Origin of the sequence: Mucilaginibacter sp. OK268 (assembly GCF_900103125.1) — a bacterium.
Classification (GTDB): Bacteria; Bacteroidota; Bacteroidia; order Sphingobacteriales; family Sphingobacteriaceae; genus Mucilaginibacter.
In genome coordinates this window covers 115,344-173,014 of the sequence record NZ_FNJV01000013.1, presented here as the reverse complement: position 1 = coordinate 173,014, position 57,671 = coordinate 115,344, and the positions used below count along the sequence as shown (strand labels likewise).

At 43.8% G+C, this 57,671-nt stretch carries 36 protein-coding genes (2 of these 36 cut by a window edge); 28 read left to right on the top strand and 8 right to left on the bottom strand.

What is annotated here, in order from left to right; genetic code table 11:
- The 7 genes from BLR84_RS28235 to BLR84_RS28205 all read left to right on the top strand — a co-directional run.
- Positions 1-1,476 carry the 3' portion of a Kelch repeat-containing protein gene (locus BLR84_RS28235; protein ID WP_143014015.1) on the top strand. Its footprint begins 1,038 nt before the window's first position, so only the last 1,476 of its 2,514 coding nucleotides appear in the window; the start codon falls outside the window, past its left edge; it ends in the stop codon at positions 1,474-1,476.
- Between the two features lie 1,053 nt (positions 1,477-2,529).
- The gene (locus tag BLR84_RS28230; RefSeq protein WP_090473601.1) at positions 2,530-5,700 is read left to right on the top strand and encodes a SusC/RagA family TonB-linked outer membrane protein; all 3,171 of its coding nucleotides are present in this window, start codon (positions 2,530-2,532) and stop codon (positions 5,698-5,700) included.
- Positions 5,701-5,716: 16 nt separating this feature from the next.
- Positions 5,717-7,624 (top strand): RagB/SusD family nutrient uptake outer membrane protein, encoded by a 1,908-nt coding sequence (locus tag BLR84_RS28225; RefSeq protein ID WP_090473625.1) that lies wholly within the window; start codon positions 5,717-5,719, stop codon positions 7,622-7,624.
- A gap of 92 nt (positions 7,625-7,716) precedes the next feature.
- Positions 7,717-8,466, top strand: a complete 750-nt coding sequence (locus BLR84_RS28220) for a DUF3823 domain-containing protein (protein ID WP_176852177.1) — start codon at positions 7,717-7,719, stop codon at positions 8,464-8,466.
- Positions 8,467-8,575: 109 nt separating this feature from the next.
- The gene (locus BLR84_RS28215) at positions 8,576-10,768 is read left to right on the top strand and encodes a hypothetical protein (RefSeq protein WP_090473599.1); all 2,193 of its coding nucleotides are present in this window, start codon (positions 8,576-8,578) and stop codon (positions 10,766-10,768) included.
- Positions 10,769-10,799: 31 nt separating this feature from the next.
- The gene (locus BLR84_RS28210) at positions 10,800-11,819 is read left to right on the top strand and encodes a hypothetical protein (RefSeq protein WP_218128519.1); all 1,020 of its coding nucleotides are present in this window, start codon (positions 10,800-10,802) and stop codon (positions 11,817-11,819) included.
- Between the two features lie 231 nt (positions 11,820-12,050).
- A complete protein-coding gene (locus BLR84_RS28205) occupies positions 12,051-14,330 on the top strand; it encodes a GH92 family glycosyl hydrolase (protein WP_090473598.1) in 2,280 nt (759 codons plus the stop codon).
- A 175-nt stretch (positions 14,331-14,505) separates the two neighbouring features.
- Here BLR84_RS28205 and BLR84_RS28200 read toward each other — a convergent pair whose 3' ends face one another.
- The gene (locus tag BLR84_RS28200; protein ID WP_090473597.1) at positions 14,506-15,822 is read right to left on the bottom strand and encodes an amino acid permease; all 1,317 of its coding nucleotides are present in this window, start codon (positions 15,820-15,822) and stop codon (positions 14,506-14,508) included.
- 163 nt (positions 15,823-15,985) lie between these two features.
- Here BLR84_RS28200 and BLR84_RS28195 point away from each other — a divergent pair, with 163 nt between their 5' ends.
- Positions 15,986-16,711 carry a hypothetical protein gene (locus BLR84_RS28195; RefSeq protein WP_090473596.1) on the top strand — a complete coding sequence of 242 codons (726 nt, stop codon included), beginning with the start codon at positions 15,986-15,988 and terminating at the stop codon, positions 16,709-16,711.
- Positions 16,712-16,821: 110 nt separating this feature from the next.
- Positions 16,822-18,570, top strand: a complete 1,749-nt coding sequence (locus BLR84_RS28190; protein WP_090473595.1) for a PQQ-dependent sugar dehydrogenase — start codon at positions 16,822-16,824, stop codon at positions 18,568-18,570.
- Positions 18,571-18,590: 20 nt separating this feature from the next.
- Here BLR84_RS28190 and BLR84_RS28185 read toward each other — a convergent pair whose 3' ends face one another.
- Positions 18,591-21,125, bottom strand: a complete 2,535-nt coding sequence (locus tag BLR84_RS28185; protein ID WP_143014014.1) for a hypothetical protein — start codon at positions 21,123-21,125, stop codon at positions 18,591-18,593.
- A 389-nt stretch (positions 21,126-21,514) separates the two neighbouring features.
- On the opposite strand from BLR84_RS28185, the gene BLR84_RS28180 reads away from it, so the two are divergent.
- The 4 genes from BLR84_RS28180 (at position 21,515) to BLR84_RS28165 (ending at position 37,022) form a co-directional block, all read left to right on the top strand.
- Entirely contained in the window at positions 21,515-33,508 is an 11,994-nt protein-coding gene (locus BLR84_RS28180) for an Ig-like domain-containing protein (RefSeq protein WP_090473593.1), read from the top strand.
- A gap of 77 nt (positions 33,509-33,585) precedes the next feature.
- Positions 33,586-34,587: a PorP/SprF family type IX secretion system membrane protein gene (locus tag BLR84_RS28175; RefSeq protein WP_090473592.1), complete on the top strand. Its 1,002-nt coding sequence runs from the start codon at positions 33,586-33,588 to the stop codon at positions 34,585-34,587.
- Between the two features lie 11 nt (positions 34,588-34,598).
- Positions 34,599-36,593 (top strand): OmpA family protein, encoded by a 1,995-nt coding sequence (locus BLR84_RS28170; protein ID WP_090473591.1) that lies wholly within the window; start codon positions 34,599-34,601, stop codon positions 36,591-36,593.
- 96 nt (positions 36,594-36,689) lie between these two features.
- The gene (locus BLR84_RS28165) at positions 36,690-37,022 is read left to right on the top strand and encodes a helix-turn-helix domain-containing protein (RefSeq protein ID WP_090473590.1); all 333 of its coding nucleotides are present in this window, start codon (positions 36,690-36,692) and stop codon (positions 37,020-37,022) included.
- 54 nt (positions 37,023-37,076) lie between these two features.
- Here the strand turns inward: BLR84_RS28165 and BLR84_RS28160 are convergent, their stop codons facing one another.
- Positions 37,077-37,967 (bottom strand): NmrA family NAD(P)-binding protein, encoded by an 891-nt coding sequence (locus BLR84_RS28160; RefSeq protein WP_090473589.1) that lies wholly within the window; start codon positions 37,965-37,967, stop codon positions 37,077-37,079.
- 576 nt (positions 37,968-38,543) lie between these two features.
- On the opposite strand from BLR84_RS28160, the gene BLR84_RS28155 reads away from it, so the two are divergent.
- A complete protein-coding gene (locus tag BLR84_RS28155; protein WP_090473588.1) occupies positions 38,544-39,647 on the top strand; it encodes a DNA alkylation repair protein in 1,104 nt (367 codons plus the stop codon).
- A gap of 20 nt (positions 39,648-39,667) precedes the next feature.
- Complete coding sequence (locus BLR84_RS28150) at positions 39,668-40,240, top strand: Crp/Fnr family transcriptional regulator (protein ID WP_090473587.1); 573 nt, start codon at positions 39,668-39,670, stop codon at positions 40,238-40,240.
- Positions 40,241-40,252: 12 nt separating this feature from the next.
- On the opposite strand, the gene BLR84_RS28145 is transcribed toward BLR84_RS28150, so the two are convergent.
- Positions 40,253-40,738 (bottom strand): GNAT family N-acetyltransferase, encoded by a 486-nt coding sequence (locus BLR84_RS28145; protein WP_090473586.1) that lies wholly within the window; start codon positions 40,736-40,738, stop codon positions 40,253-40,255.
- A 138-nt stretch (positions 40,739-40,876) separates the two neighbouring features.
- Positions 40,877-41,617, bottom strand: coding sequence for an SDR family oxidoreductase (locus tag BLR84_RS28140; protein ID WP_090473585.1), 741 nt, complete (start codon positions 41,615-41,617; stop codon positions 40,877-40,879).
- Between the two features lie 164 nt (positions 41,618-41,781).
- On the opposite strand from BLR84_RS28140, the gene fabF reads away from it, so the two are divergent.
- Positions 41,782-43,026, top strand: a complete 1,245-nt coding sequence (fabF, locus tag BLR84_RS28135) for a beta-ketoacyl-ACP synthase II (RefSeq protein WP_090473623.1) — start codon at positions 41,782-41,784, stop codon at positions 43,024-43,026.
- Positions 43,027-43,503: 477 nt separating this feature from the next.
- Here fabF and BLR84_RS28130 read toward each other — a convergent pair whose 3' ends face one another.
- From BLR84_RS28130 to metK, 3 genes are all read right to left on the bottom strand, one after another.
- The gene (locus BLR84_RS28130) at positions 43,504-44,358 is read right to left on the bottom strand and encodes an NAD(P)-dependent oxidoreductase (RefSeq protein ID WP_090473584.1); all 855 of its coding nucleotides are present in this window, start codon (positions 44,356-44,358) and stop codon (positions 43,504-43,506) included.
- A 223-nt stretch (positions 44,359-44,581) separates the two neighbouring features.
- Entirely contained in the window at positions 44,582-45,355 is a 774-nt protein-coding gene (locus BLR84_RS28125; RefSeq protein ID WP_090473583.1) for an SDR family NAD(P)-dependent oxidoreductase, read from the bottom strand.
- A gap of 263 nt (positions 45,356-45,618) precedes the next feature.
- On the bottom strand, positions 45,619-46,869 hold the full coding sequence (gene metK, locus BLR84_RS28120; protein WP_090473582.1) for a methionine adenosyltransferase: 1,251 nt from the start codon (positions 46,867-46,869) through the stop codon (positions 45,619-45,621).
- 383 nt (positions 46,870-47,252) lie between these two features.
- On the opposite strand from metK, the gene BLR84_RS28115 reads away from it, so the two are divergent.
- The 12 genes from BLR84_RS28115 to BLR84_RS28055 form a co-directional block, all read left to right on the top strand.
- Positions 47,253-48,143, top strand: coding sequence for a diacylglycerol/lipid kinase family protein (locus tag BLR84_RS28115; protein WP_090473581.1), 891 nt, complete (start codon positions 47,253-47,255; stop codon positions 48,141-48,143).
- Positions 48,144-48,233: 90 nt separating this feature from the next.
- Positions 48,234-48,569: a translation initiation factor gene (locus tag BLR84_RS28110; protein ID WP_090473580.1), complete on the top strand. Its 336-nt coding sequence runs from the start codon at positions 48,234-48,236 to the stop codon at positions 48,567-48,569.
- A 402-nt stretch (positions 48,570-48,971) separates the two neighbouring features.
- A complete protein-coding gene (locus tag BLR84_RS28105; RefSeq protein ID WP_090473579.1) occupies positions 48,972-49,811 on the top strand; it encodes a MotA/TolQ/ExbB proton channel family protein in 840 nt (279 codons plus the stop codon).
- A gap of 114 nt (positions 49,812-49,925) precedes the next feature.
- Entirely contained in the window at positions 49,926-50,552 is a 627-nt protein-coding gene (locus tag BLR84_RS28100) for an ExbD/TolR family protein (RefSeq protein WP_090473578.1), read from the top strand.
- A 6-nt stretch (positions 50,553-50,558) separates the two neighbouring features.
- On the top strand, positions 50,559-51,104 hold the full coding sequence (locus tag BLR84_RS28095) for an ExbD/TolR family protein (protein WP_090473577.1): 546 nt from the start codon (positions 50,559-50,561) through the stop codon (positions 51,102-51,104).
- Between the two features lie 39 nt (positions 51,105-51,143).
- On the top strand, positions 51,144-51,971 hold the full coding sequence (locus tag BLR84_RS28090; RefSeq protein ID WP_090473576.1) for an energy transducer TonB: 828 nt from the start codon (positions 51,144-51,146) through the stop codon (positions 51,969-51,971).
- Between the two features lie 219 nt (positions 51,972-52,190).
- The gene (locus BLR84_RS28080; RefSeq protein WP_090473574.1) at positions 52,191-53,117 is read left to right on the top strand and encodes a PstS family phosphate ABC transporter substrate-binding protein; all 927 of its coding nucleotides are present in this window, start codon (positions 52,191-52,193) and stop codon (positions 53,115-53,117) included.
- Positions 53,118-53,129: 12 nt separating this feature from the next.
- A complete protein-coding gene (locus BLR84_RS28075; protein ID WP_255367065.1) occupies positions 53,130-54,815 on the top strand; it encodes a tetratricopeptide repeat protein in 1,686 nt (561 codons plus the stop codon).
- Between the two features lie 114 nt (positions 54,816-54,929).
- A complete protein-coding gene (locus tag BLR84_RS28070) occupies positions 54,930-55,301 on the top strand; it encodes an NADH-quinone oxidoreductase subunit A (RefSeq protein WP_090473572.1) in 372 nt (123 codons plus the stop codon).
- Positions 55,302-55,546: 245 nt separating this feature from the next.
- The gene (locus tag BLR84_RS28065) at positions 55,547-56,089 is read left to right on the top strand and encodes an NADH-quinone oxidoreductase subunit B (protein WP_076375850.1); all 543 of its coding nucleotides are present in this window, start codon (positions 55,547-55,549) and stop codon (positions 56,087-56,089) included.
- Positions 56,089-56,592: an NADH-quinone oxidoreductase subunit C gene (locus BLR84_RS28060; RefSeq protein WP_090473571.1), complete on the top strand. Its 504-nt coding sequence runs from the start codon at positions 56,089-56,091 to the stop codon at positions 56,590-56,592. The genes BLR84_RS28065 and BLR84_RS28060 overlap by 1 nt, the downstream gene beginning before the upstream one ends.
- Positions 56,593-56,712: 120 nt before the next feature.
- Positions 56,713-57,671, top strand: the 5' portion of a protein-coding gene (locus tag BLR84_RS28055) for an NADH-quinone oxidoreductase subunit D (protein WP_176852176.1). The gene runs 253 nt beyond the window's last position; only the first 959 of its 1,212 coding nucleotides appear in the window; the start codon lies at positions 56,713-56,715; the stop codon falls past the right edge of the window.

Here is a 57,671-nt window from a genome sequence, read left to right as displayed (position 1 = left end):
AATAAGCAAACCGATAACTGGGATAAAGTAGTATTCACCGGCGACAGAATCACCCCGCGCTTTTTTTCGGCCAGCAGCCAGGCAAATGAAAACAATGAGGTGTACATATTCGGTGGTTATGGTAACCAGTCGGGTAACCAGATTGTGGGTGGCAGGCACTTTTATGATCTGTACAGGGTTAACCTGAGTAACCACGCTATCAAAAAATGCTGGGAAATAAAACCCAATGAAGAGGATTTTGTACCCACTAATAACCTCATCATTTCTAAAGACGGCCGGTACTTTTACGCCCTTTGCTATCCCCACGAACGACCAAAGACCCAGCTACGTTTATATAAATTCTCTATCAAAGATGGCTCGTACCAGGTTGTCAGCGGAACTATCCCGGTTACATCTGAACGTATTGAGAGTGATATCAACCTGTTTTTTAACCCCTTGCAGGATGAATTCTTTTGCGCTATACAGGAGTTTACAGATCCAAACCGATCGACTATCCGTATCCTGGCACTGGAGTTTCCGCCGGTGAGCCAGCAGGATTATGAACGATCTCAAAAAGCCATCGCGCCAGCCAGCCCGGTTTTTAAGTATGTGATGTTTGGGGTGTTGGCCATCATGACAATCGGCATAGCACTCCTGATGATCAAAAAAAGGAGAGCAAAACAGCCAGCACAAGAGGCCCTTGAAGATGAAGATCCCGCCATGGCCGTTATTAATAAAAAGAACGATGAAAAGCGCGCCAACACCATTTACTTGCTGGGTGAATTTACTGTTTATGATAAGAACAGCCGGGATATCACTTACCTGTTCAGCCCTAAAATAAAGCAGTTGTTTATCCTCCTGTTACTCAACAGCAGGAACGCGACCGGAGTGGTATCCAAAAAAATATCTACCATTTTGTGGCCTGATAAGGATGTAGCAAAAACAAAGAACATCAAAGGGGTTACCATTAATCACCTGCGCAACATTGTTGCCGATATAGAGGGTATCGAACTCACTTTTTTAAACGATACCTATTGCTTTAAGCTGGACGACAACATTTTTTGCGATTACTTTACCGTAACCGGAGCCCTGGAACAAATAATTGGTCCCGACAAGGCTGCTGAGGCAACTATCCTTCAGCATTTTGAGCTTATTGCCCGGGGCGGCCTGCTGCAATATATCCCCGAAACCTGGCTGGATGATATTAAGCTGGGTTACGAAGAAACCCTGATGCCTGTGATATTACCCGAGGTTAAAAAGATATACGAAAGCGGCGATTTTCGCAAGGCGTTGGATATTGCCCGGGTTGTTTTAAATATCGATCCGTTTAATGATACCGCCTTGAAATACAAGCTTAAGGCCCTCCGCCGTATCAAGGGAATAGAGTATGCCCGCAAAGTGTATGACGAGTTTACCGCCGAGTACGAAAAATCGCTGGGTATTAGTTACCAGGTGCCCTTTGATAAGATATGTTCCAACAAAACGGAGCCGCGATAAATAAATTTCGGAATTGAAAATATCGCTCCCCATCAATTTAACATTTCCCGCTTTTAAAACTTTTTAAACCTTAAATTTTAACACTTTTCTGCTCGAAAACAGGCTAAAAACGTTCAAAAATTGACTCAAAACCATCGATTTTAACACTTTTTAACAAATTTTAACATGGTTTTGAGCAGTTTTTGAAACTTTAAAAAGTATTAATTTATTGATTATCAAATAATTACATTAAAATCGGTCGTTTTTTGACCTTGTTGGGGTCTTAACAAAACAGCCCGGTTCTCTGATAAAAAGAGAACCGGGCTGTTGCTTGTATAAATATACGAAAAGTTTGACGAAGGTTTGGTGGCAGAGTTTAGCGTGGTTGTGGTAAGAGTGGCCAGTTCTCTCTCCACGCGTCATTGCGAGGCACGAAGCAATAACGCGCTTTTTATTCTTTCTTTAGATCCCTTCTTTACGCTTAGATAGCAAGGTATACTCAATAATAGCTAACCTATCCTGAGAGATCCTGAAACAAGTTCAGGATGACTTTAAATTTTCTTCTTCCCGTCAGCAGAACAGCTTCGGGCGAAAGCGGGCAGAACAATGTTGGCCTTGTGCGGCTGCAGGGGCATAGCAAGTTTTTGCTGAAGCGATGGAAATGTGCGAACGAAGTAGGGCAAAATAATTGCAGCCCGTGGTTCTGCCTGATTTGCAGCGTAAAGGCCCAGTGCGGCAAAGAAGCATTTCTGGTGACAAGCCCCTTGGTTACTTTGTGGCTACAAAGTAACGGGCCCTCCCGCGGCCAAGAGCGGGTATGCGATAGGCATATCGAAGAAGATCCTTCGCTCCGCTCAGGATGACAAGGCCCGCCCCTCAGAAACCCACTTAATTCCCTATGGTTAATGAAATTTTAGCCGTGTTAATCCATTTATTAACCCATCTTTTAATACCGCCGGGTTTATAATTGTTACGCCAAATGAACGCGTAGTGCCGATCAATAGGTTTAACCAGCCTGTTTATTTATAACACTCATTTGGGCAAATTATTATAAACCATTTTAATCAATTATTTATGAAGGAAATTTTTACCTATTATGGTGGGTGCCATGGTATCCATTATGCGGCAAAATTTAAAGGGGTGGTACGGCATGGTATCATGGCCCTTTTGTTTTTGCTTGTATGCTCCGTGGCTATGGCCCAAAGCAACCGTAGCGGTTTGGTTGTTGATGAAACCGGACAGGGGCTGCCTGGCGTAAGCGTAAAGATCAAGGGTACAACTATTGGCACCGTTACCGGTGTTGATGGCAAGTTTGTCATCAGCGCTTCAAACGATCAAACCCTGGTATTTACGTTTGTGGGTTACACCTCGCAGGAGGTTGCCGTTGGCAGCCAAACCAGTATTAAAGTATCCCTGGTGTCCAATGCCACCAATGTGAACGAGGTGGTGGTAGTAGGTTATGGTACGCAGAAAAAAGCGACCGTTACCGGATCCATCGCGTCGGTTACCAACAGTGAGATCGTGACAACCAAAAACGAGAACGTGCTGAACATGCTTACCGGTAAAGTAGCCGGTGTGCGTATCGTACAAAACTCGGCCGAACCAGGCTCATTCGACAACGCTTTTGATATCCGTGGTTTTGGTAATCCGCTGGTGGTTATTGATGGTATCCCCCGCGATAACATCACCCGTTTAGATCCTAATGATATTGAGAGTATCTCGGTACTGAAGGATGCTTCGGCGGCCATTTATGGTGTGCGCGCGGCAAACGGTGTAGTTATCGTGACCACTAAAAAAGGCAAAAAGGGTACTGTGGAATTAAACTACTCGGGCACTTATGGCTGGCAGGTACCGGCTTACATGCCAAAACCTGTTGGCGCGCTTGATTTCATGACGCTGGTTAACGAGCAGTTACTGCATAACGTAAACGGCGGGCAGATAAAATATACCGATGCCGATTTTGCCGCTTACCGTAACGGCACCAAAACTAGTACCAACTGGTATGGTAATGTTTTTGCCAACAGCGCGCCTCAGCAGCAGCATAACCTGAATGCCATTGGCGGCACCGACAATACCAGCTATTTTGTGAGTATGGGTATTACAGATCAGGATGGCTTTTTCAAAAGCGGCGACCTGAACTATAAAAAATATAACCTGCGCTCAAACCTCACTACCAAAGTCAATAAAAACCTGACCATTGATGTGAACCTGAGCGGAACGCTGGAGCAAAAGAACCAGCCATACCAGGATGCCTGGTGGATCATCCGCTCGTTCTGGCGCCAGGTGCCTACGCAAAGCATCTATGCCAACAATAACCCCGCCTACCTGAACAATGGCGAGGTCGACGGATCAAACCCGGTTGCCATGTCTGATGCCAATATCGATGGTTATAAACAGATCAACAATAAGTGGCTGCAATCATCGGTTTCGGCAACTTATAATGTACCGTTTGTACAAGGCCTGAGTGCTAAAGGTTTGTATAACTACGACTATTACATGTCGAGTAATAAACTCTACCAAAAACCATACAATCAGTATACTTATGATGCCAACTCCCAAACTTATAATACTATAGCTAATCAAACGCCGGGATCACTTGAGCGGCAGTTTTATGAAAAGCCCAGCAGCTTAATGCAATTATCATTAAACTATAACCGGGCTTTTAAAGGCGGGCACAACGTTACAGCTTTAGCGCTTTATGAAGAGAGCGAGCAAAAGGGCGATAATTTTAACGGGCAGCGCCAGTTATCATTACCGGTTGATCAGTTAGGAGCGGGTAACGCGCTAAACCAGACCGCCACGGTTGATGGCGGCTGGCCTTATGACTTTGTGACCAAATCATTTGTGGGTAGGGTAAATTATGATTACAAAGGAAAGTACCTGGCCGAGTTCAGTTTCAGGGATGATGCCAGCTCCAAAAACTCCCCGCTTAAAAGATGGGGCTTTTTCCCAGGTGCATCAGTAGGATGGCGGGTATCACAGGAGGGTTTCTGGAAAAACTCCAAAGCGCTGTCGTTTATTGACGACCTGAAGATCCGCCTGTCATACGCCAAACTGGGCGATGATGCCGGTTTAAATGCTTACCAATACCTAAGCGGTTATAACTATCCGGCAAACGGCAATAATAACCAAACGCCTCCGGGATCGGTATTTGACGGCACTTTTGTAAACGGCGCGCAAAGCAGGGGTATCCCTAATCCCAATATTTTCTGGTATGTAGCCAAAACTTATAATGCCGGTATCGACCTGCAGGCCTGGAACGGTTTGCTGGGGTTAACGGTTGATGCTTTCAGACGCGACAGAAGCGGATTGCTAAATACCCGTGCCGATAATTTACCCGGTGTAGTGGGTGCAGGTTTGCCACAGGAAAATCTGGATAGCGACCGTGCGCAGGGTTTCGACATCGAATTAAATCACCGTTACCACATCGGCAGCTTTAACTATTTTGTGAAAGGAACCTTTGGCTATACCCGTACCCAATGGATTAGCAGGGTACATTCGGAGTATGGCAACTCCCAGCTTAACTGGCATAATAATAATGACAATCGTTACAGCAACATTTTTTGGGGATACGGCTCAAACGGGCAGTTCCAAAACTATCAGCAGATCCTGAACAGTTCGCAGTTTGTATCCCGTAACGCGGTAGTAGGCGATTATATTTTGCAGGACTGGAACGGCGACGGCGTGATCAATGACCAGGACGTACATCCTATAGCCCAAAACGTAAGTAATAACAACTACAGCGTACCATCAACCACATTTGGTTTAACGCTTGGCGGTTCATACAAAGGGTTTGACATCAGTACAGTATGGCAGGGAGCCGCGGGTATCAATGTTTCTTATATCGAACAGCTTAACATCCCGTTATGGGGCGGAGGCAGTGCGCTAGCCATGTTCATGGACAGATACCACCCAACCGATCCTAAAGCCGATCCTTACGATCCTAATACGGTATGGACACCAGGCACTTTTGCCCTTACCGGCACCACGGCTGATGTTAACTCGCTTTCCAACATCCACAGCGCTGCTTATGTAAGGCTTAAATCGGCCGAGTTGGGTTACAGCATTACACCTGCAGTGGCCAAAAGGTTAGGTATTAAGGGTGCAAGGATCTTTGTAAATGGTTACAATATGCTAACCATCACCAATTTAAAATATCTTGATCCGGAACACCCATCGGCCACTTACGGCTATTTATATCCATTAGATAAAATATTCTCCGTTGGTGTAAATGTTAAATTATAATCAATCCATACAGATCATGAAAAAATACTCATATATCATATTTGCTGTTTTGCTTTGCTGGACGTCGGCATGCAAAAAGCTCGATACGCCACCACCAAGTATTGTTAAAGACGCCGATATTTTCTCGAACAGCGCCGGTATACAGGCCTACATGGCCCGCATGTACGCCGAGCTGCCTATTGAGGATTTCAGGTATTCACCAACCCGTGGCTTAAATTTCTTCTGGATCATCAGTCCTTTCAGCTGTATCAGCGGCGAAGGCTTAAGCCGCGACCAGAACAGCGCCACGCAGGAAACTTTTGGTTACTGGGGCGATGCTTATACGCTGATCAGGGATGCTAATTATTTTGCAGAAACCCTGCCTAAATACTCATCAAACTTTACCCCTGCACAGATCAGCGCCTGGTTGGGCGAGGCCCGTTTTTTGCGTGCCGCTACCTACTTTGCACTGGTAAAACGCTACGGCGGTGTGCCCATTGTTGATAAAGTGCTCAACTATCCGGCACAAAGCATCGATGAGTTAAAAATTCCGCGCTCGTCAGAAGAAAAAGTTTATGATTTTATCTCTACCGATCTGGATTATGCTTATGCCAATTTGGGCGAAAGTAACCAGGTAGGCCGGGCCAATAAATACGTAGCCGCAGGTTTTAAATCGCGCGCCATGTTGTACGCGGGCTCCATCGCCAAATACAATAACATTACCCTTACCGATGCCAGTGGCAACAGGCTTTGCGGTATCCCGGCTGCTAAAGCGGTTACCTATTTTAAAGCCGCTTATGATGCCGCCGTATTGCTCGATGGTAAATATAGCCTGTACAAAAAAGCATGGGCAGCCGGCGATAAAACCGCCCAGTATCAAAACTATGTGAACCTGTTTTTTGATGCCACCAGTCCGGAGAATGTGTTTGTGCGTCAATATCACTATCCCGAATCGGTACATGGATATGATGCGTACAATGTACCACGCCAGCTGATGGGGGCAAACGGATACTCATCAGAAATTAACCCTACGCTTAATTTTGTGGAGATGTTTGATGGTATCCCTAAAAATGCCGATGGTACTATTAAAACCACAACCGGTGGTAAATATGACTTGTACACTAATGCCATGGATCTGTTTGCCAATGCCGAACCAAGGCTGCGGGCGACAGTTATTTTACCGGGCGATGTGTTTAAAGGCGTAAGCATTGAGATACGCCGCGGTATTTATACCGGCAGTTCAACAGGAGGTATCAGTCCGCTTTTACCGGCTGGTTCAACCGCGCATTACCCAACTGACCATATGGTGCAATCATCAAACGCGAGCCAGACGCCCTACACTTTACCTAACGGAACAACCATGAACCCCGCCGGTTTAAGCGGTTATTTTACCGGCGACGGAACCTGCTCGGTATCGGGCTTCTCGATCCGTAAAAACCTGGTACCGGATAAGCCGACATCAGAAGTGCTGGAAAACCGATCTGACCAAACCTGGATAGAGCTGCGTTATGCCGAAGTATTGTTAAACCGTGCCGAAGCAGCAATCGAGCTGAATGCCTTAGGTCAAAACGACAAAAGTTACCTACAGGACGCGTTTACCGCCATTAACCAGATCCGCGACAGGGCCGGCGCCAACCTGCTGCTGAGCCCAACCGACCTGAGCAATATTAATGTGGTACGTACCGAACGGAAGAAAGAACTGGGCTTTGAAAACAAAACCTGGTGGGATTTGCGCCGCTGGCGAGTGATAGACAAGGAACAGAACAGTACCATTTACCGTACGCTGATGCCATTTTACTCGGCCAATGACGGTAAGTACTTTTTCGACGCCCGTTTAGATGAGCGCAACAGCCGCTATACTTTCGATGTGCGCTGGTATTATGAACAAATTCCGCAGGGCGAGATACAGAAGAGTCAGAATTTAATTCAAAATCCAGGTTATTAATTTTAAGAGAGATGACCATCATGAGCTGCCGCTAAAAACAAAACGAATAGCTCATGATAGCTTCATTACCATTAAAAAAACAAATTATTCCAATGAAAACTATATTTTATAGCATAGCATTAAGCGCACTGGTTGCCGCGGGCAGCTCGTGCAAAAAGGTTGATAATTATGCAGCGCCCGATGTAACCTTAAAAGGCGTGGTAACAGATGCCGGTACGGGTAAAAGCGTACAAACCGAGCAGGGTTCGGGCACCAGGATCAAACTGCTGGAAATAAGCTGGAGCAGCAACCCTACACCTTTTTATATATCCTCGTTTCAGGATGGTACCTATAACAATACCAAATTGTTTGCGGGTAAAAATGTGATCTCGGCCGAAGGTCCTTTTGTACCACTGGTGCAGGTTGATAATACCGGCAAAACTATTGTGGATAAAAGCCAGACGGTTGATGTTAAAGGCGTAACTACGGTTAACTTTTCGGTAGATCCATTTTTAAGGATAGATTGGGTAGGCGATCCGGTTGTTAACGCGGATGGTACCATTACCACCAGCTTTAAAATTACACGTGGCACCAGCGATCCAAACTTTCAACAGGATGTAAGCGATCTGGCGGTATTTGTTAATTCAAACAAATATGTGGGTAACAATAATTATGATAACCGTTATACGCCAAAACTTAGCGGCTCTGATGCCAGCACTTCGGTAGGGAAAACCTTAAGTGTTACAACCATTGGTGGTCCGCTGCCGGGCAAGCGAGAATACTTTATAAGGGTAGGCGCCAGGATCTCATACGGTTTAAATTATTACAATTATACCGACGTTAAAACGGTAACCGTTCCTTAAATTAAACACATAATATAGGGAGACACATGTAATGTGTCTCTACAAAAAATGGCGTAGAGACGCATCACATGCATCTCCTCCCTATATTACAAATGCAAATAATATACCAATGAAAAACATTCTACTTGCCTGTTGCCTCGTCGCATTATCGTTCGCGGGTTATGCGCAAAATTCAAACCTGGTTAAACTGCCAGAGAAAACGGCTTTCCAGACGAGCAGCCCCTGGATCCCCGAGATCGATGTACGATCAGACATAGCCATTGTTTATGGTGCTAACGACCGTCCGGGCTTAACGTTTGAGCAGCGGGTACAATCATGGCGCGACCATGGCTACCAGGTGAATTTTATGACCGGTATAGCCTGGGGCGACTATAAAGATTATTTTTTAGGAAAATGGGATGGCAAAAACCACCTGGGTGTAGGGCAGGTAACCATGAAAGGCGATACCATCTTCCACGGGAGGGATATGCCTTATATAGTGCCCGATGCCTCGTTTATCGAATACATGAAAACCGCGGTGGTAAAAAAAGTGATCAACGCGGGTATCACCAACATATTTTTAGAGGAGCCTGAATTTTGGGCGCGTGCAGGTTACAGCGCGGGCTTTAAAGAACAATGGCAAAAATATTATGGCTTCCCCTGGAAACCGCAGGATGCTTCGGCCGAGAATACTTACCTGTCGAGCAAGTTGAAATATCACCTGTATTATGAAACCATCAAAGAGGTCTCCAACTACGCTAAAGCCTACGGCAAAAGCAAAGGTTTAAATATCAAAGTATTTATAGCTACGCACTCGCTGGTGAACTATTCGTCGTGGCAAATTGTAAGTCCCGAAGCCAGCCTGGCTTCGCTACCGGGTATTGATGGCTACATCGCGCAGGTATGGACAGGTACCGCACGTGAACCTACGTTTTTTAATGGTCTGCGTAAAGAGCGCGTGTTTGAGAACGCTTTCCTGGAATATGGTTCGGTAGTTTCCATGACCGCGCCAACCGGTCGTAAAGTATTTTTCCTGACTGATCCGATAGAAGACTGGCCACGCGACTGGAGCGATTACAAGCGCAATTACCAGGCTACTTTCACCGCAAAATTACTATATCCTATGGTTGCCGATTACGAGGTAATGCCATGGCCCGAGCGGATCTACACCCATCCGTACAAAGTAGCCGGTACCGACCAAAAGACATTGATCCCGCAGTTTTATTCTACCCAGATGCAGATCATGGTGAACGCCTTAAACAGTATGCCGGCATCAACCAACAACGTATCGGGTGTAAACGGCATTGGTGTGCTGATGAGTAATACGCTCATGTTCCAGCGTTTCCCAACGCATAATGGTTTTGAAGATCCGCAATTCTCTAACTTTTACGGTCAAACTTTGCCTTTGTTAAAACGTGGCGTACCGGTACAAACCGTGCACATGGAAAACCTGGAATACCCGGCATCGCTAAAAAACATCAAAGTACTAGTGATGAGTTACTCCAACATGAAACCGGTATCAGCAGCGGTGCACACTTATCTCGCCAACTGGGTAAAACAGGGCGGCGTTCTGATCTATTGCGGAAGGGATGATGATCCGTACCAAACGGTTATGGAATGGTGGGATACCAAAGGGAATAAGTTTACAGCCCCTTCGCAGCATCTGTTCAAGTTGCTGGGGGTTAATCCAACAAAGGACGAGCAAGAGTTTAAAGTGGGCAAAGGTGCGGTTTATGTGTTGAGGCAAAATCCTAAAGAGTATGTGCTGGAAGCCGGGAAGGATGATAACTACATCAGCACCGTAAAACAAGCCTATGAGAAAAAAGCCAAAGCGGGTGAGCTCACATTTAAAAACAGCCTGTATCTGGAACGTGGTCCGTATGATGTGGTATCTGTAATGGATGAAAATACCGACAGCAAACCCTACACCATCAAAGGTCCGGTGATCGATCTGTTTGATCCGCAATTGCCGGTACTGGTAGAAAAGGTAGTGAACTCGGGTGAGCAGTCTTTATTATATGTGGTTGACCGTGTGCCCGATAAAAAATTGGCGCAGGTACTGGCTTCGGCATCAAGAATTTATGACGAAAACAGGCAGGGCGGCAGTTATTCTTTTGTAGCCAAAAGCCCCGCCAAAACATTAAATAGTGTACGTGTGCTGTTGCCCGCGCAACCCAAAGAAACAAAGGTAACCGATAGCACAGGCCAGAATATCAGCGATGTGAAAACATCATGGGATGCATCGTCAAATACCCTTTACCTGAGTTTTGGCAATAGCCCGGATGGTATCAAGGTTGATTTGAAATGGCAAGAGAATAATTAACCAATTATCTATAAACCTCAACTAGACACCTATGAAGAAGAACATGATGATGATCAAAAGCATGCTTATCTTGCTGGTATTTGCCTCTTGTCAAAAGAACAGCAATACCGCGGCCGACAAACAAAAAGACAGTGTACAAAAAGTAACCGCCGCACCACCATCCGATGCGCCAAGAGCCGCCCTGCGAAGCATTGTTGAAAATGTGACCACCGCCGATGGTAAAATTTACGGCGCCAAAGACAATACCGGCAAAACCATGGATTGCCTCAAGATCATTGCCAACCCATCGGGTGGTTATATTGGGGTGTATCATACCATGATCAACGGGACGTTTAAAACCAATGTGGCATCATCAACAGATCTGCTGCATTGGACCTGGATCCGCGAACTGGCTGGCAGTAATACCGGAGGCGCGTCGCAGCCTACTATTGCCGCTACTTCAACCGGTGGTTTTGTAATGGTTTGGGAGCAGGAGCCCAACAACCACTTAAAATTCAGCTATTTTAACAGCTGGACCGACCTGCAGAACGGTGCTGTAGCCAAATCATTTGAGGCCCCACATACTTTATCAACCTGTGCAGAAGGTACACCTAACATTTACTCGGCCAGCAGCACTTCTGTTGATGTGGGTTTTCACTACTGGTCCAATTGCGATGTTGACCGCCAGGCACGCGGTACCACCACCTGGACATCATGGAGCGCCAGTGCACAGCCGCAAATTGACAATGCCATTTTATACTGGGGCGTGCAGGGTAATATTGGCGACCGTGACGGCTACCTGAAATTTCAGAACTTTAATTTTGGTTTGATTGAAGGACAGGGCACTAAGGGCGATTTTGGTACCTGGCGCTGCTACCTGTATGATTACCAAACCGGCAATGCCGATAAGCTGAACATCCATACCGATGGCGGTAGCCAGGCATTCGCTAACCCAACCATTACAGCCCTAACTGTTGGTGGGCAAGCCGCGTTGGTTATCACCCAGTTTATTCCTTCGCAATTAGCTGCAAATGGCGAAGCCGGAGAGCTGATCTATTATAAAAAACTGTGAGTTGATGATTTTTAATAGTTATGATACCATTTTGCACAGTGCCCACTAAGTTGGGCGCTGTGTATTCATATTTTACCCGCATAAACACATAGTATATTGTTACACATAATCCACCCAACTTTATCAAAAAATATCACCGTACAACTATAAAATATTGAATTCTGCCCGTATATTGCATGGCCCGATTAATCGATTTAGCGATGTTGATATAAGCCTATCTAAAAATTAATAATGAAAAAATTATTCTTATTGGCGTTTGCCCTTTTACCAGTAGCAGCTATTGCGCAGCAAACCACCCCGCCTGTTACTCCTGTTGATTATATTAACCCTTTAATGGGGACGGAATCCAAGCCCTCACTTTCAAACGGAAACACTTATCCGTCTATCGCGCTGCCCTGGGGCATGAACTTCTGGACGCCACAATCCGGTAAAATGGGCGACGGTTGGCAATATACCTACGATGCCGATAAGATACGGGGTTTTAAACAAACCCACCAGCCATCACCCTGGATGAATGATTATGGCATGTTTTCCATATTCCCGGAAACAGGCAAGCTTAAACTGAATGAGGCGCAACGTGCCAGCTGGTTTTCGCATAAAGCCGAAATTGCCAAACCCTATTATTATAGTGTATACCTGGCTGATTATGATGTAACTACCGAGCTTACGCCAACAGAACGCGCCGCCAATTTCAGGTTTACCTTCCCCAAAAGTGATAGCTCACATATTGTGATCGATGCTTTTGATAAAGGATCATACGTAAAAATTATTCCCGGCGAGCAAAAGATCATCGGTTATAGCACCAAAAATAGCGGCGCCGTACCTGCCAATTTTAAAAACTACTTTGTTATATATATAGATAAACCTTTTGAGCTGGCTTCTACCTGGCATAACTGGCAAAAAGATGGCTCGCTGGAATATACCGGCGATCATGCAGGCGCGGTCATCAGCTTTAAAACCAAAAAAGGCGAACAAGTACATCTTCGTGTAGCATCATCTTATATCAGCACAGAGCAGGCCGAACTTAACCTGAAGCGCGAATTGGGTACCGATAGTTTTGATGTTACCTGCCAAAAAGGAAAAGATGTATGGAACAAAACATTAAGTCATTTAACACCTGAAGGTGGTACTATCGACCAAACCCGTACTTTTTACTCCAGTCTTTACCGCATGCTTTTTTTCCCTAACCGGATGTATGAGGTTGATGCTAAAGGACAAATCGTTCATTATAGTCCTATCAATGGAAAGGTATTGCCGGGATACTATTTCGCGGGTACCGGTTTCTGGGATACTTTCAGGGCGTTGTACCCATTCCTTAACCTGGTTTATCCATCCATGAATAAAGAAATGCAGGAAGGCCTGGTGAATTCCTATAAAGAAGGTGGCTGGCTGCCTGAGTGGTCGAGCCCGGGTTATGCCGATTGTATGATCGGTAACAACTCCGCATCGGTAGTGGCCGAAGCTTATTTAAAAGGTTTGCGCGGATACGATATTAACTCGCTGTATGAGGCATTAAAACATGGTGCCAATAATGAAGGCCCCAATGCTACAGGCCGCCGGGGAGTGGAGTACTACAATACCCTGGGTTATGTGCCTTATGATGTAAAGATCAATGAAAATGCTGCCCGTACACTGGAATATGCTTATGATGATTTTGCTATATACAAGCTGGGTAAAGCCTTGGGCAAACCGGCATCTGAAACTGATATTTACAAAAAACGCAGCCAAAACTACCGCAACCTGTTTGATCCTTCCACCAAACTGATGCGCGGTAAAAATAAAGATGGTTCGTTCGAAACACCGTTCAATCCATTTAAATGGGGCGATGCCTTTACTGAAGGGAACAGCTGGCATTATACCTGGGGTGTGTTTCATGATATACAGGGGCTGATCAACCTGGTAGGTGGTAAGCAGCAATTTGTGGCCAAACTGGATTCTGTATTTACGCTGCCGCCTGTTTTTGACGATAGCTATTATGGTACCGTGATCCATGAGATCCGTGAAATGCAGATAGCCGCCATGGGCCAGTACGCGCACGGCAACCAGCCTATCCAGCACATGATATACCTGTACAATTATGCCGGCGAACCCTGGAAAACGCAATACTGGGCACGCGAAACTATGAATAAGTTGTACAAAGCTACACCAGATGGCTACTGCGGTGATGAAGATAACGGACAAACATCAGCCTGGTATGTGTTTTCGGCGATGGGCTTTTACCCGGTAACCCCAGCCAGCGATCAGTATGTACTGGGTGCTCCATTGTTTAAAAAGCTGACCGTAAAGCTGGAGAATGGCAAAACCATTACCATCAACGCGCCAAAAAACAATGCCGATAATAAATATGTAAACAACTTAACCGTGAATGGCAAACCTTACGACTTTACCTGGCTTAGCCATAAAGCCCTGTTAAGCGGAGCCGAGCTGAACTTTGACATGTCGGCCACGCCAAACAAACAACGCGGTATTAAAGCTACCGATGTACCTTACTCCATGTCGAACGAGAAGTAAGGGAGGGGTTTTTGAGTTTTTTTAAGTAATTTCCATACATGTCATTGCGAGCGCAGCGTGGCAATCTCCTCGCGTTTATGTATACGACGAGATTGCTTCGTCGTTCCTCCTCGCAATGACATGTGTTTATAAGTAAGAGTTCAATAATGCCAACTGCCCACCGCAAACTGCCCACTCAATCACCGCTATTCTTCTTATAAGCCAGCCACACATAAAAGGGTATGCCGCCCATCAGCAGTAAAAAGCCATAATAAACGGCTTCTTTACCGGTACCGGCGATGGTCCATAGCGCGTAGCCAAAGGCTAAAATAGCCAGTATCACCGCGCCTGTTAAGCCATCAACCTGTTTTTGCTTTACGCGGATAATCAAGTATGACGCTGCCGAAAGCAGGTAAGGGATCAATATAGATAATAAGGATAACAGCAGTAAAAAACGAAACTGCTCCACCAAGCCCTTGGTATAATTCATGCTCATAAAAAGCGATACCATCACACTGCTCACCAGGATACCCACATAAGGCACTCCTTTTTTGTTTTTGCGGGCAAAAGCGGCAGGGAATAGTTTGTCGCTGGCAATGGCAAAAGGCATTTGGCCCTGTAATAACGTCCAGCCGTTGAGCGAGCCAAAGGCGGCAATAGCTATACCTGCGCTCACCCAGTAACGGGCATTGCTGCCATATATCACTACGGCGGCATCGGCAAAGGGGGTAACCGAATGTTTTAAAGCCTCTGCCGGGATAATCCCGATCACGCTAAAACTGCTCAAAATGTAAACCAGTGTAGCAATTAGCAAGCCCAGTAAGGTTGCTCTAGGAATGGTTTTTTCGGGATTGGCCACACTGCCGGCAGGTACCGTAGCGCTTTCAATACCGATAAAAGCAAACATGGTCATGGTGGCGGTAGCCGTTAAAGCACCGTATATAGTTGTGCCGCTACCGTTAAAAGGTGAAAAGTTTTTGGCCTGTATAAAAAATAAACCGCCGATAGCCACTAGTATCAACGGTGTTACCTTTAATATAGTAGTCACCAGCTGGACCTTGCCGCCGGTTACTACGCCACGGGTATTAATATAGGTAAGCAGCCATATAGTGCATAAACCGGTAGTTATTGCCGTAACAGCACTGGAGGCCAGCACCGGGAAAAAGGTACTCAGCGCGCTTACAAAGGATATGGTGATAGCCGCGTTGGCGCATGATACCGCCAGGTAATAACCCCAGGCCACCAGGAACCCGGCAAAATCGCCCAGTCCGTTGCGGGTATAAGCATAAGGGCCACCCGTAGCATGGGGCAGCAGTTTGCTCAGGTTACTGAAAACCTTGGCCAAAAAGTAAGAACCGATGGCCGAAAATACCCAGCCCAACAGACCGATACTGCCGTAGGAGGCCATAGCCGCCGGCATTAAAAACACGCCCGCACCTATCATATTGCCAACCACCAGGGAGGTGCTGGTCCATAAACCTAATTTATTTTTTTCGGAGGATGATGCAGACATAGCTGTTCCTGATTTTTTTGCGAAGATAAGATAGGATATTTATTTGCGCTATTCTTCAAAAATGGATAGATGGTTCAGAATAAGTACGATCAATACATGTAGATGTTAAAATAAGTTAAAATATAATTAATAGTCAGGCTGTTGCGCTAATTTTATGTTGCCTATGAATCCTAAAATCCTGATATTGCTTTTTATTATTTATTTAATACCACCGACTAGGGTTAACGGGCAGGTGGCTAAAGTGCAGCAGGGCTTGGTGCTTAGGAGTGGCAATACTGCCAGATTAGCGGATGTGCAGGTTTTAAATAAGCGCAGTCATATCACCATCCGGTCAAATATAGAAGGCGTATTTAGTATTGTGGCTTTACAGGGTGATACTTTGCAGTTTTCAAGCCCTAATTACTTAACCGGGGAATTGGTTGTAAGCGATTTTGCCGATAAACTCATATACCTGCAGCCTATTATTGAATTAGCAGAGGTGGTGATCAAAGAGAATTCGCTTATCAAAGACCTCCGGGAAACCCAGAAGGGGTACCGGAAGAAAAGTGTTTTTTATACCGGCACACCACATTATTATTACCTGTTTTTAAAACCGATGACCTTTATATATGAAAACTTTAAAAGCGAGGTTAAGCAGGCCCGGCGGTTTAACCACTTTGCCAAACGGGAACTAACCGCTTACGAAATTACCAGGCGCTTTAATGATTCATTGATAAAAAGTGTTGTGCCTCTTAAGGCTAATGAAATTGATGATTTCCGTGTTGATTATGCGCCTACTTTACAACAGCTGAATGCCATGAGCGATTATGACCTTATTATTTATATCAAAAATAGTTATGAGGATTATAAAAAGAAAAGCGCTGATAAAAAAACACCACATCAATTGTGATATTTATATCACCGCTATTTTATCCTGTACCAACAAAAAACACTTCATTAGTTAAACATTTATAGGGTAAAATTCGTTGTAGCTGGTACATCAACCTTTCGACTTATCTAATGAAAAACCGCGCCATTTTATTTTTGACGGCTATTGCCGCGTTTTTTATCATCAGTTTTACCATTACCGGGAATAAGGACACTTTACCCGTTGCCGACAAAAACAACGGTGGCTTGTTTTTACCCGGCCATTTTAAAGCTGTAGTGGTAGTAGATAGCCTGGCCGGGCGTGCCCGCCATCTGGCGGTTAATGATAATGGCGATGTATATGTAAAGCTCCGTTTCCCTGACTCTATAGGTGGCAACGTAGCCATGAGGGATACCAACCACGATGGTAAAGCCGATATCATCAAAAAATTCGCGGATTATGAAGATAAAGGAAGTTATGGCACAGCGATGCGTGTACATAAAGGATATCTTTATTTTAGTTCGGAGATCAACGTATACCGAATGAAACTCAATCTCAATACCCTGGTTCCCGATGGTAAGCCGGAACTGATCGTGCATGATATACATCCCCCGCAGGAGCATGATGCCAAACCGCTTGCTTTTGATAATAAAGGACATATGTATGTGGCTTTTGGTGCGCCCTCCAATGCCTGCCAGGAGCAAAACAGGGTTCCGGGTTCAATGGGTATTGAAGGTTGCCCCCTGCTGAAAGAGTATGGAGGCATCTGGCGTTTTGACGAGGATAAACTTAATCAGCAGCAGGCCGATGGTATGCGTTATGCTACCGGACTGCGCAGCGTAGTGGCAATGGACTGGAATACTGCCGACAATTGTTTATACGTAGTAGCACATGGGCGTGATGACCTGCGCTTGCAGTTCCCTAAACTGTTTACCCCCTGGCAAAGCGCGGTGCTACCTGCCGAAGAGTTTTTGAAAATTAAGGAAGGTACAGATGTCGGCTGGCCATATTATTATTACGATCCTATTAAAAAGAAGAAACTCTTAAACCCGGAATATGGCGGTGATGGTAAAAAAGCGGGCGATGGCGCCAAATATGCCCAGCCTATTATGGCTTTTGCGGCGCACTGGGCACCAAATGATCTGTTGTTTTATACAGGTAACCAGTTCCCGGCAAGGTATAAAAACGGGGCATTTGTCGCGTTTCATGGTTCTACCAACAGGTCGCCGTATCCGCAGGCAGGTTTCTTTATTGGCTTTGTGCCTTTTAAAGGTGGAAAACCTGTAGGTTCCTGGGAGATTTTTGCCGATGGATTTGCCGGGCGCACTACCATAGCAAGCGTGAGCGATGCCGTTTACCGGCCGATGGGAATATCGCAGGGGCCCGATGGTTCCTTATATATAAGCGATACCGAGAAGGGTAGGGTATGGCGTATATTTTACCAGGGCGACAAAATAAAGTTCACAACGGCCCAACTGGCAAAAATGGAATTGCGGAAAAAACTACCAAGCTTTAAAACCCCCGACATAACACGTAATAATTTGATGAGCGGGATGTTAACTGGCGGAGCTAAGCTGTACGCTACCTATTGCACCAATTGCCACCAGAAAAACGGTAAGGGTGATGGTAATCTTTTTCCGCCACTTGGCGGATCTGAATGGGTTACCGGGGGCAAATACATGGAAAAGGAAACGGCTATCCGGGTACTGCTTAATGGACTTGAAGGTCCTGTGAAGGTTAAAAATGTACCGTATAATAGTGTGATGCCCAAACATAATTTTCTGAGTGATGATCAGATAGCCCAGGTACTGACCTATATCCGCAACAATTTTGGGAACAACAGCAGTTTGGTCACCGCATTAGAAGTAAAAAAAGTACGTGCAAGTTTAAAAGTAAAGTGATTGTTTCAAATACGATGGGTTTAGTTGTTAACCTTTACTTTTAATGCCAGCACTTCACTTTTAGGCTTTATAAATACGTCGATGTTTAAACCACATTCGCGTAATAAACGGGTATGATTGTAAGCTACCTGTTTGTACAATTGCGGATCAAGGTTCAACAGTACTTCATTGTTTAAAATGCTGGCATATATGAACAGCTTTGATAATTTGTTACCCGACTCATCCGAAACCTGGTTTAAACAATTCAAATAGCCATTTATAGTTGAATAATCATTATTGGAAATAGCGCTTTTTATTTTAAGCCCATAAAACAACGACTTCATAAAAGGAGTAAACAAATATTCTTCCTGTTTATAAGAGGCTGAAATTTCATCGTTGTTTTTCAGCAGGTCGGTTTGGCTATCCAGTAAAAAATATGCGTCGCACTCGGCTATCTTTAAAAAGAAATTATAGGAAAATGATGTTTCGGTACTGGTTTTATCTATTGTATGAAGGGCGTTAACAAACCTCAATGTTTTATAAGGTTTCTGGCAAATGAAAGTGGAGTAAGCCGATAACAGGAAAATAAGATCATTCGCCTTTCTGTTATGTATGCTTTCGCTTTGTTTTGGCGGATTAAAATAGAAGCGGGTGATCTCGGCAAAAAAGTCCTTCCTGATCATACCATATTTCAGGTATTGATAAATAGCATTCAGACAATGTAGCGGGTTGATCGCGAATTGATGGAAATCATGCTGCGGGAAACTTTTTAATTTCGCCAGGTAATCTTCCAGTTGTTTCAAATCCAGCTGAAGTATAGCTATAGTAGCTAGAGCCGTATATGTAAGTACTTTCTTATGGTCAGAAAGCTCAAACTTCAATAAAGTCTGCAGAGCTTTTTTGTAATCGGTATTTACCAGTTCCAGTCCAAAAAAGTAATAAAAAAGCCCGTCGCTGCAATCCTGTTTAAAATAATTGGCAGTAGCTTCAGCGTTGGTCGACCCAAAGCAGACTCGCTGGAGCAAATCGCCTAAAAAAATGATCAGCTCCGATTTTTCTTTGGGATTAAGATTGGTTTGCGCTAAAAGCTCAAAGCTTTCCTGCTGCCCGTTTTTAACCGCGTGAATCACACACCATTTGATAACCGGTAATTTATGCTCGCTGTTATTAAATGCACTGTTGATCAGTTTGATCAGCTGCAGGTCAAAGCGTTGATTGTTATCTAAAAGCAGTTTGCGGGCTATAGTAAATTCCAGGAAATTATTGTTCCCGAACTGAACCATAGTTTTAAACTGAAAGTCGTTACTGGAGTTTATTTCGCGTAAAAAACCAATGCTTAACAATTCGTTATAAGCATGGCTGTATTGTTTAAGCAGATCGTTGCATTTAAACTTATCCAGCTCATATACACCAGCCTGAAAATCCATCTCATCAACCAAACCCTTCAACAACAGGATCTTTTCGGTTGCGTAATGGCCCAGGTAAACCTTGTTGAGTATAAATATGGAAATGAGCTCGTATATGCAGATGTGATCAATGTTGTTGAGCGAAAAATTATTCTTATTCTGTTTGTAATAGAATTGAAAATATAATGGATGATTGAAATTATTAGCCACATCAATGGCGATCAGGTTCTGAACGTCGGGATTTATTTTACGACTTAGTTCCTTGATCTCCTGGATATTAAACAGGGGCACATTAGTGGTAAGGTCATGATCTGTTATAAAACCGGTGAACCAGTTTTTAAGACCAAACTCCATATTGTGTTTATTATTGATCCAGTTAGCCGACCGCATGGTTAAAACCAGCTTAAACCACTCATGTGATTGGTAGAAGGAAAAAATATCCATCAACTGGGTCAATACCAGTTCAAACTGATCGTTTTTGAACATGTGTTCATCAAAACCATCAATAACCAGGTAAAACTTACCATCGTTACGTTTATTGATGTCAAATAGTGCTTCAATATCTTCCTCATGCGAGTAGCCCAATAAGGCCAGCAGCCAATCGTTCAGGTCGCGCCCGCTTAAAAAAACATTCATTAAAGCGCTGCTGCTAAAAAACAGGATAATATCGTTACTGTCTGATTCTAATTTTTCATCTATCCAATGGCAAAGTCCGATGGTTTTGCCGTAGCCGGAAGGGGCGGCAAATACGGTTGCTGTGTAATCACCTCTTAAAAATTCATCAAAATGATCGTCGATAAATTTGCGGCGGATAGTTTGGCCAAAAGGGATACCGGAGCGGTTTTTTAAAGCCTGAAGTGTAAAATGAGTGATCTTGGCCGCATTTTGACTCAGGGTTTTCCAGTCAACATGCTCGTTTTGCGATTTTTCAGAAGGTACGCTTTCACGTTCGCAAAAATCATCCCAGCCTTCGTAGTCACAAAATTTTGCTAAAACATCAATGGTGAATAAAGATGGTTTGAATTTACTGTATGCAAAACCGTAAACCCGTTTCAATGTAGTTTCACTTACGGTTAATTTTGTTTTTGAATATATTTGAAATGCAAGCGCCTTGCAATCACCCGGAGTAATGCTTCTGATATTAGCATTGGCGAGTACTCTGGATTTCAACGTTTCAAACTGAATTGGTGAAAAGGATATCATAGGCTCAAGCAATTAGGTTAATAGGTTTGTATTTATATTACGCAATTAATCTGAATAGGTTGTTGTTATTTACACAATTAATGTTTCTGCTATTATTATACGGGGGTAATATCAAATAATGTTGCAACCGTATTTTACCCAAATATTGGGCTTTTAACATAATTTGCTGTGTTTACGAGAAATGTAGAGCTGTAGGTTTTAAAATATTATTTAATGAACAAAATGAACAATGATTTAGTCTATGAATGAGAATTGAACTGGCTTGAATAAGTGAATAAGATGTATTAATAATTATCCTCAAGCGGTATGTAGTTTTGAAAGGTGTAACTATTTGCACCTACCTTAACTTCATTTGCATGAGAACCTTTACCTTTTATAGCAGGTACATAATAGTTTTATGCCTGCTATTGTGTGCTACAAGCCAAATATTCGGACAACGCCATTTTGCAACAACTCAGCAAAGCGGTGCTACTGGTTTGCTTTGCTTGGGCTGCGTGGTTAACAATCAAGGCAATGCCATTGATGCGAATCTGCAAACTTTCTCTACTTTAAACGTGCCAGTTGGGCTTTTAGCATCAACTTACCAGGAACTTATTTTCCCAGGTACAGTTCCGGCTAATACACAACTGACCATTAAACTGGGAACCGGGGATAACTTGCTTGACGTAACACTTCTTGGAGGGGTTACTATTACTCCGTATAACGGGAATGTAGCAGGCACACCGGTTACTGCGCCTACTTTGGCAAGTGTTGCCAGTAACAATAATCAATTAGAGCTTATTTACGCTCCAACGCAGGCTTATGACAGGGTAAGGGTAACACTTAGCGGTGGTTTGTTAGGGGCATTAAGCAGTATATACCTGTATGACGCGTTTTATACAACGCCTGGTCCGCCTATTTGTAATACCACTTATGACGAATTACATGGTATATCATCAGCATTACTTGGCCTGGGAGTAAACGTAGGGGGAGTTGCAAATCCTCAAAACGCTATTGACGGCAACCCAAATACAGCATCCACCCTTAACGCGGGTGTTGGTGCGTTAGGGGCATTTGCACAACAAACACTCATTTTTCAATCAGCATCAACTATTGGCGATTCTGTAAGGCTTACCTTAACTTTACCTAAGGCATTGCTTGATGTAGGCCTTCTTTCCGGTACATTCGTATCAACTTTTAATGGTAATACCGATAATAATGATACACAGGTTTTAAATGGATCATTACTACGTTTACGTTTGCTTGATTTGTCAAATAACAGGCAGAGGCTAACGATTACCTTCGTGCCAACGAAGGTATTTGATCGTGTTCAGCTCAGGCTGGGTGGGATAGCCAGCGTGCTGTCAACCCTTGACCTTAATGAAGGCGAGATACTGATACCACAACCGATAATAAAAGTTAATAATGTAGCGGTAACTACGGCTCAGTTATGTGCCGGCAGTACAGTTACCTTAAATGCTACTGCCAACTTAGCAGGTACAACTTTTAGCTGGTACACCCAGCCAACAGGCGGTATCCCAACCTTTACAGGTGCAAGTTTTACTACACCAGCTTTAACTAACAATATTACTTATTATGTATCGGCAACCCGACCGGGTTGTGCTACGGCATCTACCCGAGCTCCGGTAACTATTAATGTTAACCAAATTCCAGTGGCACCTGTTGTCGCCAATGCTAATATTACCGTATGTCCTAACTCAACCGCAGTATTTGCGGCTACGCCTGTAACAGGTGTTACTATCAACTGGTATGCAGCGGCAACCGGTGGTACATCATTGTTTACAGGTAATACTTTTACCAGTCCTGCTTTAAGCGCTACTACAAGCTACTATGCCGAAGCAGTAAGCGGGGGTACCTGCGTAAGTACTACACGTACTAAAGTAACGGCTACTATAAGCCCGCTACCTGCAGCACCGACAGTGACTACACCAAACGTAACTATTTGCGATGGTGATGTAGCCGTACTGGCCATTGCTTCGCCTGTAGCCGGACAAACTTACAACTGGTATGCTGCAGCAACAGGTGGTACGCCATTGTTTACCGGAACTAACTTTACAAGCCCCGCTTTAACTGCCAACACTATTTATTATGTTGAAGCGGTTAATGCTGCCGGTTGTGCAAGCGGTACCCGTGCTGCTGCCAATGTAACTGTAACGCCTAAACCAGCTGCTCCTACGCTGACAGTAAATAACTCAACCATCGTAGCAGGCCAAACAGCTACCATCAATGTAAGTAACGCGCAAACAGGTATTACTTATAAATGGTATTCTTCAGCGGCGGCGGCTACACCGGTATTTACAGGCAATCCGTTCATAACACCAGCTCTTTTCAGCACTACTACCTATTATGTAGCCGCTGTTAACGCTACTGGTTGCGAATCGGCTACACGTACACCAATAACCATTACGGTAACCATCAATAATAATTCGCCTTGTACATTTGCTAATCAGCAAAGCTCGGCCATTAATGGTTTGTGTTTATTATGTTCTATCAATAACGATGTCCTTGCGGCTGACGCCGACACAACTACGGCATCAACCATAACCGTACCCGTTGGACTTTTAGGTGGATCGGCTTCACAAACATTGATATTCCCTAACCCGGGTTTTGCAGGCGATACCATTAAGCTTGCTTTACAAACACCAGGCGGTTTAGCCGATGTAAGTTTGCTTGGCGGAATAACTGTTGCTGTTTACAATGGAGGAACATTGGTAGGCAGCTATCCGCTTAATAATTCATTGCTGACTTTAAGGTTGCTAAGTGGAACCGGTAAGTATGCAGCATATATACCCGCTGTTGGGAATTATGACCGTATAGTAGTAACCCTTAATTCAGGTGTCGCTACTTTGCTTACCTCATTACAGATCTATTACGCGATACAGCAATACCCTACACCGAAATTTAATCCGGCCGCCCCTGAAATTTGCAAAGGCAGCCCGGCTACACTGACCATTACCTCCCCAACACCTGCTAACGGAACCTTCAGCTGGTTTACTACACCAACCGGTGGTGCTGCCGTTCATACCGGAACATCTTATACTACGCCTGCTTTAACAGCAAATACAACTTATTATGTTGAATATAGCCGCAGCGGAAGTTGCGTAAGCCCAACACGGGCGCCTGTACAGGTAATAGTTGACGATGCTCCGGTGAAACCAGTGGTAACGCCTTCGAGCGCTACGATACTGGCCGGACAAACAGCTACTTTCAAAGCTACCGTTGTAAACGGAGCCACTATAAAATGGTATACTACTGCAACCGGTGGTACACCAGTATTTACAGGCAGCACTTTCACTACCCCGGTATTGAATGCTAATACTACTTACTACGCCGAAGCTTCATTAGGCAGCTGCGTATCACCAGACAGAACTGCTGTACCTGTAACCGTTACCCCGATAGTAATACCTGATGTAAGCGTTAATCCGCCAACACAATCAGTTAACATAGGAACAACCGGTACCATAACCGCGAGTTCAACCACTCCCGGAACCGTATTTAACTGGTACACTACACCAACCGGTGGTACCCCGATATTTACAGGAGCAACTTTTGTAACTCCGCCTGTATTTGCCAATACCACTTATTATGCCGAAGCTGTAGTAACAGCAACCGGCGCAAAATCTGCCACCCGTGCACCAGCAGTAGTTAACATTATCCCTGTTGGTACCGATCCGGTAGCCTGCGCCGCGGCCACAGCACAAACCAATTCTGTTAATGGTTTATGTTTATTATGCGGTATTACCAACCCTGGTGGAGCAATTGATAACGATCGTAATACATTCTCACAAATACATGTACCTATAGGTTTATTAGGAGCTTCGGGACAACAAACATTGCAATTTACCCATGCAGGTATTGTGGGTGATAGCGTTATTGTTGAATTGGGTATCCCTGGTTCACTGGCCGACGTAGGCGTGTTATCACAAATTCAGATAGGTACTTATAACGGAGGTACTTTCAATAACGATTTCTTTAGCGTAAACGGATCTTTATTAAATGTTACTTTATTGAACGGTACAAGCCGTTTTAGGGTGGCCTTTAAAGCAGGTGCGGCATTTGACCGTGTTGAAGTTCAGTTTAACTCAGGTTTAGCCGGCTTACTGAATACTGTAAATGTTTATGACGCGTACCAGTCAGTAGCCGTGCCGATTATCAACACAGCTAACGTAAGCACCTGTCAGGGTACAGCCGCTACGCTGACTGCCAACAACGTACCGGCCAACGTAACTATCAAATGGTACACTGCCGCTTCGGGTGGCACACCAGTATTTACCGGTGCAACCTTTGTTACGCCTGTACTGAATACTACTACCACTTATTATGCCGAAGCCAGCCGCACTGTTGATGGTTGCGCTCAAACTAAACGCACACCGGCAACAGTAACCATTGTTCCGGCACCAGCCGCTCCGGTAGCTAACGCTACAACGGTAGCTGTATGTTCTGGTCAACCGGCCATATTCACGGTACAAGCTGTTAATGGCGTTACCTTTACCTGGTATGCTACTGCAACCGGTGGCACTCCATTATTTACCGGCCCACAATTTACAAGTCCGGCATTGACTGCTAATACTTCCTACTATGTTCAAGCTAATGCCGGTTCATGCGGAAGTTCTGCCCGTACCCAGGTACAGGCTAATGTAATAACTACACCGCTGGTACCAACCGTATCTCAAACGCCGGTACAAACCTGCTCTGGTTCATCAGCAGTATTAACTGCCACATCAACCCAGGCTGGCGTTACCTTTAACTGGTACACTACTGCTACCGGCGGCACACCTGTAGCTTCGGGAGCTCAATTTACTACTCCGGCATTAACTGCCAGTACATCATATTACGTTGAAGCTGCGTCAACAGGGGGCTGCACCAGCTCAACAAGGGCAAAAGCGGATGTGTCGGTTAATCCGACACCCGTTGCGCCTACTATTGCTGTTAACCCTGTAGGCGGGCAGATCACTTCTGGTCAAACCGCTACTTTAACAGCCTCATCAACTACACCGGGTGTTACCTATAAATGGTATGCTTCTTCATCAGGCGGTACTCCAGTATTTACAGGTAATCCGTTTACTACCCCGGCGTTAACTTCTAATACTACTTATTATGTGGAGGCTACAACAGCAGCGGGCTGTGTTAGCACAACACGTACATCGGTAAATCTTATTGTAAATCCAATATTCTCAACCAGTTGCGATTTTGCGTCAACACAAACATTTGATGTAAACGGCGGCCTGCTTTGCGTTGGTTGTGCCGTAAACTTTCCTAATAACTCTGTTGATCAGGATACCACCAACTTTAGCCAGTTGAGCGTTCCGATCGGTCTGGTAGGATCAAACGTATCGCAGAAATTAATATTCAGCGATGCAGGTGCTGTGGGTGATACCGTAACTGTTAAAATAGCAGTTCCTGCGAGCTTAGCTACTGTGGGTGTATTGAACCAATTACAAATAGCTTCTTACAACGGAAATACTTATAATAATGACCGTGTTACCTTAAGCAGCAACCTGCTGAAAATTACATTGCTGAACGGTAACCAGACCGCCTTAGTGAAGTTTGCTCCGCAAACGGCATTTGACAGGGTCGAGATCAGGTATAACGGCGCTTTGGCATCAGTATTTAATACACTGAATATTTACTATGCTACCAAACAGGTAGAAGCGCCAAGACTTGCCGCGAATGCTGTAAGTATCTGCTCAGGCAGTACAGCTACATTTACCGTAAATAACGCTCGTGCAGGTGTACAGTATAAATGGTACACTTCAGCAACTGGCGGTACTTCGGTACATACAGGTACATCCTTTACAACTGCGGCATTAAACGCGACGACAACTTATTATGTAGAAAGCAGCCGCGTATCCAGCAGCTGTGCTAACCCGAACAGGGTAGCTGCAACTGCCAACGTTACTCCCGCACCGGTTAACCCGGTTCTGGCACAAGCATCTGTACAAGTGTGTTCAGGTTCATCTGCCGTGTTAACCGTTTCGCCTACACAAGCAGGTGTGGTATATAACTGGTATGCAGCAGCAACCGGTGGCACACCAATATTTACAGGTGCACAGTTTACAACCCCAACACTTACTGCCAATACATCTTATTATGTAGAAGCATCAGCAAATGGTTGTGTTAGTCCGGCCCGTACCAAAGCAGATGCGGTAGTTAGTCCTGTGCCTGTTGCTCCAACAGTAGCTGTAAGCCCGGCCGGTGGTCAGGTTACAACAGGAAGCTCAGCTACGCTGACTGCCAGCTCAACTACTGCAGGTGCTATCTTCAAATGGTATACTACAGCAACCGGCGGAACACCTGTGTTTACAGGTTCGGTATTTATTACCCCACCTTTAACAGCAACTACAACTTATTATGCTGAAAGCTCATTGGCTTCTGGTTGCGTAAGCGCGCAACGTACCCCAGTGATCCTGACCGTTACTCAGCCAATCATTATACCGGATGTGGCCGTTAACCCGCCAGTACAAACCGTTAACGCGGGTACTTCGGGCAGCTTAACAGCGTCATCAACCACGCCAGGTGCTGTATTTAACTGGTTTACTACACCAACAGGAGGCACCAGCATATTTACAGGACCAAACTTTGTAAGCCCTGCCGTATTTGGACAGGTTACTTATTACGCCGAGTCAAGTATCCCTGCTACCGGAGCAGTATCTGCTTCAAGAGCATCAGGTATAATTAATGTAAACCCAATAGGACCTAATCCGGTTCCTTGCGACGCGGCGATCGATCAAACCAATTCAGTAAGCGGCATCTGTTTACTATGCGGTGTGAGCAATCCTGGCGGCTCTGTTGATAACAACAGCGAGACCTTCTCACAAATACACGTACCGGTAGGTTTACTGGGCGGATCGGCACAACAAACCCTGCGTTTTGCCAATACAGGTATTGTTGGTGACAGTGTAACTGTTGATCTGGGTATACCAGGCTCACTAGCCGATGTAGGCTTACTTTCACAGATCCAGGTAGCAACCTACAATGGCTCGACTTATAACGGCGACCGTGTTACCGTGAACGGATCATTACTTGTTATTCGTTTATTGAACGGAACCAGCCGTTTCCAATATAAATTTAAAGCAGCCCATACATTTGACAGGGTTGAGATCACCTTTAACTCAGGTGTTGCCGGCTTGCTGAGCGCAGTGAATGTTTATGATGCTTACCAATCGGTAGCTTCACCAACTATCACTACCTCGAATGTTACTATTTGCCAGGGATCGCAAGCTACTTTATCTGCAACCGTACCTGCTAATGTTACCGTAAGATGGTATACTTCGGCAAGCGGCGGTACAGCAGTATTTACCGGTGCTACCTTTACAACCCCGGTATTAAATTCCACTACAACTTATTATGCCGAAGCCAGCCGCACCGCTGATGGTTGCGCCCAGGCTATACGCACACCAGCAACTGTCACGGTTACTCCGGCACCTGCCAAACCAGTTGTTGCCATACCAACAGTAACTATATGTTCTGGTCAGCCAGCCACATTTACTGCACAGGCAGTTGCAGGTGTTACCTTTAACTGGTATACCACCCCAACAGGAGGCACACCAGTATTTACAGGTAATCCGTTCACAACCGGTTTATTAACAACAACTACTACTTATTATGTTGAAGCTTCGAGCGCGGCATCTTGCGGTAGTTCAACCCGTACGCAGGTAACCGCTAATGTAGTGGCTACACCACTGGTGCCAATTGTATCGCAAACACCTGTGTCAACCTGTTCCGGTTCATCAGCTGTATTGTCGGCTACTTCAACGCAGCAAGGTGTTACCTTTAGCTGGTATACTACTCCAACAGGTGGCACACCAGTAGCTACAGGGGCACAGTTTACAACACCAGCATTAACCGCCAACACTTCATATTATGTGGAAGCGGCAGCGGGAGGTTGTACCAGCTCAACAAGGGCCAAAGCAGATGTGATTGTTAATCCAACACCTGTTGCTCCGGTTGTTACTTCAAACGCTCCGGGCGGACAGATCACATCTGGCCAAACAGCTACTTTAACTGCTACATCAACCACAGCTGGCGCTACCTTTAAATGGTATACATCAGCAACCGGTGGTACAGCAATATTTACCGGAGCTTCGTTTACTACTCCGCCTTTAACATCAAACACTACTTATTATGTTGAGGCAGTGTTAGCAAGCTCAGGCTGTACAAGTGTAACACGTACTGCGGTTACTGTTAAAGTAAACCCAATATTCTCAACCAGTTGCGATTTCGCGTCGACCCAAACATTTGATGTGAATGGCGGCTTGGTTTGTATTGCCTGCGGTGTAACTGACGAAAATAATTCAGTTGATCAGGATACTACCAACTTTAGCCAGCTACATCTGCCTATCAGCGTATTGGGTTCATATGTAGCTCAGAAACTGATATTTGCTGACCAAGGTCTTGTGGGTGACACGGTAACCTTGAAAATAAGCGTTCCTGCAAGTCTGGCCGATGTAAATGTATTAGGCTCTATACAATTAGCTTCATACAACGGCACTACTTATAACAACGACCGTATTACATTAAGCAGCAATTTACTGAAGATCGCTATCCTGCCTGGCGGGCAAACAGCCATCATCAAATTTGCACCAAAAGCAGGATTTGACAGGGTTGAAGTTCGCTTGAACTCTGGCTTAGCAACATTGTTAACTACGCTTAATATCTATTACGCAACCAAACAGGTTGAAGCACCAAGGCTGGCTACCAATACGCAAAACATTTGCGCGGGTGGTACTGCTACTTTCACGGTGAGCAATCCACGTGCGGGCGTAACTTACAGATGGTATAGTGCGGCAGTAGGAGGTACACTGCTACACACAGGTACAAGCTATAGCCCAACCAATATACTGGCAACTACTACTTATTATGTAGAGAGCAGTCATACAGCAACCTTATGTCCTAATCCGAACAGGGTAGGTGCAACAGCTAACGTTACGCCATCACCGGTAAACCCGGTATTGAGCAGCTTCCCTGCTGAGATTTGTGCGGGTCAGCAAGTAACCCTTACAGTAACTAATGCTAACGGGGCTACTATTAACTGGTATACATCATTAACTGGTGGAACACCAGTATTTACAGGTGCAAGCTTTAACGTAACACCGGTATCAAATATCACTTACTATGCTGAGGCCGTAAACGGTTCTTGTACCAGCCCGGCGCGTACGCCAGCTGCAATAAAAGTTGATCAGCTGCCATCGAAACCAGGTGTAGCATCACCAAACGTGGCAGTTTGCTTAGGCAGTCCGGCTGCACTGGCAGTAACTTCGCCAGAGGCAGGTGTTACCTATAACTGGTACACTGCAGCTACCGGCGGTACATTGGCACATACCGGACCTACATTTACTACTCCGGCTATTACACAAAGTATCACCTACTACATTGAAGCCACTAACTCTACCACCAGCTGCGTGAATGGCGGTGGTCGTACAGCGGTTAATGTTACACCAAACAGCTTGCCTATCGCGCCAACATTGAGCGCGACGCAAAGCTCAGTTTGTAACGGCGGTAGTCTTACATTAAGTGTGACTAACCCAATTGCGGGTGTTACTTATAACTGGTACACTACAGCTACCGGAACTACAATTGCATTTACCGGTACATCATTCGCTCTTACTAATTTAACAGCGAGTGCCACCTATTATGTTGAGGCCGTAAGTGCAAGCAGCTGTACCAGCACTACTCGTACACAAACAACTATCACGGTATTGCCTGTACCTCCAACACCTGTAATACAGATACCAGCAGGTGGTTTAACTGCTTGTTCAGGATCATCAGCTACTATCAATATATCTAACCCACAACCAGGGTTGGTTTACAGATGGTATGATGCACCGGTTAACGGACCGTTGTTATTTACCGGGACACAATTTATTACACCGGCTTTAACAGCAACTACAACTTACTATGTTGAGGCAGCAAGTGCAGGTAACTGTAATTCATCAGCACGTGCACAGGCCACGGTAACAATTACCCCGCTTCCATCAGATCCAGACCTGACCTTGGCTAACGTACAGGTATGTTTAGGCAGCCCTGCTACCTTATCAATTAAAACACCACAAGCTGGTATTACCTATAAATGGTATACCGATGTTACTAGAGCTCACTTACTGTTTACTGGTAACCCATATGTAACCGGCCCTATAACTGCAACCACAGATGTTTATGTAGAAGCGGTAAACGCTACAGGTTGCAGCAGCAGTGGCTTTGCTTTTGCACAAATTACTGTTGTACCAGCACCACAATCACCAGTAATCGCAGGTGGTAACACGATGCCAACTTGTTCGGGATCCGCTGCTATAATAGCTATTTCTAATCCGAGTGTGCTGCTTACTTACAAATGGTACAGCTCAGCTACCGGTGGCGTAGCGTTAGCAAGTGGGGTAACTTTCACCACACCTGTATTAACAGCTAATACTTCATATTATGCAGAAGCATCTAACAGTATCGGATGTACCTCTGCAACCCGTACTAAGGTTGATGTGGTTGTTAACACATTGCCTAACGGGCCAACAGTAACTACCCAGGCTGGTTCGTCAACACCAACTGTATGTGCAGGCGGTTCGGCAGTATTGATTGCAGCAAGTACTACGCCTGGGGTAACGTTTAAATGGTACAACGTAGCAACCGGTGGCACACCGATATTTACAGGTGCTACATTTACTACCCCGGTGATTACAGCAGCTACTACTTATTATGTAGAGGCAGTAAGTACTACCACAGGTTGTACCTCAAGTTCACCACGTACTTCGGTAACTATTAATATTGATAACACCAAAGCACCAGACCCTACAGTTGATGCTACCAGCTTAACTACTTGTCAAAACAGTGCAGCTACTATCAAAATAACTAACCCTGTAGCTGGCACAACTTATAGCTGGTACACATCAGCAAGCGGCGGAACTTCTGTACATACAGGTTCAACCTTTACAACACCGGTGTTAACTGCCGATGTAACCTATTATGTTGAAGCTACAAATGCACAAAGCTGTAATGCCTCAACAAGGATAGCTGCACCGGTGAAAGTAACGCCTCAACCACAAACACCAACGGTTTCTGTTCCGAATCCGCAAGTATGTTTAGGTAGTTTGGCAACGCTTTCTGTAGCATCACCACAACCAGGTATTACTTATAACTGGTATACCGATGCTGGCAGAACCAACCTGGTAAATACAGGGTCAAGCTTCTCGCTCGGAGCTGTTAACGCTAATGCCACTTATTATGTAGAAGCAGCAAGCGGATCATGCTCAAGTTCAGGTTTGGCAACAGTGCAGGTAACTGCGGTTCCGGCACCTGGAGCACCGGTAATAGCGGGTGGTAATTCTGTAAATAATTGCGCAGGAGGTTCAGTAACATTAACTATCGATAACCCGCAAGTAGGCTTTACTTATAACTGGTATAGCTCAGCAAGTGGTGGTACTGCGTTAGCAAGCGGCACAAGCTTTACTACGCCTACGCTTACTACCAATACCATTTACTTTGCCGAGGCAGTAAATACTACAGGTTGCCCATCTGCTTCACGTACAAGCGTTACTGTTACCGTAACATCTGCACCAATAGCACCACAGGCAAGTACTCAGGGTACATCTATATGCCCAGGAGCAAGCACTACCATATCAGCTACAAGCGCTACACCAGGTGCTATTATAAAATGGTACGCTGGTAATACGGGTGGTGCTGCACTATTCACCGGTACCAACTTTACTACACCGGTATTATCTGCAAACACTACTTATTATGCCGAAGCTGAAGTTACAGGCGGTTGCGTGTCAACCACCAGAACACCGGTAACCGTTACCATACTTACTCCGCTGGCTACACCGGTAGTTTCCGTAGGCTCAACTACTGCTGAGAGCATCACCTTTACATGGGCTGCTGTTACAGGAGCCACCGGTTATCAGATCAGCTTAGATAACGGACAGCACTTTGTTGCACCAAGCACCGGCGCAGCAGGCTTAAGCCATACTGTTACCGGCTTACAACCTGGGCAAACGGCTACCATTATTGTACGTGCCACCGGAAGCACCGATTGTCAGCTAAGCGCTAACTCTGCTGCCGTAACCGGAACTACCAGCAATCCTTTTGGCAACGGATTATTTATACCGAATGCGTTTACTCCTAACGGTGATGGAAATAACGACATACTGTACGTTTATGGAACTACTATCAACACCTTATCATTATCCATATACGACCAATGGGGTGAGTTGCAATTCAAATCAACTAATAAAGCAAGCGGATGGGATGGTACCTATAAAGGCACTAAGCAGCCGGTAGGTGTATATGTTTATTATGTTGAAGCTACCATGAATGATGGTCAGGTAATCAAGAAAAAGGGTACAGTTACGCTATTAAGATAAGGCCTTTGTAAGTGCAGTATCATGTAATAATTACATGATACTGCACTTCATGCCCCATCACAATTAATAAAACTACTATGAAAAAAAGAGTTATAGTTATCATGGCAATACTGCTTCAGATTGGAGCAATAAGTCAATTAAAGGCGCAGATCGATCCGCATTTTTCGCAGTATTACGCCTATCCCCTGTACCTGAACCCAGCCTTAACCGGTGTGATCAATGGGGATACCCGTATCAATGCGAACTTTAAAAATCAGTACGCAACCATCAACAACGCGTATCAAACGGGTGCCTTATCTGTTGATTTCAGGCCAACTGATAAAGTGGCGGTAGGATTTAATGTGATCAATCAGGCTGCGGGTGATGTAGGATATAACTATTTTGCTGCTTATGGATCTTTTGGTTATGCCATAGCGGTATCAAATGATGGCTATAAAAAAGTAAGCTTTGGTGTGCAGGCGGGTATAATTAACCGTAGCTTCGATCCTACAAAAGCCCAGTTCGGCAGCCAGTTTAACCCAAGCAGCGGTTTTGATCCATCGTTGCCAAGTAACGAAAACTTTTTAAATACAAATGCTACCATCTTTGATGCGGGCGCGGGTGTTTTTTATTATGATGGTGATCCCCTGCATAACGCCAACCTTTTTGGTGGTGTAAGTGTATCCCACCTTGCCAGGTCAAAAGACCCGTTTGCGGTTGATGGTAGTAGTCTTAAGTTACCCATACGCTATACTGTACACGCTGGTATACGTATAAAAGCTTCTGATTATTTTGATATTATCCCGCATGCCATTTATATGAGGCAACAAAAAGCCGAAGAAAAAGCCGTAGGTGCTTATTCAGAATTAAAACTACAGGATGATAAAGGTTTAATATTGGGCGGTATGTATCGTTTTAAGGATGCGGCTATTGCTAACATTGGATACCATGTTAACAGCTTGATCATAGGCGCCAGTTATGATTTCAATACATCATCGCTTACCCGGGCCACATCTGGCAACGGAGGTATTGAATTATCAGTAAGTTATGTATTTCGTAAACGCATCCAGGAACCGGAAGCAGTTTGCCCAAGGCTTTAAACTTTATCAACATGAAGAAAATAATTTTTACATTACTTATACTGCTTGTGTTTAAGGGGGTTAACGCCCAGTATAGTAAGGACAATCCGAAGGTTTATGGCGACAAAGCCTTTAACAATAAGGATTACTATGAGGCTGCTTTTTATTATAAAAGAGCTGCCGAAGGTTTAAGTCTTACCCTGCTACAGGCTATACCTTATCATGCCGGCGAAAAAACCAGCAAGAAACCTACAAAGCAAAGTGATCAGGCTTATATATCTTACCAGTTAGCCGAGTCATACCGTTTGTATGAAAATTATGTTGAGGCCGAAGGCTGGTATTATAAAGTGATCAGCGCCAATTATGAAAAAGAATATCCTTTAGCCCGGCTTTGGTATGGTGTGTGTTTAAGAGCCACACAACGCTTTGATGACGCTATAAAACAATTGGAGCAGTTTAATGCTAATTACAATGGCGATAGCAAGTACAAGGATATCGCGACCAAAGAGATCAAAAACTGCCATTTTGCAAAAGATCAATATCAATATCCATTACTGGTTGAAGTGACTAAACTAAAAGAGCCTTACGCATCTGATGGTTCTGATTACTCTCTGCTACAACGTGATGGCAATAGCTATTTTACTTCATCAAGGTTTGTTAAAGATGATAAAAAGCACCTGAATCGTGTATATCTGCTGGATAAATCAAAATCTGGCGTACCTACGGTGGTCACTTTCAAAGACCCGGAAAATAAAAAAGAAGTAGAATATGGAACTCCATCGTTCAACGAAAATGGAAAGAGGATGTATTTTACCCGTTGGTATAAAGAAGGAAGCAAAACTATACATGCCATTTATTACTGCGACAAAGTAGATAACGATTGGTCGGCCCCAAAGAAAATGAACAGCAATGTAAACGCAGATGGGTTTAACTCTATTCAGCCATTTGTTACTTCTGATGGTCTGCGTATGTTCTTTTCTTCAAACAAACCGGGTGGACAGGGTGGCGACGATATCTGGGTAGCATACCTGAATTTTAATGGCGATGCTGTAAGTGCAACTAACCTGGGTAGTGTTATCAATACCGCATTTGATGAAGAGGCTCCTTATTACGATCTGCCGAATAAAAAATTGGTATACAGTTCAAAAGGATTTGTAGGTCTTGGTGGTTTTGACTTTTTTGAGAGCCAAAGCACACTTGATAAGTGGAGCGAGCCTAAAAACCTGGGTTATCCAATTAACTCCGCAAAAGACGACTTGTATTATCTGTCTGACCATGATGATGCCAAGAAATTCTATATCAGCTCTGACCGCGAATCAGATTGTTGTTTGGCTATTTTTTCAGCCGAAAATAAAAAATATACGTTATCAGGTATCGTAACTGATTGCGATACTCATCAGCCGTTAGAAGGCGTTAAAGTAAGTTTTATTGACTCGTTAACAAAAGATACCATTCAGCGAATGGTGGTTAATAAAACAGGACGTTATGCATTTGACGTAACCGATAAACGTCCGCATAGCCTCCGGCTTGAAAGAGGCTGTTACTTTGCTAAGAATATCCCTGCACCAGCTTCGGGTACCATGCGTAATGATACTTTATACAGCCCCGATATTTGTTTACAGGCCTTTACTCCTGATAAACCTATCGTGATCAAAAATGTGTTGTACGACTTTAACAAAGCTACATTAAGACCGGCCTCAAAGCTTGTTTTGGACACGCTGGTTATTGTGTTGAAGGATAACCCAACTATAAAGGTTGAATTAGCCGCACACACCGATTCAATAGGCTCAAACCTATATAACGATAAACTATCTCAAGCAAGAGCTCAGGCATGTGTTACTTATATCATATCAAAAGGTATTGAATCGGCACGTATATACGCTAAAGGTTATGGCAAAAGAAAACCCGTAGCACCGAACTCATTGCCTAATGGGAAAGATAATCCTGCTGGCCGCCAGTTAAACAGACGTACCGAGTTCAAAGTATTAAAAGACCTTAAAGCACCTGGAAGTAATCCTTGTAAATAGAGGGTGTTTATGACTATGATTAGCTGCTGATTACATATAATTTGCGGGTAGTTATGCAATGGATAAAATAGTGTAAAGATTTTAACAACAGGGTTTATGATCAAGGAGGATAGATTATCAGTAAGCAGGCCGTTACTCAAAACCAAAGGATTTTCAACCCTGCATTTGCAGATATTTGAATACATACTGATAGGGAAAACCAACCGGGAAATAAACCGCATATTGGGATATACCGAACGATCACACGCGGTTGTTGACCATTCACGTAAAGTGATGTACAAACTATTGGCTATGGAAGATCTTCATAAGGCCGATTTTAAGGACAGGGTGGTATATCCGCGTAAATTTCAGTTCTGGTGGAAAAAACTATTGAATAAACATAAAACGGAGTTGTTATCCATGGCAATAGCACCCAAGTTTTACGAATAAAACTTAACGCCCAGGGCGTCTAACTGATCTGATAAGGAGCAATGAAAACATGATTCATTGCTCCTTTTGTATTAAAAGGCTATTAGTTACCGCGTTATTGATATACTGCTGTAAAGTTGTGTTTCCCTTTAGCACTATGGTACCTTCATTTTCGGCATGGGCCGAACCCGCGATCACCGCATCTGTCATTTCAATAAAGTTTTTGATCGCATCCTCCGAAAACCCTATTTTCTTAAGGGTAGATGGCCATTGGTGGCGGGGGATCTGTTTAGCTTTTACGTCCCGGTGTAAAGCTTTTGAAAAGGCATCCGCAACATCGGCCGAAGTGTGTGATGCCGGACCGTATACTTCGTAAATCTTACCGCCGGAATCATCATTGGAAATAATATCCGATGCGAATTTGGCTACATCCATAGGTGATATCATGGGAATTGACAGATCAACCGGGTAAAATGTTGGTAAAGTGCCGCTTTCTTTTACCACGGGCAGATAAGCCAGCCAATTACTGTAATAATAGGCGGGTCTGATATAAGACTGTTCAATAGCCAAACCGTTAAAGGCATGTTCTAAAAGGTACGACATCAGTAAATTCCCCGTACCCTTATCATATTGTGCCCCCATTGATGAAAGCCCTACCATCTTTTTTACCTTCGACTTTTTTATGGCTTCCCTGATATTGGTAAGACTCTTTTTAGTGTCGCCTATTACGTCCTCACCTTTTCCTGTTTCAGGAGTGATAACAAAGAGTGTCGAGCCGTTTTTAAGAGCCTCTGTTAAGGCCTGCTGATCAAAAACATCAGCTATAGCAGCTTCAGCACCTTGTTTTTTAAGTTGTTCTACTTTTTCTCTATTTCGTACAATCCCTTTTACGGGTTCCCCTTTTTTTACCAGGTTAGCTACAACTGCCGAGCCAACCTGTCCTGATGCTCCTTGAATAATATTCATAGCTTTAAGTATTACATTTAACTTTAATAATTATGAACAAGCAAATACTAATCCAAAAGCCCCTCTTTAATATAAAAATGATTGGTTTCGGTTAATATTATATCAATAAGTGTTAAAGCTACATTAATTATTGCTTTGGTCTTGTTCTTGAATGAGTAAATTATATGGGCTTTATAAGCTGATTTTTACAAATTAATATATGAAAATAAATTAAGGTGCGAATTGACATACGGTAGGTTAATCATGAATCCTCTTGATAACGCGACTTATGGGTAATTCTGGATGGGAATGAAAAATAAAGCAAGACAGTTATTTCATTTCTCCATACTGTAAATTTTTTATTGACAGATAATAATACTCAACAAATTTCAGATTTGTTAATGAGAAACAAATGAAAGAACATAAAACTCTTTGCTAAACCTGGATTACCGTTAAGTAATAATAGGCGATAATATTATTCGTTTAAGCGTGTATTATTTACTAAAATGATAAGTATTAAACACTATTTAAATCGTTTGAATGGGCGACTGGTGAAAACAGCCTGTAATTGATACCTTTAGAAGCTAAATAAGATCAATGAGCAGTTTATTAAAAGATATTTATTCCCCGGCATTTTATAGCCGGTTTGCAGATGTACTTGCCGTTGTGCTTCCTGATTTTGATAAAAAACGTTTCCTGGCGCTTATTTTTATAGATGGGTATGAGAACAAAGCGTTAAAAGAACGGATGCGGCATAACTCCATCGTGCTGCATGAGTTTATGCCGGCTGACTTTCCGGCTGCCGCTGAAGTAATGAAAAAGATCATTATCCGCCTGCGTGCCGAACATTTTGGCGAAGATAGCCTGGCTATGATGTTCCTGCCAGATTATATAGAAGTTTATGGCATCAATCATTATGAAGCTTCTGTAAAGGCCCTGGAATTTATCACCCAGTTTGTAAGCTGTGAATTTGCGGTACGGCCGTTTTTATTAAAGTATACCGAGCAGCTGATGAAGCAGATGCAGCAATGGTCCTTACATGAAAACTACAAAGTACGCCGTTTTGCAAGCGAAGGTAGTCGACCGCGATTACCCTGGGGATTGGCCATACCGACGTTGAAAAAAGATCCGGCACAAGTGATGGCTGTTTTGGAAAGCTTGAAGAACGATCCTTCCGAATGGGTGCGCAAAAGTGTAGCCAATAACCTGAACGATATTTCCAAAGACCATCCGGAGGTAATGATAACCATTGCCCGCCAATGGCATGGGATCAGCAAAGAAACTGACGCTATAATAAAGCACGGCAGTCGCACACTGCTAAAAAAGGGGCATGCAGAAATATTGCAACATTACGGCCTGGAGAGCAAAAGTCTCACCATGACCGGTTTCCAGATCCTGACACCTGAAGTTAAAATAGGGGATAGCCTGGAGTTTATGTTTATCGTGACAAATGATCATTCCGAAAAACAAATCGTAAGGCTTGAGTATGGTATTTATTATCATAAAGCAAACGGGCAGCTTAGTAAAAAAGTGTTCAAGATAAGTGAACGGCCCTACCTGCCCGGCGAAAAAGTTGTAGTTAAAAGAAAGCAGTCGTTTAAGCTCATCACTACCCGTACTTTTTATCCTGGTTTGCACCAGCTTTCCATCATCATTAATGGTGAGGAGAAGGAACTCAAAAGCTTTAATATATTTGTCTGATCATTAGTTCATAAAAACAGATGCCCAACCCGCTTATTAGTTATTTTCAACAGTTTCGGCACATTTCTGATGAAGATGCTCGCCTGATACTGAACGCTTTTGAATTTAAAAGCTTTAAGGAAGGTGAGTATCCGTTTAAAGGGCACCGGATCTGCTCCGAAATGTATTTTGTTTGCAAAGGTGTGGTGCGTATAGCAACCCATAATGAACGGGGCGTTGATATAACCCACTTTTTCTATCGCGAAAATCACCTGTGCACTATTCTGCAAAGTTTTAATGAAGGCATCATCACTCCAGCGGCAATTCAGGTCTGTTGCGATGCCGAAATTATGGTGGTAACCAAAAGTAAGCTGATGGCCCTGTATGCGCAGCTACCTTACCTCCGGGACCTGATAGATAACATTAACCAGCAGCACCTGATACACAAAGTAAATGTTCGTAACCGTTACCTTGGTGAAACCGCCGACGATCAGTACAGACTGTTTGTTGAACAAAATCCTGATATTGCGCTACGTGTATCTTTAAAGGATATTGCCAGTTATTTAGGTATCACCCCACAATCGCTTAGCCGGATCCGAAAAAATATACGCTGAAGCGTTAGTGATCTAACTAATCTCCTGGAACATAATATAGGCATCCACATAACCCAACTGCCTGTGATTAAAGCCTTTTGGAATGGTGCCGATGATGCTGAAACCCAGTTTTTGCCAAAGTTTTACAGCTGTAGTGTTGGTGCTTACTACAAAATTAAACTGCATACCTTTGAATCCGTTTTCTTTAGCTATCAGTAATGAATGCTCACAAAGTTGCTTGCCCAAGCCCCTGCCGCGTGTATCCGGATGTACCATGTAGCCACAATTGGCTACATGAGCGCCCAAACCAACCTGGTTGGGTTTAATAAAATAGGTGCCCAGTATTTTATCATCCTCTTCGGCAACAAAAACTCTCATGGTTGGCGCAAACCAAAGTTTAGGCAGATCTTCTTTAGTGCTGTCCGGATCAAAAGCGTAGGTATCGCCGGTTTTAATAACTTGTTCAAAAATTTCCCAAACGCCCTCGAGGTCATTTAGGGAGGCTTCTCTGATGATCATAGGTATAAAGTGGTCTTTTTCTGAGACCGGAGCAATAATACACAGATAATCCTAATTTATCATTCCAAGAAATGTAGACTTACGAAGTTTTTAAAACTTCGTAAGTCTTTACCTTTCCTTTTGCCAGTAATGGCTTTATTACACCAGCACAGTTCCACCATCGGTGATCAATATCTGACCGCTTGAAAACTGTTGTTTCATGAGGTAAGTAAATGCCTGTGCAATATCTTCGGCTTCACCAACACGTTTTACCAACAGGGAATCGCCAACGGTTTTATAATATGCTTCGCGATCAGCCTCGGGTATGCTGTTCCACAGGTTAGTTTTTACAACGCCTGCCGAAACCGCGTTTACACGTACCGGGGACAGCTCAACAGCCATGGCCCGGGTTAAGCCTTCTATAGCACCGCAAATACTTGCGCCAAGCAACCAGCCAGCTCCCGGACGTGGGTTAGCAATGCCACTCATTAAAGAGATAGAGCCACCCTGGTTAATATGAGGCGCTCCGTATTTTATTGATGCCAGTGCACCCCAGTAGCGTAGGTTAAAATAGTTGTGCGCTTTTTCCAGTTCCAGCTCGTTTACATAAATTAAGCTGATGTTTTCGGCGGCAGTGTATACCAGGTGGTCAAAATTACCTATGCTATCAAAAAACGCCTTGATGTTTTGCTCCTTGCTTAGGTCTACCGCGTAACCCGCGGCACTTTCAGGCAGCTCTGCCAGGGCGCTATCTACGCGTTGTTGGCTGCTGGATACTACAACCACGTTTGCACCTTCGGCGGCTACTGCTTTGGCAGTGGCCAAACCAATACCCGATGTACCACCCATCAATATAATTCGTTTATTCAGTAATTTGCTGTTTTGATTTTGTGTGTTCATGATATAAATTATTTATAGCACAAAGTTCCGCAGGTTATGGGCGTATCCACTTACCATTTGGTAAAAACGTTCAACCCGTCAGCAAAAAATATATTTACATTATGAATATACCATCCGGTATTTTTATAATTACTTTTGCCACATTTTATTTAAAGTTTAAAACCATGTTAAAACGAGTAGTGGTAACCGGCCTGGGGGCGCTAACCCCACTTGGCAACCAGATAAAAGATTTTTGGCAAAATGTTGTGACCGGCAAAAGCGCTGCCGCGCGCATCACCCATTTTGATCCCACTTTATTCCGCACGCAGTTTGCCTGCGAACTGAAAGATTTTAACGCTGCCGATTTCCTGGACAGGGCCGACCTTAAGCGTACCGACCCTTTTACCCAATATGCCCTTGTAGCATCTGATGAGGCCATCAAAGATTCGGGCTTCGACCTCGAAAAGATGGATCCCTTTGATGTGGGCGTGATCTGGGGATCGGGCCAGGGTGGTATGGAAACTTTTGAAGAACAAGTGCGGGACTATACCCTGGGCGATGGGCATCCGCGGTTCAGCCCGTTTTTTGTGCCCAAGCTTATTACCAATATGGCCTCGGGTATGATCTCTATCCGCCATGGCTATATGGGTATCAACTATACCACCGTATCGGCCTGTGCAACTTCAAATACGGCCATTATGGATGCTTTTAATTATATCCGGCTGGGTAAGGCCAAGGTGATCATTACCGGTGGTTCTGAAGCGCCTATTACACCCGCTTCCTTTGGTGGCTTTAGCTCGATGAAGGCCATGTCGACCCGCAATGATGACCCCCAGGGTGCTTCCCGCCCATTTGATACGCACCGTGATGGTTTTATCATGGGCGAAGGGGCCGGGGCCCTGGTGCTGGAAGAATATGAACATGCCGTAAAACGTGGCGCCCATATTTACGGCGAAGTACGTGGCGCCGCCATGACTGCCGATGCCTACCACATGACTGCCACCCATCCCGAAGGCCTGGGCGCTGCCAAAGGTATGCAGTTGGCCCTGGAAGAAGCCGGGGTTTCCATTTTCGATGTAGATTATCTCAATATGCACGCCACATCTACCCCAGTGGGCGACCTATCCGAACTGAAAGCTATACAGGTGCTAACCAAAAATCAAAAGAACAATATACAGATTAGCGCTACCAAATCCATGACAGGGCATTTGCTGGGTGCGGCTGGAGCCATTGAAGCTATTATTTGTTTGCTGGCCATGCGCGACAGCCTGATACCACCCACCATCAATACTACCGAGCTTGACCCCGCAGTACCCGACAGCCTGAACATTGTTTTAAAGGAGGCCATCAGTCACCAGGTGAATTTAACCATGAGCAATACTTTTGGTTTTGGCGGGCACAATGGTATTGTTGTATTCGGTAAAGTGTAAAGGATAAAAACTTTTTAAACCTTTAATTTTAACACTTTTTTAGTCGAAAACGGTATAAAAAAGCTTAGTTATTGCCCATTTTAAAAAAGTTTTAAGCCATTTTAACACTTTTTAACAAATTTATGATGGGTTTTGAAAGGTTTAAAAAGTATTAATATATTGATAGTCAATTAAGTGAAGTAAAATTGATCGATTTTTGACCTTGTTTGGTCTTAACTAAACAGCCCGGTTCTCTGTTGAAAAGAGAACCGGGCTGCTGTTTGTATAAATATACCGAAAATTTGTGGGATAAACAAAAGCTCCGCGAAGAGGACATGATATTAAGAAACAACGTCATTGCGAGGTACGAAGCAATCTCTATGCTATACAGAGTAATTAGCTAAGTGACACCTGCCTATGTAGAGATTGCTTCGTACCTCGCAATGACGCGTGAAGAGAAAGAGCTAAAGCCGATGACCACGTGGGTCGCTCCGCTAATTATTTCCCCACCTGTTTAATCACCGCGATGATATCCTCTTCGCCATGCAGGGCTTCGGCTTCCTGGAAAGTTTGGTAAGCTATTTTGGCCAGGGGCGAATTCAGGCCTTCGGCTTTGGCCAGGCGCAGGTCCTTGGCAATGTGTTTCAGCGCGAAGGCGGCTTTATAATTATCGTTTAAAATGGCATCGCCCTTTATTTTGGCAAAAACATTGCCCAGGGCGCTGTTATTAATAATGGTGAGCATATCTTCAGTCTTGATATCATTTTGCTGCGCGAACAGCACTGTTTCGGCCAAACCCTGGGCATGGAAGCTTAATAAGGTATTGATGGCCAGTTTAGCGCTGTTGCCCGCTCCGGTTTCGCCCACCAGCAAAACCATTTTGCCCAGTTTTTCCAGTACGGGTTTAGCTTTTTCAAATGTGGTCGATGTTCCACCCGCCATGATGACCAGTGTGCCGTCCTGGGCCTGTTTTACACTGCCCGATACGGGGGCATCCAGGTAGTCGCTGCCTTGTTCGCGGCACAAAGCGGCCATTTCTTTACTGATAGCCGGCGATACGGTGCTCATGTTGATGATGATCTTGCCTTTAACTTTGGCGCTTAGTAAGCCATCTTTTCCGTTAAATATATCGCTGATGGCCTCATCGTTGGAAACCATGATGAAAACTACTTCGTTTTGCTGTATCAATTCTTTGGGTGATGGCGCTATTGCGGCGCCGATGGCTTTCAGGGCTGCCTCTTTTGCCTTACTGCGATTGTAAACGGTTACGGGGTAGCCTGCATTGATCAGTTGCTGCGACATCGGGATACCCATGTTGCCCAGACCTATCCATCCTATTTTTGTTGTATTCATGGTATATGTTGATTTAAAATATGCTGCAAAGTTTCGTAAACAAAACTGATAGAATGCTTAACCAAATGGTAAAATCTTCTTTACGTATTGTCATTTTTTGACGATTAAAGTTCCGGATGATTCTAAATTGTCATTTCGACAAACAGCAAAGGGCAAAAAGGAGGGGTGAGGAGAAATGACATTCTGGGCTTATCCGAACTCATGTTAAAAGAACGGGCAATCATTATGCCGGGAATTGGACGCCCGATAAGCGGGCACATTCGGTGATGAATTTTTCCTGCACCGCCAGATCTGCCGCTGCCGGCAGAAAAGGACGGTGCTGCAGATGGTAAAAATATTCGCCCGATACCATGGCCCGCGGTTCGTGGCTGGTGGCCAGCCACACCTGTGTTTTAGGCGCATCGGCCAAACTATCCGGCGCGCCGGGGCCGCCCATTTTGGTAGCCACCCAGCCGGGTTCCAGGGCATTTGAAAATACGTTGGGCCATTTACGGGCCGCTGCAAAGGCCAGTATCACGTTATGCAGTTTGGAGTCGGCATAGGCGCTAAAACCGTTCCAGTGGCGGTCGGTCCAGCTGAGGTCATTCAAAGAGGCGTCCCCACTGCGATGCAGGCCCGAGCTGAGGTATACCAAACGTTTGGGCTGATGGATCAGCGCGGTCAGTATATAAGGCGCCAGGCTGTTCACCGCGAAAACGTGCGACAGGCCATCAATCGTTTCTATGCGCCGCGGTTCGGTATAGCCTACGGCCGCGTTATGGATAACAGCATCAAACAAACCCAGGGTGTTTACCTTTTCGGCCAGGGCGATGGTTTCTTTGATGCTGGACAGATCGCCACTTACTGCGGTTTCGGCACCAGGCACGGCGGCCAAAGCTTCCCGTACCCTTTGTTCGTTACGGGCATGCAGTACAACTGAATGCCCGGCTTTAACCAGCAGTTGGGCGGCCATTTGCCCCAACCCATCTGCCGATCCTGTTATCAATATTCGTGACATGATCTTTTCCTTTCGTTTTTGTGATAACAAAGTTCGGATAGAAAAGGTGAGGGGGGATTACCAAATGGTAAAAAAGAAAAGAGACGCATGTAATTTGTAAAATCGGGTCATGCCGAACTTGTTTCGGCATCCCATAAAAGTGTGCCGTATAGTGGTCAGCTTGCCCTGTGGGATCCTGAAATAAGTTCAAAATGACAGGCTGCTAAACAAAAAAGCGACAGGTAAAACCCATCGCTTTAAAAATTATAAGGAGTGCTCTGGTTTTACAAACCGAAAGCCTGTTTTACTTTATCAACATAATCCAGTTTTTCCCAGGTAAACAGTTCTACTTCACGTTTCAGTTCGCTGCCATCATGGGCAATGAATGTTTTGGTTACTATTTCGCTTGGTTTACCAAAGTGACCGTAAGCAGCGGTTTCGCTATAAATAGGGTTACGCAGTTTAAAGCGGGTTTCAATAGCGTAGGGAGTCATGTTAAACACTTCTTCTACTTTTTTAGCTATCTCTCCGTCGTGCAGGTTTACTTTGGCTGTACCATAGGTGTTTACATAAATACCCATAGGTTGTGCCACGCCAATGGCGTATGATACCTGAACCAGCACTTCGTCGCAAACACCGGCAGCTACCAGGTTTTTGGCAATGTGACGGGTAGCATAAGCCGCAGAACGGTCCACCTTTGAAGGATCTTTACCGGAGAAAGCACCACCACCGTGCGCGCCTTTACCACCATAGGTGTCAACAATAATTTTACGACCGGTTAAGCCGGTATCGCCATGCGGCCCGCCGATAACGAATTTACCGGTTGGGTTGATGTGATACTTGATCTGATCGTTAAAGAAGTGGGCGTATTTTGGATATTTAGCTTCAACACGTGGAATAAGGATGCTGATGATATCCTGTTTGATCTTGGCCAGCATAGCTTTTTCCTCATCAAAATCGTCATGTTGGGTTGATATTACAATGGCGTCTATACGTTGTGGCTTGTTGTCATCGCTATACTCTAAGGTAACCTGCGATTTGGCATCAGGCCGCAGATATTTGATCTCGCTGTTTTCGCGGCGGATGGCTGCCAGCTCAATTAAAAGGGCATGGGCAATATCCAGTGCCAGGGGCATATAGTTATCGGTTTCAACGGTGGCATAACCAAACATCATACCCTGGTCGCCGGCGCCCTGTTCTTCTTTGGCCTGGCGGTCGACACCCTGGTTAATATCCGGCGATTGCTCATGAATGGCCGATAGCACACCGCATGAGCTGCCATCAAACATATACTCGCCTTTGGTGTAACCAATTTTATTGATCACCTCACGGGCAATTTTTTGTACGTCTAAATAAGCTTTTGATTTTACCTCGCCGGCTAAAATTACCTGCCCGGTTGTTACCAGTGTTTCACAGGCAACTTTTGAATTTTCATCAAACGCCAAAAAATGGTCGATCAGGGCGTCTGATATTTGGTCTGCAACTTTATCCGGATGTCCTTCTGATACGGATTCAGAGGTAAATAAGTATGGCATATAAGTCTGATAAAAAATTAATTAATAAAACCGAAAGGAGTAAGTTTTAACGGATCGAGGTAAAAAGAAGCGTTGGTTTTAGCACTTTTTTACGTGGTTGCAATCCAGCCTTGTGTATCAAGGCAATTAAATCAGTCCACTTTCGGGTGGCAAAAATAAAACAAATTTCACAAAGCCGAAAATACATTTACTTTTGGGGGCTGAAATTCTTGATTTTGAATTCATTTTGATTTCGGATTAACTCCGTTGAGGGCGTTGCCGTTTCGGATGTTCGATTTTTCACTATTAATTGTTTTTAATGGTGTTCAAGAAGTCTTCGACATTTCGGATTAGAATTTCGGATTTAGAGTTTAGAGTTTTTGAAGCTGAAATAATACATATAATTGAAACGTAAAGCGTTATTTATAATAAACCCCATATCGGGTGGGAAGAAGAAGGACGGGGTGCCTGAGCTGATAGATCAAAACCTTGATAAAGCGGTGTTTGATGCAACCATTGTATTTAGCGATGGCGTATCACACGCGCGCATCATTGCGTTGGAGGCTGTAGGCAAGTACGATATTATTGTGGCTGTTGGCGGCGATGGTACGGTAAATGAAATAGCATCGGCCATTGTAGGGAGCGATACGGCCCTGGGTATAGTGCCTTACGGATCGGGCAATGGCCTGGCTCGTTTTTTAGGTATTCCCATGAACCCCAACCAGGCTATACAAACCCTTGTAAAAGGCCATGCAGAAAGCATTGATTCGGGTACGGTGAACGGGCAGCCATTTTTTAATATGGCGGGTATGGGTTTTGATGCCCATATCAGTGAGGTGTTTTCGCACGGAAAAAAGCGCGGCTTTATATCCTATGTTAAATCATCTATGCAGGAGATAGCCACCTATAATGAGCAAGAATACCAGTTGGAGATTGACGGCAAGGTTTACGAGCGTAAAGCATTTATGCTCAGCATAGCCAATTCATCGCAATACGGTAACGACGCGCATATATCGCCCAATGCATCGGTTCAGGACGGGTTGCTTGATATTTGCCTGATCAGGAAGTTCCCGCTGTGGCGTTTCCCGGAAATGGGTATCAGGATGCTTACCAAAACATCCGAGAGCACGAGTTATGTGGAAATTATACGCGGTAAGCAAATTAACGTAACCCGCCAAACCGAAGGCCCTATACACCTTGACGGTGAACCGCAGGTAATGGGTACTGCTATACATATTAATATAGTGCCCAATTCGTTAAAAGTTATTGTGGGCCCAACATATAAAAAGAATTAAGTAAAGTGAGCGGGTGTGTGGTGCGGGTGCCTGATTTCGGGTATTCCGTTCCTGGCAACTGGCTCCTCACTCTCGCTTCAAAAAAAAGTTATGGCTAAAAAGAATTTCACCGGGGTAGTATATTCTACCGATCCTGATTTTCAATACCAGGAAAACGGGGGGCAAGCTGCACAAACACTACCCCCGCAGCAGCAAAACCTTAAAATTTATCTCGACCGCAAGGGTGGCAGTAAACTGGTTACCCGTGTTACCGGCTTTGTGGGTACCGATGCCGATCTGGAGCTTATTGGCAAGAAATTAAAAACAAAATGTGGGGTAGGCGGTTCGGTAAAGGATGGTGAAATACTGATACAGGGCGATTTCAGAGATAAAATTTTAACCCTGTTGCAAACCGATGGATACAAGGCAAAAAAGGCGGGTGGGTAATTTATGCTTGTAAGTGCTATTGGGTTAGTATCTAAGCGTATAACATACACATACAACAAAAAGAAATATTTAGCGTTATACTACTCCCGGCCGCTATGAAATGGCTTTAAAACCAATATTGTAACATATTAATAACACAATTTTTATCAGTTAATGCTTGATAATCTAAAAAAAAATGGTTTTCATTGCAAATAATTGTCGTGGCAACACACAATATTTAAGCATTGTTACGTTAATAATGACCAATTAGGCACAAAATGTAATTCGGTATTAAAAAATTGTAAAGAATAACATAAAAGATTTTTTTATTTCATTAAAATTCTATTTTTGTTATTCGCTAATTAAAAGCACATTTAACAAACTTATAATATAAACAAAAACTAAAACTAAAATTTAAAAGTAATGGCAAACGCACCAACAAAACCAACTACTCCTGTTAACAAAGAAAGCTCAAGTGCATCTGGCTTGTTTGCATCCTTAACTATTCCAATCTGCCTGATTGTTACTACTCTTATTTTCATATTCGTTCTGGGCGATCCAAGTCACTTCAAAGGCGGCGACAAAACTGCTTTTCCTGTAGATATTTTCGGAACTGTATATAGCGGTGGTGTAATCGTGCCGGTGATCATGGCGTTTTTGTTAATGGTTATCGTTTTCTCTATCGAGCGTTTCGTAGTAATCGGAAAAGCTTCAGGTACAGGCAGTGTAGATGCTTTTGTTAGAAAGATCCAATCACAACTGAACGCAGGTAACATCTCTGGCGCATCAGCAGAATGCGACAAACAAAAAGGTTCTGTAGCAAACGTTATCAAATCAGCATTGAAAAAATACGCTGAAATGGAAGCTGAACCAAATCTTGACGTTGATCAAAAAACTTTGGCTATCCAAAAAGACATTGAAGAAGCAACTGCATTGGAAATGCCAATGTTAGAGCAAAACTTAACTATCATTGCTACATTGGTATCTATCGGTACATTAACCGGTCTGTTAGGTACGGTTGTGGGTATGATCAAGGCCTTCTCTTCATTAGCGGTATCAGGTGTACCAAACCAGATTGAACTATCTTCACACATTTCTGAAGCTTTGATCAACACTGCGTTCGGTATCAGTACTTCTGCTGTTTCTATCGTAATGTACAACGTATTTACATCAAAAATTGACAAGTTAACTTACGCAATTGACGAAGCCGGATTCAGCATTGTACAAACATTTGCTGCATCACACAAAAATGCCAACAGATAATAAGTATATAGGTTAATTAGCTTTCGTCCCCCCATTTGTGTCCTATATATAACCAGGAATAATGCGTGGATGTTATAATTATTAAATTCTATATATTTTAAAAAAAAATCAAATATGGCAAGGATAAAAGTTCCAAGAAAGAGTACAGCCATTGACATGACCGCCATGTGCGACGTGGCCTTCCTGTTGCTGACTTTCTTTATAATGACCGCGAAAGTACGTACCGAGGACCCGGTTCCTATCGATATGCCAAAATCATCGATACAGCAACCAATTCCGGAGAATGACTTCGCTACCATTTCTGTAGGTTCACAGAAAGCATTTTTTGGAATAGAGGGAGTGAATATCCGTAAACAAACCTTAATTCAAATGGGCGAACTTTATAAAACAACGTTTACGCCCGATGAGTTAAACAGGTTTTCTACGATCACATCAATTGGTGTTCCCTTTAACCAAATGCATCAGTTTATTGCTTTATCGGCTGATGACCAAAAAAAATATAACAAACCAGGTATCCCCCGTGATTCTGTAAGTAACGAATTATTTAACTGGATCCGTGAAGCCCGTAAAGCTACCGTAGCATTGGATAATGCGCAGTTGCGTATAGCGATAAAAGGCGATAGCAAAGAAGAATACCCGGTTATTAAGGATGTTATCAATATTTTGCAAAAGCAAAAAGTGAACAAGTTTAGTTTAATAACAAACTTAGGTAGTGGCGGTGGCGCTGCTCCTAAAAAATAAAAGATCATGGCAGAATTAGATACCTCCGGGGGAGGTAAACACAAAGGCGGGAAGGTTCGCAGTAAAAAGCAATCCACCCGCGTAGATTTAACAGCGATGGTTGATTTAGCTTTCCTGTTGATCACTTTCTTTATCATGACAACTACCTTGGCCAAGCCCAAAGCGATGGACTTGACCATGCCCGATAAAGATGATAAAACAAAGGATCAATTAGCTGTTAAGGCTTCATCATCACTAACCTTATTATTAGGTAGCAATGATAAATTGGAGTGGTATCTGGGCGAGGCAGGAAAATCGGCACCTACTATAATTGGTTATGGTCCAAATGATCTGCGCAAATTGCTTGTTGAAAAGAAAGCAGATATCGAGAAAGCTACAGGCAAACCAATGATCGTTTTGATCAAGCCAAGTAGCAAATCAAATTATAAAAATGTAGTTGCAATACTTGATGAGATGAATATCGTCAATGTACAAAGCTACGCTATAGTTGATATTTTACCCATTGAAGTTACTGATTTACAGAAGAATGGGCTTTACAACGATACTAAATAATTTAAAATAACGTTATTAACTACCATTAAATCTTAAAAGATGTTTGGATCGAAATTAGACATATTAGATCAGAAATGGATCGACGTTGTTTTTAGTAGCAGAAATAAGGCCTATGGGGCTTATGAGCTGAGAAGGGATAACTCCAAGAATACATCAAGGGCGCTTATTATAGCAATCATTGTGTTTGTATTTGTTGTTGCTTTACCTACTATCATCAACAGGATCCAGGGACTTATCCCTAAAGCTGATCAAAAAGTGAAGATAACAGACGTAGTGCTGTTACCTCCACCACCCGTGGATCAAACCAAAAAACCACCTCCGCCGCCACCTGAACCGCCTAAACCAAAGGTTGACCAGGTACGTTTCCCACCTCCGGTTGTGAAACCGGATAACGAGGTTAAGGAGAAAGATCCACCGACAATAAAAGATTTGGAGACTAAGGACCCTGGTCAGAAAGACCAAAAGGGTGATCCTAACGCCGATATCAGAATTGATGAGCCGGTAGGTAACTCCGATGTTAAACAAGTAGTAGAAGCCGATCCTAACCAGATCTTTACTTCGGTAGAGCAGGTTCCGGAATTCCCGGGAGGTTTGGAGAAATTTGGTGCCTATTTGGGTAAATCTATCCGTTACCCGGCAGTAGCCCGTGAAAACGGTACTCAAGGTAGGGTAATTTGTACCTTCGTTGTGGAAAAAGATGGTTCATTAACTGATATCAAAGTTACCAGAGGTATTGGTAGCGGCTGCGACGAAGAAGCGGTTCGTGTATTGAAAAATTCACCACACTGGAAACCAGGTATTCAGAATGGTCGCCCGGTACGTGTACAATATAGCGTGCCAATCAGCTTTACGTTAGCAAGCGAATAATGCCACTCAATTTTAATAAAGAACAAAAATCGCCCAAAAGGCGGTTTTTGTTTATTTTAGGCGCTGTCACCTTTGTTTGTTTCGTCGTATTGGGCTTAATGATCATGTTTTGGGACCAGTTGCCCTTACAATTACCGCAATACCAGCGAATGCTTTTCGGAGCCTTTGTTATTGCTTATTCCATTCTGCGGTTTTCACGATTGTTTAAGAAGGATCAGTATGAAGATTAATTTTAATAGTCAGTTTTTACTTTTTGCATTGCTCCTGAGTGCGGGCTTACAAGCCTGTAAACAAAAGTCGACAAAATTTTCTGCTGATAATGATGCTAAATCGGGCAAAGCAACTTTTGTTGCCGATGCTTCCTTCTCACCCATCTTAGATCAGGAACTGTATATTTATTCCAGCCAAAATCCCAATGCCAAAATCAATGTTTTGTATAAAACAGAGAATGAGGCCGTAAATGACCTGTTAAACGATAGTGTACGCGTAGCCATACTGTCGCGTGAGCTTACTGCTGATGAACGTGCTGTGATCACTAAAAGGACATTGTCGGTGGAGTCTGTACGCTTTGCCATTGATGCTATAGCGCTTATCGTGAACACAGCTTCAAATGATACCTCCATTACTGTAGGCCAATTGAAAAAACTGCTCACAGGACAGGGCGATTTAAACAGAACCATTGTTTTTGATAACCCTAATTCGAGTTTGGTAAGATATTTGAAGGACTTTACCGGAAGTAAGGGATTTACGCAGAAAAACATTTATGCGCTTAAATCAAATAAAGAGGTTTTGAAATATGTAAGCGAACACCCTGATGCTTTAGGCATAACCGGGTTTAGCTGGCTTAATGATCCGGATAAGGATTATGCCGGATATGTAGAAAAGGTTAAAGTAGTAAGTGTCAGGGATGAGTCAAACAAACAGTACCCGGACACTTATTTTAAACCATCACAAGAGTCGCTTGTCTTAAAACAGTACCCTTTAAGCAGAGGGCTTTATGTAATCAATTGTACAAGCAAAGTAGGTTTGGGCATGGGTTTCGCTAAATTTTTAGGCAGCCAACCAGGCCAGCGTATCATACTAAAATCAGGCCTGTTGCCTGATTCTATACCAACGAGAGAGATTAGTTTAAAAAATAAATTTTAATTAAAGATGAAAATGATCAGTAAAATAGCCACGGCATCATTAGGACTGTTATTAGGAGGTTCATCAGTTTTTGCGCAAAGTCTAGCCGACGCCAAAAAAGCTATTGACGCCGAACAGTATCAGAAAGCCAAATCAATGCTTAAAAACCTTACGACGACACAAGCCGATAAGGATGAGAACTTTTTTTACCTGGGTTGGGTATATATCAAACAAGATTACGCCGATTCGGCAAAAGCGGCCTTTAATAAAGGTATTGCTGTAAACGCTAAATCAGCTTTAAACTATGCTGGTTTAGGTGCTGCTGCCCGTTTAGATAAAGATAACTCGGGAGCAACCAATAACTTTAACCAGGCTATTGCACTGGCTGGTAAAAGCTCAAAACCATATCAATATGTAGGCGAAGCTTATTTATTGCCGCTTACACCTGGCGCAAAAGTAGCCCCGGCTGATGCCAATGCTGCTATTGCTGTTTTACAAAAAGGTAAAGTGGTAAACCCTAAAGACGCGGAATTATTGATCACTTTGGGTAATGCCTACCGCTCACAATTAAAGAGCAACGAAGCTTACCAGGCTTACTCAGATGCATCAACCATCGATCCTAAAAATCCGGCTGCAAAAGTAGCTACCGGCGTTTTATGGCAGTTTGCCAATAACTTTGAAGATTCTGAGAAACAATTCCAGGACGCCTTAGCTATCGACCCTAATTATGGTCCGGCTTACCGCGAATGGGCCGAAACAGATGTGCGCTGGTCATATACCGATCCTAAACAGGCATCAGTGAAGATCAAAGAGGCAGCTGATCATTATAAAAAATATATCAGCCTGACCGATCAGTCTGTTGAGTCACAAATGCATTATGCCGACTTTTTACTGTTGGCCGGTGATTATAAAACCCTGCAACAGGTGGCTGCTGATCTTTCAAAATCAGCAAACAGCAATGCGAGAGCATACCGCTACCTGGCTTACTCGGCTTATGAGAACAAAGATTATCCTGCCGGTTTAACCGCTATTAACACCTGGTTCCAGAAAGCCGACCCAAAACGTATCCTTCCGCGCGATTATTTATACCAGGGGCGTTTGCAAATGGCATCAGGTCAGGATTCAGTAGGTATCAATACTTTAAGAAAAGCATTGGCTCTTGATTCGACCCAAACAGATGTTTACGGAGAAATTGCTAAATCATTGTTCCGTGGAAAAAAATATGTAGAAGCTGGGGATGCCTATAAAGTGGTTACCCAAAAAGGTGGGCGAAATGTTAAGCTTACAGATTATTTTTATGAGGGTATTAGCTATTACTATGGATATGACGAGAAAAAGCCAACTGCCGATTCATTAATAGCCAAAGCCGATTCAGCTTTTAGCTACGTTACCCAAAAAAGCCCAACTACCGCTGATGCTTACATTTATCGTGCACGTGTTAATGAGTTAAAGGATAAAGACCGTAATAACATTATGGGTTATGCTAAGCCTTTTTATGAAAAATATATTGAGCTGGTACTTGCTAAAGGAACACCAGATGATAAAACTAAAAAGAACTTGGCAGAATCCTATGTTTATTTGGCTAACTATGCCGAGTTTAAGGAAAAAGACTTAACCAAGGCTGCGGATAACTATGCCAAAGCACGTGACGCAGATCCTACTAATAAACAGGTAATTGCTTACTTTGCGAAAAAAGCCGGTGGCGGTAAAAGCAAATAAGGTTTTATAATAGCAAGTACAGAGGGCTTATCTCTGATACTTAAGCTTAAAAATAAAAAAGGCCTCTTGTAAAAGAGGCCTTTTTTATTATAGTTCCATTAGTATATTTGCAGCATGGAATTACAAAGTACACCGCTTAATTATTTGCCCATCATTATTCAAATGTTAGTGGCTTTAGGGTTTGTGGTAACCACCATGTTTGTAACGCATAAAATTGGTCCTAAGCGTAAAACTAAGGACAAACTGACCCCCTTTGAATCGGGTATCGAAGTAGTGGGTAATGCCCGTACCCCCATATCCATTAAATATTTCCTGGTGGCCATATTGTTTGTGCTGTTTGATGTGGAGGTGATATTTATGTATCCCTGGGCTGTTAATTTCAAAGAAATGGGCGCCAAGGGTATGGTCGAAATGTTCATATTTATGGCCACGCTTTTATTAGGTTTTATATACGTAATAAAAAAGAAAGCGTTAGACTGGGACTGATCGGATGTGCAAATATGCAGATGTGCGGATGTGCAGATGATAGGATTCCGTTAATTCTTAAATTCTGTTAATTCGGATTCAGACAAAATCAGCGGCACATCAAAAAGGATTAGAGAATTCTTTTTTAGAACGATTCTAAATATAGCTACAGAGTAGCCATCGTGTACTTTTTACATGGTTATTATTGTAAATTTGCACTCATTATCCGTCTTTTCCGGATAGTGGATTTCTATTAAAATAGTTCAATGAGTGATATTCAATTAGTTGACGCTCCTGCTGGAGTAGAAGGCGCCGGATTTTTTGCTACCTCGCTTGATAAAGTAATAGGTATAGCACGCTCAAATTCATTATGGCCCCTGCCATTTGCCACCTCGTGCTGTGGTATTGAATTTATGGCAACTATGGCCTCTCATTATGACCTGTCGAGATTTGGTGCCGAGCGTTTAAGCTTTTCGCCACGTCAGGCCGATCTGTTAATGGTTATGGGTACTATCGCCAAAAAAATGGCCCCGGTATTAAGGCAGGTATATCTGCAAATGGCCGAACCTCGTTGGGTGATGGCTGTTGGCGCCTGTGCCTCAAGCGGCGGTATATTTGATACTTACTCTGTTTTGCAGGGTATTGATGAAGTGATACCGGTTGACGTTTATGTGCCCGGTTGCCCACCCCGCCCCGAAGCTATTATTGATGGCTTTATTAATATTCAAAAATTGGTACAAACAGAATCGCTTCGCAGAAGAAACGAACCTAAGTACCAGGAATTGTTAGCTAAATACGGAATTCAATAATGGTCCAGATCCCTAACGAAGAGCTTTTAAAAAGAATTGCTGAAAAGTTTGACCAGCAGGTAACGCTGGTAGGCGAGCCTTATGGTTTGCTTACTGTGGAAACCGGCCGCGAGCAGATCATTGATCTGTTAACTTTTTTAAAGACCGACGACGCTCTCCGGTTTATATTTTTAACAGATATTACCGCCATACATTATCCGGAGCAGGAAAAGCAGATTGGTATTATTTACCACCTGCACAGTTTAACCACCAATACCCGTATCCGTATTAAAGTGTTTTTAGCCGATGGCGACGTACATATCCCTACAGCTACTACCGTATGGGAGGGTGCCAACTGGATGGAGCGTGAAACGTACGACTTTTTTGGGGTTATATTTGACGGCCACCCCGACCTGCGCCGTATACTGAATGTTGATGACATGACGGCTTTCCCGATGCGAAAAGAATTTCCGCTGGAGGATCCAAACCGTGTTGATAAAAAGGATTACTTCTTCGGAAGATAACATATAGATTAGATGTGAGACGTGAGATTTTGGATATGAGACCATTTTTCCTATTGGTAACAATTCAAAAGTCTCAAATCTCAGGTCTCAAATCTCATATCTAAATAAATAATTATACTGATGCAAAATCATCCTGTATATACAGACAACGATCCGCAAAACGAGCTTTCGACCCTTAACCTGGGGCCAACGCACCCTGCAACCCATGGTGTGTTCCAGAATGTGCTACAGCTTGATGGGGAAAGAATTGTAAGCGGCGTATCAACCATTGGTTATATACATCGCGCGTTTGAAAAAATTGCCGAACACCGACCTTTTTACCAGATAACCCCGCTTACCGACCGTTTAAACTATTGTTCATCACCCATTAACAATATGGGCTGGCACATGACGGTTGAAAAACTGCTGGGCATCACCACTCCAAAAAGGGTTGATTACCTTCGGGTGATCATTATGGAACTGGCCCGCATATCTGACCACATCATCTGCAACGGTGTATTGGGTGTGGATACCGGCGCGTTTACAGGCTTCCTGTACATGATGGAGCACCGCGAGTCTATTTACGAAATATATGAGGAGATCTGCGGATCGCGCCTCACTACCAATATTGGTCGCATCGGCGGTTTTGAGCGTAATTTTAATACTATCGCTTTTGCCAAGCTGCGTGCCTTCCTGAAAAATTTCCCGGTTACACTGAAAGAGTTTGAATCGCTGTTTAACCGTAACCGTATTTTTGTTGACCGCACCAAAGATGTGGCCGCCGTTACTGCCGAAACCGCGTTGAGCTATAGCTGGACAGGTCCTTTACTGCGTGCTGCCGGTGTTGATTATGACGTAAGGGCGATGAACCCATACTCATCATACGAAGATTTTGATTTTGAAGTGCCTGTGGGTACCAATGGCGATGTTTACAGTCGCTTTTTGGTACGTAACGAAGAAATGTGGCAAAGCCTGCGCATTATTGAGCAAGCCCTGGTAAAACTGGAAAAAGAGCCAACAGACATTTTTCATGCTGATGTGCCTGAGTTTTACCTGCCTCCAAAAGAAGAAGTTTATAATAACATGGAAGCCCTCATCTA

What these genes read in the sequence shown, in the direction of transcription:
- BLR84_RS28230 (WP_090473601.1), top strand. Translation starts at nt 2,530, where the DNA reads ATGAAGGAAATTTTTACCTATTATGGTGGGTGCCATGGTATCCATTAT.
- BLR84_RS28225 (WP_090473625.1), top strand. Translation starts at nt 5,717, where the DNA reads ATGAAAAAATACTCATATATCATATTTGCTGTTTTGCTTTGCTGGACG.
- BLR84_RS28220 (WP_176852177.1), top strand. Translation starts at nt 7,717, where the DNA reads ATGAAAACTATATTTTATAGCATAGCATTAAGCGCACTGGTTGCCGCG.
- BLR84_RS28215 (WP_090473599.1), top strand. Translation starts at nt 8,576, where the DNA reads ATGAAAAACATTCTACTTGCCTGTTGCCTCGTCGCATTATCGTTCGCG.
- BLR84_RS28210 (WP_218128519.1), top strand. Translation starts at nt 10,800, where the DNA reads ATGAAGAAGAACATGATGATGATCAAAAGCATGCTTATCTTGCTGGTA.
- BLR84_RS28205 (WP_090473598.1), top strand. Translation starts at nt 12,051, where the DNA reads ATGAAAAAATTATTCTTATTGGCGTTTGCCCTTTTACCAGTAGCAGCT.
- BLR84_RS28200 (WP_090473597.1), bottom strand. Translation starts at nt 15,822, where the DNA reads ATGTCTGCATCATCCTCCGAAAAAAATAAATTAGGTTTATGGACCAGC.
- BLR84_RS28195 (WP_090473596.1), top strand. Translation starts at nt 15,986, where the DNA reads ATGAATCCTAAAATCCTGATATTGCTTTTTATTATTTATTTAATACCA.
- BLR84_RS28190 (WP_090473595.1), top strand. Translation starts at nt 16,822, where the DNA reads ATGAAAAACCGCGCCATTTTATTTTTGACGGCTATTGCCGCGTTTTTT.
- BLR84_RS28180 (WP_090473593.1), top strand. Translation starts at nt 21,515, where the DNA reads ATGAGAACCTTTACCTTTTATAGCAGGTACATAATAGTTTTATGCCTG.
- BLR84_RS28175 (WP_090473592.1), top strand. Translation starts at nt 33,586, where the DNA reads ATGAAAAAAAGAGTTATAGTTATCATGGCAATACTGCTTCAGATTGGA.
- BLR84_RS28170 (WP_090473591.1), top strand. Translation starts at nt 34,599, where the DNA reads ATGAAGAAAATAATTTTTACATTACTTATACTGCTTGTGTTTAAGGGG.
- BLR84_RS28165 (WP_090473590.1), top strand. Translation starts at nt 36,690, where the DNA reads ATGATCAAGGAGGATAGATTATCAGTAAGCAGGCCGTTACTCAAAACC.
- BLR84_RS28160 (WP_090473589.1), bottom strand. Translation starts at nt 37,967, where the DNA reads ATGAATATTATTCAAGGAGCATCAGGACAGGTTGGCTCGGCAGTTGTA.
- BLR84_RS28155 (WP_090473588.1), top strand. Translation starts at nt 38,544, where the DNA reads ATGAGCAGTTTATTAAAAGATATTTATTCCCCGGCATTTTATAGCCGG.
- BLR84_RS28150 (WP_090473587.1), top strand. Translation starts at nt 39,668, where the DNA reads ATGCCCAACCCGCTTATTAGTTATTTTCAACAGTTTCGGCACATTTCT.
- BLR84_RS28145 (WP_090473586.1), bottom strand. Translation starts at nt 40,738, where the DNA reads ATGATCATCAGAGAAGCCTCCCTAAATGACCTCGAGGGCGTTTGGGAA.
- BLR84_RS28140 (WP_090473585.1), bottom strand. Translation starts at nt 41,617, where the DNA reads ATGAACACACAAAATCAAAACAGCAAATTACTGAATAAACGAATTATA.
- fabF (WP_090473623.1), top strand. Translation starts at nt 41,782, where the DNA reads ATGTTAAAACGAGTAGTGGTAACCGGCCTGGGGGCGCTAACCCCACTT.
- BLR84_RS28130 (WP_090473584.1), bottom strand. Translation starts at nt 44,358, where the DNA reads ATGAATACAACAAAAATAGGATGGATAGGTCTGGGCAACATGGGTATC.
- BLR84_RS28125 (WP_090473583.1), bottom strand. Translation starts at nt 45,355, where the DNA reads ATGTCACGAATATTGATAACAGGATCGGCAGATGGGTTGGGGCAAATG.
- metK (WP_090473582.1), bottom strand. Translation starts at nt 46,869, where the DNA reads ATGCCATACTTATTTACCTCTGAATCCGTATCAGAAGGACATCCGGAT.
- BLR84_RS28110 (WP_090473580.1), top strand. Translation starts at nt 48,234, where the DNA reads ATGGCTAAAAAGAATTTCACCGGGGTAGTATATTCTACCGATCCTGAT.
- BLR84_RS28105 (WP_090473579.1), top strand. Translation starts at nt 48,972, where the DNA reads ATGGCAAACGCACCAACAAAACCAACTACTCCTGTTAACAAAGAAAGC.
- BLR84_RS28100 (WP_090473578.1), top strand. Translation starts at nt 49,926, where the DNA reads ATGGCAAGGATAAAAGTTCCAAGAAAGAGTACAGCCATTGACATGACC.
- BLR84_RS28095 (WP_090473577.1), top strand. Translation starts at nt 50,559, where the DNA reads ATGGCAGAATTAGATACCTCCGGGGGAGGTAAACACAAAGGCGGGAAG.
- BLR84_RS28090 (WP_090473576.1), top strand. Translation starts at nt 51,144, where the DNA reads ATGTTTGGATCGAAATTAGACATATTAGATCAGAAATGGATCGACGTT.
- BLR84_RS28080 (WP_090473574.1), top strand. Translation starts at nt 52,191, where the DNA reads ATGAAGATTAATTTTAATAGTCAGTTTTTACTTTTTGCATTGCTCCTG.
- BLR84_RS28075 (WP_255367065.1), top strand. Translation starts at nt 53,130, where the DNA reads ATGATCAGTAAAATAGCCACGGCATCATTAGGACTGTTATTAGGAGGT.
- BLR84_RS28070 (WP_090473572.1), top strand. Translation starts at nt 54,930, where the DNA reads ATGGAATTACAAAGTACACCGCTTAATTATTTGCCCATCATTATTCAA.
- BLR84_RS28065 (WP_076375850.1), top strand. Translation starts at nt 55,547, where the DNA reads ATGAGTGATATTCAATTAGTTGACGCTCCTGCTGGAGTAGAAGGCGCC.
- BLR84_RS28060 (WP_090473571.1), top strand. Translation starts at nt 56,089, where the DNA reads ATGGTCCAGATCCCTAACGAAGAGCTTTTAAAAAGAATTGCTGAAAAG.